A 57,671-nucleotide genomic window follows, 5' to 3' on the forward strand; every position below is an offset into this window, starting at 1 on the left:
CTCATTATTAGAAGTTGGTTTGGCGGCCATCTTCTATTATAACGAGAGGAGTTTTTTCTGTTACCACCCTTAAAGGTTAATTTTCACACAGGCAGAGCCTGTGGTTTAAAAAGACGTAATCAAAGAAAGCCCAAACCTTGGATTTACCAATGGTTTGGGCTTTTTTTAAATGAATTGTTTTCCTGTTCTCCTTCACAGGAGCCAGGCCTGGGACAGGTGCTAATTAGGTTTGTATTGTATATACGACAGTTTTAAACGTGAGACGTTATTTATCGTCGACTACTATATACGTGGCCTGAACCGGTCCGTGCACGCCTACTACGAGACGCAATTCAATGTCTGCGGAATTACTTGGCCCTGAAATGAAATTTATACAGGAAGGCATTCTCCCCTGCTCTTTAGCAGTTTCATGTATTTTTTCCGCCGCCTGTGTCATTCTCGGTACGAGAGTGCTTTTAGGTATAATAGCTACATAGCGCTGAGGAAGAAGACTGACTGAACGGCCTTTCCCTTTGTCACTAAACAGGACAACGGTGGCTGATTCCGTAAGTGTCATATCTGAAAAAGTAATCCCTATGTTCGCTTGCTCGGCCTTATTTATATTTGCCTCGCCTAATTGGTAATTCCAGCAGTGAACGTCAGTCCCCTGTTCTTGTTGCTTTTTAAGCGCACTGTCAAGTCCGAAAGATTCAAAACGCGGATCATCCCAGTGAACGATGGATCCTCCTCCCATATCCTGAATGACCCTGTCAAAATCGTCATTCAGCTTGTCAGCTTCAGTTACAATCACATTTGTGTGGATAGCATCGCACTGGAGAACAAACTGATCAAGCAATTCGTCTTGTGATAAACCGTTAAACACCTCATATTGCGGCTGTTTACTCCAGGTTGGAAGCTGGACTTCTTCAGTGATCCGCTTTCTGTTTAAACGGTCTGCCACCTTATTCAAAAAACGGTCTTTATTGTGGATTGTGCCTTGTTTCATTATTGATCGCCCCCTTTATTCCTGTTTTCAAACCACTTACGGAAGGAGCTACCGCCTGATTCCGGAAGATCGCGAATATTGGTCCACAGTTTTACAGGTCCTACACCTTTTCCTTTTCCATCCTCTTCACTTTTTGCAATTGATTTAATGTAGGAAGGCGCCATATTGGTTCCCATTTTATAAAGATTAGGATTACTGGCAGCTTTAGCGTACCCTTTCATAGCCATCTTTTCAGCAAAACCTATTTTCCCTGTTTTTTCAACGATGTCCTTCCGGTGTTCAACGAGCAGTTCATGGAGCGGGATCTTAACCGGACAGGCTTCCGTACATGCGGCGCACAGTGAAGAAGCATAGGGCAGTTCTTTATGATCCTCATATCCATCAAGAAGCGGCGTAAGGACAGCTCCAATCGGCCCTGGATAAATAGATCCGTAAGAGTGGCCGCCAACATGCCGGTAGACCGGGCATACGTTTATACAGGCTGCACAGCGGATACACTGAAGGGCTGACTGATATTTTGTACCAAGTATTTTTGAACGGCCGTTATCTACAATTACAACGTGAAATTCTTCAGGACCATCCACATCCCCTTCTTCTTTTACAGCTGTCAAGCCTGTAATATAACTCGTTAGTTTTTGTCCCACGGCACTTCTGCAAAGCATGCTGACAAGGATGTCCAGCTCTTTCCACGTTGGGACAATCCGTTCCATTCCCATTACTGTAATTTGTGTTTCAGGAAGAGTAGTTGCCAGCCTGGCATTCCCTTCATTGGTGACAAGAGACACAGAACCCGATTCAGCGACTGCAAAGTTACAGCCGGTTATGCCCACTTCTGCAGAAAGGAAATCCTTTCTTAACTGTTCTCTTGCAAACAGAGCAAGTTCATTAGGATCCGACGAGTTGCTGTACTGCCTTTTTTCATGAAATGTTTCGCGGATTTGTTCTTTGTTCTTATGAAGGGCTGGTACGACGATATGAGAAGGCGGATCGTGGTCATCAAGCTGCAGAATCCACTCGCCAAGGTCTGATTCCACTACGTTGCATCCTGTTCCTTCCAATGCTTCATTCATTCCGATCTCTTCTGTTACCATGGATTTAGATTTAATAATATTTTTTGCATTCTTCTTTTTTACCACGTTGGTTATATAGTCATTCGCTTCCTCAGCCGACTCGGCAAAATAGACATGGCCGCCCTGCTTTGCTACGTTTTCTGCAAACTGCTCTAAATAATAATCAAGGTTGTCCAGGGTATGCTGGCGGATTTCCTCAGAGAGGTCTCTCCAGTCCTCCCAGTTGCCCATTTCCTCCTGGGTTTTAGTCTTCCTTCCCTCCAGACGGGTTTGAGCTTCCACGACTGCTTTTCTCATAAACTCATTATTGATTCCTTTATCCACCCGGTCAAAAAACTTCTCGCTGCCTATTCTGACTCCCATGTTTTCACTCCTATCGTCTTGTCATTCTTATGATCCCTGGCTGTTCAGCACTTCCGCAATATGCATGACTTTTACCGGTTTCCCCTGCCTTTCAATCCGTCCGCCGATATTCATTAAGCATCCAAGATCAGCACCTATTAGGACGTCCGCATTCGTTTCTTCTATATGTTCTACCTTCTCATTAACCATCTGTTCTGAAATCGGAACCATTTTAACGCTGAAGGTTCCGCCAAAGCCACAGCATTGCTGTTTATTAGGCAATTCAGTAAATTTCAGCCCTTTAACATTTGCTAATAATTTCATTGGGGCTTCCCTCACTCCAAGCAGTCGGGTCATATGGCAGGAGGTATGATAAGTAACATTTGCTTCAAGCTCAGCTCCTACATCTTCCACTTTAAGGACTTCAACAATAAATTGAGTGAGTTCATACGATTTATCTGCCAGCTGACTCGCTCTGTCTGCCCATTCAGGATCATCAGCAAACAAGTGGGGATATTCTTTCAGCATTGATACGCAGGAACCTGAGGGGGAAACCACGTATTCCGCATGCTCAAATGTTCTGATCATATGCTGAGCCACTTCTTTTGATTCACGATGAAAGCCGCTGTTAAAAGCAGGCTGGCCACAGCATGTCTGCTTTTTAGGGAAATCCACCTCACATCCAAGTCTTTCAAGCACTTCCACTGTACTCTGTCCGACTGAAGCAGGGTAAACCACATCTGCGAGACACGTTAAAAATAATGACACCTTCATAATAAGTCCTCTCCTTTTACACAAGTCATATGGTCATCTGATGACTGTCTGTACACTTCTATATCCAAACCTTACTTTGGAAATAATAACCTTTTAAAATTGATAGATTAAAGAAGGGAGCGTCACACAGACGCCCTCCTTCCCTTTATTTTACATAAATAATACTAAAATGGAACCCGCAATTCCGAGGAACAAGGCATAAATCAGAGCAGGAAGAAGCGTTTTCCTTATAATATCTCCTTCTTTACCGACCAATCCTACCACGGCTGACGCAGCTACGACGTTATGGACACATATCATATTCCCTGCGGCTGACCCCGCTACTTGCTGAGCGAGTATGACATTTGTGCTTAAACCCGTCTCTATAGCCACATTATACTGGATTGGAGAGAAAGTCAGAGTAGAAACAGTCGCGCTTCCGGTAATAAAAGAGCCTAACAGACCGAGGTACGGCGCTACGAATAACCAGACTCCACCAAGCGCACCAGCCATAGTGACCGCTATATACTCCGGCATAGCTATAAAATCATTTGTATTAATACCGGAGTTGGTGAAAACCTGAACCAGCGCTAGCGTCGGGAAGAGAGCCAAAGCTGCTCCTTTAATCGCGTTAAGAGACTCCTTAGAAGCTTTTGTAAAACTTGAAATCTTCGTACGCTGTGTAAAAACTGAGATAAACGCAGCGAGTACAAGAACGGCTCCCGGAGAATAAAGGAATTCCCAGGCTGAGGTTACTCCATCGATACCAAGAATATCGTTCCAAGTGAAATCAACAGCTGTCTGAGTGAAATTTTGTACAGCCGGAATGATCCGGGTTAATAAAAGAAGGGCCACAACAATAAAATAGGGACTCCAAGCCGAAACAAGACTCATTTCAGATTTTTTCTCTTCTGCTTTAAAGCCTTTAATCAAGGCACCTTGCCATGGTTCCTTTGGAAGCAAAATGTTTTTCTTTGCTGTCAGTGTGGCCACTGCAAGCGCGGTTAACGATGCTAAAATTGCAACAAATTCCGGTCCGAATAATGCTGCGTAAACTGCCGCAGAAACAGTATAAGAGGCTCCTACAAGGAGCGTCCATGGCAGCATAGGTAAAGCATGTTTTAAAGATTTCTCTTTACCGAAAGAAAGAGTCAGTACGATTACGAGTATAAATGGCACTAATGTTCCAATCAGCAAATCCATTAATGTAATATGAATCCCAATACTCTGAAAGAAGCCGATCCCGGCTCCGTCGATATTACTTAATCCAACAATAACGGGCGTACCTACCGCTCCGAAAGAAACTGAGGTACTGTCTGCAATTAATGCCGTTGTTGCCGCTGCAAGAGGTGTAAAACCTAAAGCAACCATCAATGGGCCTGTTACTGCTGCAGGTGTTCCAAACCCTGCAGCCCCCTCTATTAGTCCGCCAAAAAGGAAAGCTACAATAATAACCTGTACTCTCATATCTGGAGAAATATTACGGAACCCTTCGTTAATTCTGTCAACCGCCCCTGTATGCCGTAAAGTGTTTAATAACACAATCGCGCCAAACAGAATAAACAGGATGGTCAAAGCTCTGTGAGCCCCTTGTAAAATTGAGGCTGATAAAACATGCCAGTCCATTCCCCAAACAGCAAATGCAAGTAAAATGACAATAAGTGCACTGTAAAGCATACCTTTTTTGGCAGGCATTCTTAGCAGAACTAAAAAAATGAATGGGGCAATAATTGCACTAAACGCAGTTAAAAGTAACATCTAATTCCTCCTACAGTGTAAATTTGGCCTGAGGGGTAAACTGCAGTCCTCCAAGACCCACAAGTAAGTTCATCCGGTCATCTGATGACCTTATGTAAGTGCTTTCATTATAAGTAACCTTTAATTATTATTCAATATGTTTGTTTAAAATAGTTTTTAAGTTTCCACTTGTATATACAAGTAAGATAGAAAGAAGGTGATAAATCCAATGTTTTTAATTTAACTTATGGAGCCAATGTTAATTGATTCACATATATGATTATCAGCAAAAATTTACAATTAATTACATATAAAAGGATCCCGGGCCTTCCACACCCGGGATCCTCTCTTCTTAATATTTAATTAGATAAAACTTCTTCTTCCCTCTGCGAATAATAGTGAATTGACCGCCGATCTTATCTTCTTCATCCATCGATTTAGTCATTTCCTGGCAGCGGTCTCCATTAATATAAATGGCTCCGTTCTTTATATCCTCTCTCGCCTGCCGCTTTGATGGAGATATTCCCGCTTCTACAAGCAGATCGATCAATCCTTTTTCTTCCTCCTGGACAGAGTAGGACGGAACATCTTTAAAACCTTGTAAAACTTCCTCTCCGCTCAGCTGCTTTAAATCACCGCCGCCGAACAGAGCTTCACTGATGCGTTTAGCCTGATTTAATGCTTCTTCACTGTGCACAAACCGGGTAAGCTCTTCAGCAAGACGCCGGTGAGGCAGCCTTTCATGCGGCCGCTCCCTAAGTTCAGCTTCAAGCTCATCTATCTCTTCTTTAGAGAGAAAAGTAAAGTATTTAAGAAACTTTATGACATCCTGGTCATCTGTATTTAAAAGAAACTGGTAAAATTCATAAGGGGACGTTTTTTCAGCATCGAGCCATATTGCTCCGCCTTCTGTTTTACCAAACTTTGATCCGTCAGCTTTCGTCACCAAAGGAATAGTGAAACCGAATGCTTCTGGCCTGTCGCCTTCTTCTGCACCTGTCATCCGGCGGATAAGCTCAAGGCCTGCTGTAATGTTTCCCCACTGGTCACTTCCCCCTATCTGCACTTTTACTCCTTCTTCTTTATTTAATCTGTAAAAATCATATGACTGGAGAATCTGGTAACTGAATTCAGTAAATGAAATACCCGATGAAATACGCGACTCAACTGATTCTTTTGCCAGCATATAATTTAACCCGAAATATTTTCCTACATCTCTCAGGAAATCAATCACTGTCATCGAACCGATCCAGTCATAATTATTAACAAGTGTAGCTCCGTTTTCTCCGTCAAAATCAAGAAACCTCATCAACTGACTCTTAATTTTGTTACTGTACCCCTCTACGACACTTTGTTCGTTTAACGTTCTTTCAGCTTTTTTTCCGCTCGGGTCACCAATAAGCCCTGTCGCTCCTCCAACCAGCGGAAATGGTTTATGGCCGGCCAGCTGAAACCTGCGTAACGTTAAAATAGTTAATAAGTGTCCGATATGAAGGCTGTCTCCTGTCGGGTCAAACCCGCAATATAACTTCACAGACTCCTTACTAAGGAGCTGTTCTAACCCTTCTTCATCTGTGACCTGATTGACAAGCCCCCGAAATTGTAAATCTTCCAATAATGTCATGTCTTTCACCTCATATCATTAATTTAACCCTCCGCTTTGTTTTTAAAAATCAACTAAACGGCATGGTTTGAATGCTTATCTCAGAACCGGGCTGCTTTTCTCTAATAGACTTCGTTCCACAATGACCTTAAGTCCTCAATTTTTTTAATCCACTAAAAAAACGCCCCTTAAATAATAAGGGACGAATAAATCGCGGTACCACCCTGATTGGAATAATAATTCCCGGCTCAAAAATGAGTTAACGCCTCATACTACGCTTCGTGTTTCCACGAGACAACTCCAAGGAGGTAATTCATTTGACGCCTTTATGCCGGTTCTCAGCTCCACCGGCTCTCTGGGACAGGGAGACGCAAACTACTTTATCCTTTTCACAGTCAATTATATTTTTAATTATGATTAATATTAATATCATACTTGCTGTTTGATTGTCAATGTGAATAAAGTGTTGCATGCTTGAGGCTATATTCCATATTCCGGTTATGCTATAATATGAGTGAATTTTTAGGAGGTATGATGAATGAGCGATCGACGATCCATAACAGAGTTCTTTAATCGTAAAGAACCTCAATATGTCTTTAAAGGAGTACGGGTGACCTCTCAGGTTCTCTGGAACTTATTTTTAATATTTTCTGCTCTTGCCCTTATTTCCTTATTTTTTGTAGGGGGGGCAGCAGCAGGTTACTTTGCCTCATTAGTACAGGATGAACCGGTACCAAGCTACGAAGAAATGCAAAATGAAATTTATGATTATGAGTCTGCTACAGAAATTTATTTCGCAGACGAAATTTATTTAGGTGATATGCCGAGCCCTCTTGAACGGAGAGAGATTCCTCTGGAAGATATCTCACAAAACTTAATTGAAGCTGTGATTGCTACAGAAGATGAATACTTCTTTGAACATGAAGGAATTGTTCCTAAAGCACTCTTCCGTGCCGTTTATCAGGATTTTTCTGGTGCCAGCACCCAGACAGGCGGTAGTACACTGACTCAGCAGCTCATTAAAAACCAGCTGTTGACCAGTGAAGTAACCCATGACCGGAAAGCTGCTGAAATCCTGCTGGCTATGCGTGCGGAGAACTTTTTTGATAAAGATGAGATTTTAGAAGCTTATATGAATGTGGTGCCATTTGGTAGAAACGCTAATGGCCGGCAAGTAGCAGGGGCTCAGGCAGCCGCACAGGGAATTTTCGGTGTTGATGCGTCCGAATTGAATATTGCCCAGTCTGCTTTTATTGCCGGACTCCCTCAAAGTCCTTTTGCTTACACTCCTTTTACTGGCAGCGGGGAGGTTAAAGACAATTTTGATGCAGGCCTGAACAGGATGGATACTGTGCTAAGCAGGATGCATTCAAGAGGCTATATTAATGATGAAGAGCTTGAAGAAGCCCGGAATTATGATATAAGAGAAAACTTAGCGGACAGGCAGCCGACAAGTCTTGATGAATACCCGTTTATTATAGATGAAGTAAGAAGAAGGGCTCAGGAGAAGCTGACTTTCGCACTCATGGAAAAAGATGACGTGGATTTAGATGAGATAGAAGACGACGACCGCCGGAACCTGATGATCAGCCGGTACAAAGAAGAAGCAGAACTCGCTCTTGAGCGTCACGGATATAAAATTCATACGACGATAAATAAAGATATTTACGATGCCCAGCAGGAAGTTATAGAGAACTTTGAATATTTTGCTTCAGACAGGCCGGAAACTTTGATAGATGAAGACGGTGAAGAAGTAGAAGTGATGAGAAAAGAAGAACCGGGGTCTATGCTTTTAGAAAATTCTACAGGTGCTATTCTCAGTTTTGTCGGCGGCCGCGACTTTGAACATCAGAATTTCAACCATGCAACTAGAGCTGAACGGTCTACAGGTTCAACGATGAAGCCGCTTCTCACATATGCGATCGGGTTTGAAACCGGAGAGCTCCAGCCAGGTTTTATTACACCTGATACAACATTTTATTATGATGAAGACGATGAAGACAGCGAATTGACAAATTTTGATAATGACCACAGAGGTTTAATTACCGCCCGAGAAGCTAATGCTGCATCAAGAAACGTGCCTGCCGTAAGAGAATTTAAAAAACTTGATCATGAAGTTGCGCGGGAAGCTTTAATAAATTACGGTTTCGGCAGCTATATGGATGAAAGCGAGCCTTATTTAAGTACCCCGCTTGGAACAATTGATCTCACAGTGGAAGCTAACACATCTGCATTTTCCACTTTTGGGAATGAAGGAAAGAGAAAAGACCCTTTTATGATTGCTAAAATAGAAACGCAAGACGGAGAAGTGCTGTTTGAACACGAGGAAAAAGAAACCGAAGTCATCTCCCCGCAGACAAATTACCTTATGATTGATATTATGAGAGACGTGCTTGTCTCAGGCGGTACGGCTTTCCGAATGCATGATTTGCTTAATTTCGAGGCGGACTGGGCCGGGAAAACAGGAACTTCCAATGAAATTATAGATGCCTGGTTTGTCGGCTTTAACCCGACTGTCACTCAGGGACTGTGGATTGGTTACGACGACCGGGACCCTATTTCAGAGGATGCCCATAATATGGGCTACAGCCATCGGACCCAGCTTCTATGGGCGGAGCTTGCCAACGCGGCTTATGAGGTGGATTCCGACCTGATAGGACCTTCAGAAGATTTTGAATCTCCGGGAGGCATTGTTGAAGAAACAATCTGCGGCATTTCAGGTAAACTGCCATCTGATTTATGCCGTGAAGCAGGTCTCGTCACTACTGACCTGTTCAATGCGGATTTTGTTCCTGACGAGGAAGATGACAGTTTGACAAGAGTGCAGTATGTGAGGGTAAAAGATGGCGCGTATAAAGCGCTGGATTCTACTCCAAGTGAATTTACCAGATCTGGCGTAGCTATTAAAGAAGAATACTTCGACTTTGCAGAAGACGAAGATTTATCACAATATATTCCAGATGGCTGGGATGATCTGGTCCCTGACCGGGAAGCTCCTGATAACGGCAAGACACCGGACACCTTAAGATCGGTCTCATCTTCAGGAGGAAGTGTAACCTGGGAAAGCCATCATGAAGATGATATTATCGGCTACCGCGTATACAGTTCGTCAGGTAATGAAGTTGCCTCGGTAAGATGGGATGAAGATTACAACTATTCAGGATCTGGCACCTATTATGTAACTGCCGTGGATACAGCAGGCAGAGAATCATCGTCAAGCAATGAAGTGACAGTCGGCGGGTCTTCCTCCGACGATGATGGCGAAAGTTCTTCTGATGATGGTAATGACGGCGAGAACGGCTCTGATACTGACGAGCTTTTTGATGACTCTTCTGAAAATGATTCTAATAATGATAACAACAATTCAGCCGGTAACGACGAGAATGCCAATGATTCAGAAGAAAATAATAATGATTCCGGCAGCGGCGATAATGGCAATAATAACGATAGTAACGATAACAACAATGGAAGTAATAATGGAAACAACAACGACAACAGCAACAATAATAACGATAACAACAGTGGAAGTAATAATGGCAATAACAACAGCAATAACAACAGCAATAACAACAGCAACAACAACTCCGGTAACAACAACAATAACGGAGGCAGCGAGAATAACACCGATGATGCTAATGAAAATAATAGCGGGAACAACTCGGATAATAACACTAACGCTGATAATGGAAACAACTATAATAGTGCATCAGAGAATAATGACAATAATGATACTGAAGACTATGAAGGCAACAACGGCAATGAAGAGACCTAAAATAATAACGGAGCAAACAGCAATAACAATGAATAGCTGACTCTTAAGAGAGAGGGAAACCACTGGTCTGGTGGGTTTCTCTCTTTTTTTATGCAGAATTTCCTTTGTTTTCCTCTCGAATAATTAACGATTATGGTATAGTAAAAGAAAGGTCTTGTCAGATTATTAAGACTACATTCTCTTCAAGGTGGGATGCCTGTGAAGCACCGTAAAACATATCATTCTATGGAAATTAAAGCACAAGATGACAGACTGTTTCTTATTGAAGGCCCTGTTAAAAAACATGTAATTGAAGAATGTATTTTTGATGAAGGACTTCTCGCTTTCCGTCCTCCTCCTCAACAAAAAAAAGCCCTTCTTAAAGTAGCAGATCTGGATGAAAGCCGAATTATCGTTGCAAGGGAAGATAACAAGATAGTCGGCTATGCTATTTATCTTTATCCCGACCCTCTCGAAAGATGGTCGGAAGTAGAACTGGATAATCTCCTCGAACTGGGCGCTATAGAAGTCTCTGCTAATTACAGAGGGTATCAAATAGCCAAAAACCTTCTGAAAGTCTCGATGATGGATGATGCAATGGAGGATTATATTATTATTACTACGGAGTATTATTGGCATTGGGATTTGCGGGGGACAGGCCTGTCAATTTGGGAGTACAGAGATGTGATGGAAAAAGTTATGAAAACAGGCGGGCTGGAATGGTATGCGACAGATGACCCGGAAATCTGTTCGCACCCGGCCAACTGCCTGATGGCGCGAATTGGTAAGCGTGTTTCTCCCGACGCTGTACACGAATTTAACCGTGTGAGATTTAAACATAAATATATGTTCTGAGAACAGGAAGGGGTATGTCAGTGAATGTAAGAGATATTATGAAGAAAGATGTTATAGTGGCGCAACGGGATATGCCTGTGTCGGAAGCTCTCGATTTAATGAAAACACATAAAATAAGGCATTTGCCAATCGTTAATAAACAAAATGAAATATTAGGAATTGTGTCAGACAGGGATTTAAGGGACGCTGCTCCCTCAATTTTTGATGAGAAGCATAAAGAGTTTATTAACCTTCCTGTTTCCAAGGTTATGATAGAAGATGTCATAACTGCTCTTCCGCTTGATTTTGTCGAAGAATCAGCCAATACGATGACTGAGAATCAGATCAGCTGCCTCCCAGTTGAAGAAGACGGCGTCCTTGCAGGAATAATTACAGAAACTGATTTGCTCCTTACTCTTGTAAGGTTGACCGGGGCCGCTATGCCAACTTCACGTCTTGAAATTGAGGTGCCAAATGAAAGCGGACAGCTATCTGAGGTGTCCAACATTATAAAGGATCACCAAATTAATATTCAAAGCGTTCTGGTTTACCAGTCTTTTAGTGATAACACTAAAAAAATTCTTGTATTCCGCGTCCAGTGTATGGATATGCGCTCCTTATTGAAATCATTGAAAGAAGCAAATTATAAGATTATCTGGCCTACAGAGTTGGAGATGAAACCATGAGTCAGGAAGCAGCATATATTTTTTCACCCGAGCAACTTCAATATAAATTTCATAATGAGCACCCTTTCAACCAGCATCGTTTATCAATAACAAACGACTTACTGATGAAACTTGGCGCGCTATCCCCTGAAACTATATTGCCTGCCAGAAAAGCGACCATTGACGAGCTATTGCTGATTCATGATGAAGACTATGTTCAAGCAGTTATAGGTGCAGCAGAGGGACAAAGCCGTTCGTCTTACCGGACGACCTTCGGCATAGGAACCGAAGATACCCCGGTCTTTCCTCATATGCATGACGCGGCCGCATGGCTTGTAGGAGGAACGCTGGCAGCAGTGGATTATGTTTTTGACAGCGGTTACAAACATGCTTTAAACCTGGGCGGCGGACTCCACCACGGGTTCAGAGGGAAAGCTTCAGGTTTCTGTATATATAATGACAGTTCCATTGCTATTGAATATATACGTAAAAAATATGATGCCCGCGTACTGTATGTAGATACAGACGCTCATCACGGGGATGGGGTCCAATGGGCTTTCTACAATGACCCGGATGTTTGTACGCTCTCTTTTCATGAAAGCGGACGTTTTCTCTTTCCAGGTACAGGCCATGTCAACGAGAGAGGACATGGAGACGGGTATGGATATTCTTTTAATATTCCGCTTGAAGCATTTACTGAAGACGAGTCATGGCTGGTGGCTTACAAAGCAGCTATGCGGGAGGTGACAGAATACTTTAAGCCGGATATTATCTTAACCCAGAATGGAGCTGATGCCCATTACTATGATCCACTTACCCACCTTTGCGGGACGATCAATATTTTTCATGAGATTCCTAAATTAGCACATGAACTGGCTCACGAATTCTGCGGCGGGAAATGGATAGCAGTCGGTGGAGGCGGCTACGACATCTGGAGAGTTGTCCCAAGAGCATGGTCTTTAATTTGGCTTGAAATGTCAGAACAGAAGGAAACTCTTAAACAATCTATTCCTAAAGTATGGCTGGATAACTGGCAAGAGGAAGCTCCTGTGCAGCTTCCGCCTGAATGGCATGATCCAAAAGGGCTGTATCCGATGATTCCACGCAAAAAAGAAATTGAAAAAAAGAATGAACGAACGTTATTAAAAGCATTAAAACCTATTTACGACCAGCAAAAAAAAGTTAAATCTTAGTCTCGCATTAACTTCTGCCTGCTTTTTTAACAAATCAACAGCAGTAAAAAACGAGGATTATTTTTCCTCGTTTTTTATGCTTTTCATCATTTCGGCAACAATTTTTGCCGAATTATCCGCGGCTATTTTCATGAAGTCCTGAAAATTTCTGCTGGCTTCCCCATTGGCTTTGTCTGAAATAGAGCGGATAACGACATAAGGAATGTTGTTAAAGCAGGCTGCCTGAGCAACTGCGGCACCTTCCATTTCCACACAGTCAGCATTGAACAACTCGCGAAGTTCTCTTATTTTCTCTTTATCGGCTATAAACTGGTCACCGCTTACTACTTTTCCTTTTAATACTTTCTGCTGTCCGGCTGTTTTCTGTGCTGAGTTGAAAGCTGTATCAACAAGAGCCGGATCTGCCTTAAAATCAGAAGGGCCATTAAACATAGGTATAGTCCCTTTCTTAAAGCCTAGAGGAGACGCGTCAATATCATGCTGCTGGCAAGAAACAGAAATGAGTATATCCCCCGCTTCAAGGCTGGGATTCGCAGCTCCCGCTACCCCGGTAAAAATAATTTTTGTAACATGAAATAAATCGATCATTTTTTGAGCAGCCATAGCTGCATTAACTTTACCTACACCGCTTTTTACAAGGACAGTCTCTTCCCCGTTCCAGTTTCCTTTATAGAACGTCTGATGACCCTTTTCAACTTTAACGGATTTTTCAATATACTCCTGAAAGTAATCTATTTCTTCGTCGATGGCTCCTATAATTCCTATCGCCATTACTAACCACTCCTTTTTAAAATGGCTTTATTAAAATTCATTGCGAGTTTTCATAAATTTACGAAATACCATGCTTAAAAACACAGCTTGCATCAAGCTGATGAAAACATACACACACCTCCGGTGAACGAAGGCGAGGACACCCGGAGGAGCGGCGCAGTTTGAAATCCACTTTCCCAAAGCAGTCCATGGGAAAATTAGTTGAAGACAAGCCCTCGGGTAAAGAAAACACAGCGAACTTCCACACGGATGTGGTGACTTCGGCGTTTTCACAGGACGTGAAGGAGTTAGCCGAAGATCCCTGCGACGATGTTGCACTTATGCCTGTGGTATAAGCCTTCGCCGCGAGTGAACCCACTGATTAAGTAAGCTCTTTTTGAATTGACTGCTCCCGCACTTGATCCAGAGTAAGAGAATTAAAAAGTCAGCACTTACCTTTAACTAAGCCAAAATATAAAAAATCCGGTGTTAATCCCCGGATTAATTAATATAAATCACTCTTGTCGTATGCCGGATCCGAAATAACTATAACTACCCGCCGGTTTTTCTGAAGATTATCAGCGGTCGTGTTAGGAACAACCGGCCGTGTGTCCCCATACCCTACTGCAAGAAACCTGCCAGGCTCCAGCTCTTTATCCGATATTAGAAACCTTATCACACTGCTCGCTCTTGCTCCTGATAATTCCCAATTTGAAGGGTATTGGGCAGTGTTAATAGGACGGCTGTCAGTATGGCCTTCAACTTTTACCATATTGGGGATTCCATTCAGCAAAGTTCCTACTTTCCCCAGAAAAGGCTCTGCATCCTTAATGATATCAGCTCTTGCCGTCTTAAACAGGGCTTGCTCCTGTAACACAAGCACGACTCCCCTGTCATCCCTGGAAACCGTTATCTCATCTTGCAAATCATTTGTCTCCAAGTAATCTTCAACCTCTTCAAGCAAAAGATCCAGCTGTTCATTCATTTCCTCTCCGTCTAATTCAGTTGAGAGATCAGAGGATTCACCTTCTTCTTCATAAGGATCAACTTTTACATCCCGGTCTTCAGCAGGATTTTCAAAAGGGATGAGTGAGGGATAAAAATCGAAAACAGCTCTGTCCTGAAAAGAATCAGCGATGGCACGGAATTTATTTGCGTCAACTACCGACATGGAAAATAAAAGGATGAAGAAAACGAGAATAAGTGTCATCATATCGGAGAATGTGACCATCCATTTAGGAGCCCCTTTGTCCTGTTGAGTGTTCCTCCGTCTATCCATTCACAACCTTCTCCTCCAGCACTTCCTCCTCCTCTGTCTTTATATGATTAGGAAGGAAAGCACTTAACTTTTCTTCTAATATCTTAGGGTTCTGCCCGGATTGTACCCCTATGACACCTTCTACTACAATTTGTTTAACAAAAACTTCTTCCTCCGTGCTTAAAGCCAATTTATTTGCCATAGGATTAAATACAAGGTTAGCTAAAAGCGTTCCGTATAAGGTCGTTAATAAAGCTATAGCCATATTAGGACCTAAGGTGGCAGGGTCATTTAAATTTTGCAGCATCAGCACGAGTCCCACCAGCGTTCCGATCATCCCCCAGGCCGGAGCATACTCTCCTGCTTTCTCTAGAATATACCGGCCTTTCCGGTGTCTTTCTTCCATAGCTACCACTTCTGCCATCATAATATCTTTTATAATATCCGGTTCTATGCCGTCTACTGCCAGCAGAACTCCTTTTTTAATAAAAGGATCCTCTACATCTTCCAACCCGGCTTCCAGCGCAAGAAGACCTTCCCGTCTCGCTCTGGAAGAAAGATTTACAAACGTATCAATTAATTCTTGCAAATTAAGTTCTTTAGTTTGAAACGTTTCCTTGATGACTTTAGGGAGGACTCGTAAATCTGATATAGAGAAGTTAATGAGCATCGCCGCAGTCAGGCCTCCTAAAACAATGAACATGGAAGCAACCTGAATAAAATCCGTCAGTTCACCTGACCCTGCTGCATTTGTATAAATAGCTGCCAAAAGAGCCGTTAACCCTATAAATATTCCTATTGGTGTTAATAAGTCGATTTTTTTCATAACCCTCTCCCTAACCCTGCACATTTCTCATACATTTTATTTCTATATAGAGAACGCTCCAATTAAGGAAAGGCCTCCGCCATTAAAAAGGGGCGGAAAGCCCTGAAAAGGATAAAACAGCTCAGTCTTCTTCACCAAAAGATGTGGATTGACGATATTCCACCCTGTGCGGAAGCAGGACTACTTTATCTGTCACCTCTTCTTCGTTCATATATTTTGTTAATAAACGCATAGAGACAGCACCGATATCATACATAGGCTGCACAACTGTCGTTAAAGTCGGCCGTACCATTGTTGCAAGTCTGGTGTTGTCAAATCCGATAATTTCAAAATCATCCGGAACCTTGAACCCTGCATCCTGAGCTCCGTGAATGACCCCAAGGGCCATTTCGTCGGTGGATGCGAAAATAGCTGTCGGTTTTTCATCCAGCTTAAGAAGTGATTCCATAGCTTCCAAGCCTGAGTCATAAGTATAATCTCCAATGATTACAAGATCTTCATTCAAATCGAGACCAGCATCCTGGAGGGCTTTTTTATATCCGGCAAATTTCATATACCCGTTAATAGGATCTTCCAAGGTTCCTGAGAGCATGGCTATTTTTTTATGGCCCTGCCCTGTTAATGCGGCTACCGCATCATAAGCTGCCTGCTTATAGTCAATATTAACTGAAGGGAACTCTTTCTGGTCATCAATAGTTGCCGACAGAACAATAGGCACCGGTGAATTCTTGAAAGTTTCTTCGTGTTCCTTAGTAATTTCTCCACCCATAAACACAATACCATCTACCTGTTTTTCCAGAAGCGTGTTAATTAAATGAATTTCTTTCTCTTTATTCTGGTCAGAATTACATAAGATAATATTGTATTTATACATTGTTGCAATATCTTCTATTCCTCTGGCGAGCTCCGAAAAGAACGTGCTCGAAATATCAGGAATAATTACACCTACTGTAGTTGTACGTTTACTTGCCAGACCTCTTGCCACAGCATTTGGCCTGTATCCGAGCCGTTCAATTGCCTCAAGGACTTTCTTTCTTGTCGTCGGTTTGACATTAGGATTGCCGTTCACCACACGGGAAACTGTTGCCATAGACACTCCTGCTTCTCTTGCTACATCATAAATAGTTATATTCATCTGTTGCTCCTCCTTATATATCATACATGATATGGTTTTCATACTTTCATAATGTACTGCTATAATACGACACTTTCAGGAGGCGCGCAAATTCTTATATTATATCGTCACGTCCCCGCCAAAAGTTAAGAATTCTTCATAAATTTCTTACTGCTTTGCATTTAAACATCCCGCTTTTTTTCCATTAAAAGTTAATATTCGACATATGTTTTCTGAACTATTTTCTTATGTTCCCCAAAACGATTTTTCATAATAGTATATTGCAGCCTATATGGTATTTTTCCTTCCATAACTTCCATTTCCACTACAGAATGGACAGTAGTGTGCTGGATAAGAGAGATTGTATTTTCTGTTGCATCCTCGATTGTTGGATACTTTGCGTCAATGACGGCAGCTAAATATTCTCCATCTTTACTTAAGCTTAAATCAGACAATTTGCGAGCCATCGTATCAGCGAGTTCAATTGATAGAACGGCCTGGAAGTATTCAAACAAATCATTTTTTGATTTGAACTCGTCCGGAAACACTGGAACCCCATCTTCATTCAGCACGGCCTCTTTGACCGGCTTTTGTATATGTGCTTCTGCTTCATAAATAAATGCTACGAGATCTTCCTTTTCTTCAGCGGTATAATGAGGCTTTGAAAACTTTGTAAATTCTATTGGCGTATTAACATTATAATTGCTTAACGTGCATCCATTTAACAAATATAACAAACACACACATAAAATAGCTGAACTTTTTTTAAAACGCATTTGTATCCCACCCTTATTTATAGAGTGTCACAAAAGCGTTTCATCTATTCTTGCTTAATCTCAAAACAGGAAAAAGCTCCTTGATATGAAAGGAGCTTTTCCGTTGCATCTTTATTTTACTTCAGCTGTCTTTTTCTTATAAAGACCTGATTCTTCAAGGCGTGCCATAAATTCGTGGAATTGAGGAATGTCCATTTGCTGAGCTGAATCAGACAATGCTACTGCCGGATCAGGGTGAACCTCTGTCATTACCCCGTCAGCCCCGACTGCCAATGCCGCTTTGGCGGTTGGAAGAAGAAGATCCCGCCGTCCTGTCGAGTGAGTAACGTCTACAAAGACAGGCAAGTGAGTTTCCTGTTTCAGGATTGGTACAGCCGAAATGTCAAGCGTATTTCTGGTTGCTTTTTCGTAAGTTCGAATTCCTCTTTCACAAAGCATAATATTTCCGTTGCCTTTTGAATGTATATATTCAGCAGCATTAATAAACTCAGATATTGTGGCAGAAAGCCCGCGCTTTAATAAGATTGGTTTATCTACACTTCCTGCAGCTTTCAGCAGTTCAAAGTTTTGCATGTTTCTGGCACCAATCTGGATGACATCGAGGTAATCCACCGCTTTTTCAATATCGTGAGGGGTGACAATTTCACTAATAACAGCCAGGTCATGTTTATCTGCTACTTCTTTAAGAATTTTCAGTCCTTCTTCTCCAAGGCCCTGGAAGTCATAAGGAGATGTTCTTGGTTTGAATGCACCGCCTCTTAAAAACTTAATCCCTTCTTTTTTCAAAGCTTTCGCTACTTCGTCTACCTGCTCAAAGCTTTCAACAGAACAAGGGCCTGCTATTAATTTTTGCTCACCATTTCCGACTTTTTCGCCACGAATGGTTACGATGGTATCTTCAGGATGTTTTTTACGGGAAACCAGCAATGCTTTCCTGTGATCGTCTTCCTGTAGCTCCAGACTCGCCTTAAAGATTTCTTTAAAAATATGCTGAAGGGTGGATGTTTCAAAAGGTCCCTCATTATTTGCCTCAATTGAATCAAGCATTTTTCGTTCTCGTACCGGGTCAAACCTGTTAAGACCCTGCGCACTCTTCACTCGACCAATTTCCTGAGCAATTTTTGCCCGTTCATTAATTAACTCTACCAGCTGATCATTTACTTTATCCAACTGGCCTCTCAGCTCTTCTAATTGTTCATTACCCATTAAGAAAACTCCTCTCTTTGCAGCAAAGTCTTATATGACTTTTTTTGATTTAGCCACTATTATATACGATACGTTTAAGAATGTCACCACCTTTTCTTTAATTCTTAAACGCTTTTAAGTGGTAAAGTGGAAGTGGGCACCTTAATATGCCTTCATATCAGTATGCACGACTCTTCAAAAAAACATATAAATTTTTTCAATCCAAAAAATTTTGGCTAAATTTAGTAAACCCATTATGTAATTTATTTGACTTGGCGGTAAGGTGTGAATAAACCAAATTAGAATACAATCAGTATAGTAACCAAAAGCAGGACTTTGACGGGGGTGATCGTGGAAAATATCGAGGGTATTTAAAAACTGTACCGGTGATTAGTAGTACCGGCACAGTCTGTTTCTTAATGAGCTTCTGCAGCCCTTTCAGCGTTTTTCTTTGTTACTTTCCAATGGGAAGCATCCCATACAGCGTCATTTTTCTGTATTAATAAAACTTGAGGGGATTCGTGCTTTATCCCATACTCATCTGCTATTCCGTTTGACACTTCTCTTAATTCCTGAACATTTAAATAATAAACAGGAAGAGCTGAGTCAGAATTTGAGTACTTTTCCATCTCTTCCAACGCTTCCCTGCTAACCGGGCAAGTAATACTGTTTTTTAAAAGAAAAAACCGTTCCGTTTCTCCTTGTACTTGCTGCAGTTCTTCTTTGCTTTCAATTTTCTTGATGCTCACTAAATATCCTCCTTCTCCTCCTCTGGAATGCCCTCGTTTTTTTGTTTTTGTCTTTCTTTTTCTTCCACTTCTTTAACGAGCTGCTCCACTGAACGCTGTAAGTCTTCTACTTCCTGTTTTACTGAAGCTGCTATATCTTCACTGATTCCTTCAAGATCATCTGCTAAATAATCTGCAGACTCAGTTAATTGTTCCACATCTTTTCTGACTGATGAAGAAAGCTGCCTCATTTTGTCTATAAGGTGAGTGGACTGATCAGATACACTTCTGGCAGCAGTTGAGGCCATAGAACTGCCTTTCTCTACAGCCTGATTCGTCCAGTCTGACGTTTTATCCTTAGCTGCTCTGGCCTGATCATTAATGTCCTGCCTTAACTCTTTTCCTGATTTTGGCGCCAGTAAAAATGCCGTGGAAGCACCAACAATTACTCCGATAACTCCACCAATGAATAAATCTTTTGTATCAATCCCTTTTCCGCTCATTTCAATACCTCCCTCGCAAAATCCCTTCGTTAATTATTACTATTTACAGATGCTTTTGATGTTTCGGCTTTTTTAGTCTTCCACTTTGACCAGAAGTCTAGTACGACATTTCCCCATTTTACAGCCTTTGCAACTTGTTCAGACTCCTCGTCAGCTTTTCTGGAAACAGCATCCGAGACTCTCCTTACTGAATGGTTCATGTTCTGGAAGGACTCTCCAAGATCTTTAGCTGCAGCAAAAACAGAGTTTAAAGAATCTGATTTCTGCTGAAGATCGTCAGCCAGACTGTTTGTTTTATGTATTAATTCTGTTGATTCTTTAGTAATGCCATCCACCTGACTCTGCAGCTCTTCTACCGTGGTAGCGACGTTATCCATTGTTTTTTTCAGTGACTGCAACGTCTGGATAATATAAAAGACGAGAAGAGCAAAAGAAACTGCAATTATTGCAACGCTTACATAGATTAACCATTCCATGACAAATACCTCCTGAATTTTTCTTGTAGTTTCATTTTAATCTTATAAGAACAAGATTCAACATCTTTTGTCAAATTCCTGCCGGCAAGTAATGATTTTTTGTCCTTACCTGCTGTTTTCATGACGTCATCTGGCTTCCAAATTAAGATGCGTGTAAAATAGTAGATGGTCATTCCATTATTCCAGAAGGAGGCAGTTATATTATGAGAGATCCGCGTATTTCCATACTTGCTCAAAATTTAATCCGTTATTCAACAAACCTGCAAAAGGGAGAAAAGATTTTGATAGAGAACTTCGGTGTTCAGACAGAATTAGTTAAAGCTCTGGTTGAAGAAGCTTATAAAGCTGAAGCTATTCCTTTCGTTTCCCTTAAAGAACACGAAGTAAACCGATATCTGCTTAAAGACGCAACTGAAGAACAGCAGGAGATGACTGCTGATTTTGAGGCCTATGTAATGAAACAAATGGACGCTTACATCGGCTTAAGGGCAGGGGACAATATTAACGAATTATCAGACGTCCCGGCAGCTAAAATGAGCTTGCACCAGCAGACAGTAGGAACTAAAGTACACCGCGAAATCAGAGTTCCTAAAACTAAGTGGGTAGTCCTCCGATACCCAAGCCATTCTATGGCCCAGCTCGCTCAAATGAGCACCGAAGGGTTTGAGGATTTTTATTTTAACGTGTGTAACCTGGATTACGCAAAAATGGATAAGGCTATGGATGCCTTAGTCAGTAAAATGAATAATACTGATAAAGTGCGCATTACGGGTGAAGGCACTGATTTGCAGTTCTCCATTAAAGATATACCGGCAATTAAGTGTGCCGGAAAGCTGAACATACCTGACGGTGAGGTTTATACAGCTCCTGTAAAAAATTCTGTTAACGGGACAATTACTTATAATACTGCTTCTCCCTACCAGGGCACTACTTTTGAGAACATTTCCTTAACTTTTAAAGATGGAAAAATTATTCACGCCGAGGCCAACCATACGGAGAAAATAAATGAGATCTTTAATACCGATGAAGGCGCAAGATACATCGGTGAATTTGCCATCGGCGTTAACCCTTACATTTTACACCCTATGCAGGATATCTTATTTGACGAGAAAATAGACGGAAGTTTCCACTTCACGCCCGGGCAGGCTTACGAAAATGCTTATAACGGCAACGATTCAGCAATCCACTGGGATATTGTGAATATTCAGCGTCCTGAATATGGCGGTGGAAACATTTATTTCGATGAAGAACTAATCAGGGAAAACGGACGCTTTGTAACTGATGACCTTCAAGGCTTAAACCCTGAAAATCTTAAATAACGCCTGGCACCATCCAGTTCATTATTACTTCCAGCCGCAGCCTCTTCTGCCGGCTGGCTTTTTTAATAACCAGCTCCAGTCCTGGTAAAGCCTCAATGTTTAAACGGATAGAAGAAGCTCGGACAAAACTAAATTAAATCCAGAATAACCGAAGAATGAATTCACAATAGACCATAAGATGAGATGAGGTTCATAAATGCACTCGCTTGCCGCAGGCATCTCTTCAGCTCCTCGGCAAAGATCGCCTGGCGGACTGAAATCACTCCTTTTCTCAAAAAGAAAGCCGAACAAAAATTCGAAAATTTTGTTCGGCTTTCTTTTTGATTACTATTTTTTTGTCCAGCCTCGCGCCATACTCTTAACCTGTTAAAATGTTTTTTCATAAGCAGCCTGAAACTTCTGCACATCTCCTGCTCCCATAAAAATAAGTACAGCTTCTTCATGTTTATGCAGAATATCCATCTTTTCTTCCTGGATGAGAGAGGCTCCCGGAATTCTTTCAAGTAAATCTTCAATAGAAAGCTCTCCGTCTTTTTCTCTGGCTGAAGAAAAAATATCACATAAATAAACATGGTCAGCAGCTCTTAAGCTCTCTGCGAATTCATCCAGAAAAGCTTTTGTCCGGGTAAAGGTATGAGGCTGGAATACGGCCACAACTTCTTTTTCCGGATATTTTTTTTGAGCCGCTTCAATAGTGGCAGATATCTCTGTTGGATGATGGGCATAATCGTCGATCAAAATCTGGCTTCCCTGCGTTTTTTCAGTAAAACGCCGTTTCACCCCTTCAAATGTCTTTAACTGGGCCTGCACTTTATGCAGATCAATTTCTTCATAATCGCATAAAGTGATAACAGCTAAAGCATTCAGGACGTTATGAGACCCATACCCATTAATAGTAAAAGAACCATAAAATGAGCTTCTGATATAAACATCAAAATGTGTACCTTCTTTATCGGCTCGGATATCTTTAGCGTAAAAGTCATTTTCCTCACTCAGGCCGTAATAAAGAACAGGCACCTGGACATTCAGCTGCTGCAGATATTCATCGTCTCCACAGGCAATAATCGCCTTTTTCACCTGTCTGCCCATTTCCTGAAAAGCGCTGAATACATCCTCTACGTCCTTGAAATAATCTGGATGATCAAAGTCCACATTAGTCATAATCGCATAATCCGGGTGGTAATTAAGGAAATGTCTGCGGTATTCACATGCCTCAAACACAAAATACTCACTGTTCTCCTCGCCTTTACCTGTCCCATCCCCAATTAGATAAGACGTCGGTTTAGCCTCTCCAATAACATGAGAAAGCAATCCGGTAGTCGAAGTTTTACCGTGAGACCCTGTAACGGCCACACTCGTAAAATTTTGAATGAAATCGCCTAAAAAATGAGGATAGGAATGAACTTTGACGTTCAGCTCAGACGCAGCCTGTATTTCTGCATTGTCACTATTATAAGCAGGTGATGCAATGACTGTCTGACCTTCCTGGATATTTTCTTTCTCAAAAGGAAAAATTGGAATACCCTTTTTCTCCAAAGGTTTTTGCGTAAAAAATACTTTTTCTACATCGGATCCCTGAACTTTGTATTTCATATCACTCAGAATTTGCGCGAGGGCGCTCATCCCGGAGCCTTTAATACCAATAAAATGATAAACTGTCATCATTAAACCTCCACGATTATATTGAGATCTTACAACCAGCGAATATAACTTGCTTTTTAAAGTTATGATACATTATTTTTTGTATTTTATTCCAAATTGACCACTTTAAAGTTTTACGTTAGACCATTATATCAAAAATGAATAGGCAGAACCATTAAACTCCGTGTCTTCTTTGTCTCTTTTATATTTTACTTCGTTTGACACCGGACGTTCATCTTACTTTTTGATACTTGAGCATATCAATCCCATACTCTTTTAAATACCTGCGGTACTCTTCATGCCCTTCCTTATACTTTTCTTCAAGCCGGGCAGCTGCCTCTTTTTCAAAACGCTGGTCTATAACTATACACGGGCCTATAATTCTCTTCTCAAACCCTATCGTGGCAGTTCTTGCTAAAATCAGGTCTCCCTCTTTTATATCAGGTCTGAATAAATAAGGTTCAGCTTTTATCTGGCTGTTTTTCTCTTTGAAAAATGGGGACAGTAAAATGTGGTTTTCTTCTATCTTATTCACCCGAACGGGTTCGAGGTGCATCACCATTAATATTCCACAAATTTCCAGCATTGTTTTAGACATTTTATCCTGTTTTGTTCGCACAAACAAATCAAGCAGTCTCGAACCCACAACTGTTACGTAATCGAACAGGAGCCAGTGTTCAAAATGCAGATGAAGCCCGGCATCCAATTCGTCTGTGTCATTCAGGTCCAGTTTATGGCGGAAGAGATGTTTCGCGCGGACTTTCTCCCTTAGATTTGCTTCCTTTTGCACATAAGTAAACATCCAGTCATATAAATCTGCAAAGTTCTCATCCATCCGCTTTTGTTTTTGTTTTTTTAATTTTTTAAAATCTATCAGAAACTCTGCTCTTTTTCCTTTCATTATCACTTACTCCTTTTATTAAGTACCATCCAAAAGACATAGGAATCCAATTCAGTGGATTCGCCTCTATTCTCTTTTACACTAACATGTCACCCATCTTTTTATAAAAAAAGCTGCCATAAATATGACGAAATTTTGGAAACCTGATGCCTTTAACTTTCCAAAATTACAAGAGAAAAAAGCTGTTCATTGGTAAACAATTGAACAGCTTTTTGATTATTGCCCGAATGTTATTTTTTGTAAACGCGGATTTTCCCGGAGTTTTCGTCCTGCTTTCGCTTCGTGATTCCCGTTCAGCTTAACATTATCACCTGTAAAACCAATATTCACCTTAAGAAGGCTGCTGCCGACCCCGTACATATCCACCGGTGCGCCAATCCGCTCGTATCTTTCTATACGTTTAGCATCAAAGCCCCCGGAAGCCACTATCTTAACATGAGTAAACCCTTCCTCATCAAGTGCTTCCCTAAGAGCAAAAAGGAGTTGTGGATTGACTCCTCTTGGATCAAAGGTGCCGAGTACTTCCGGATGCCGGGTGAAATATTTATCAATTAAATGATTCGACGTATCGACCCGGACGCCTTCCAGGTTGTCTCCAAAGGCACGGGCCACCTTTAAAGAGTCAGTGATAACATCATTATTATAATCAACGAGAGCTAATAAATCATCATCCGGATAAGTTTCTTTATAGGCTTTTGTGGCCTCAACCACGTCTCCTTCAAACAGTTGAATCAAAGCATGAGGCATTGTTCCAATCCCTCTTTTTCCCCACCACTCATTCATTGCATGGGTTGCCTGGGCTTTTGATCCTCCAATGTATGCAGCGTAGCCATCACCGGCCTGCATCATAAAATGATCGTCCCGGTCACCCATAAATATAACCGGTTTTTCATTGCCGGAAGATTTAGCAGCTTTTACCACTTCATATACGTTAGTCGCCACAGAAGTACGCCTTGCAAAAATACCGTCAATTACTCCTTCAAGAAAACCGTAATTCTGATAAGGCCCCCTGATGGTCAGAACGGTTTCAAACGGTTCCACTTTATCGCCGTCCTCAAGCGAATGAACTTCAAGCTCATCAGGGTTTACGGCAAAGGTTTCCAATAGGGCGATCACTTCATCGGTGCCGCATAATACAGCTTGTTTTTTCTGAAAGAATTGCATAGTTACGATATTATCCGACTTGTACTTTTCTGCAATTTCTTTTGTTTTTAAAAAGTAAACAGCGGAGAACCAGCCGTCTCCCACTCTTTCATCAAATTTAAATGTTTTATTCGTCAGACGTTTAATTTTCCCTTGAAGTTTCAGATGAATTTCTTTCATTTCTAATCTCCTTGAAAATCCCTGCTTCGAATTAATGATAGAGGGTTTCTTTAGCGTATTCCTGAATCACAGCTTCCATAATTTCTGCGACATCTTCTTCATTTAATTTCTGTAGCCCGTTACGCAATACAATAGACCGGGACCTTTCTTCCATTTTCAAAAGGTGAAGCCACTGCGGAGATACGTATTGAACCAAATTTTCCAAAGATATCTGTTGCATGAGAACATCCCTCCCTGGTTTAGTTCGATCTCGCGTGAATCGTGCTAGCCGACGAAATCGAGGAATTGAATCGTGCTGTAGTGCATTCTTCGTGGTTCTTCGTTCCCTTAAAAGCTCTCACGGATCTCTTACCTTATGAAATTGTGTGGAATATTATAAACAATACATACACATTGTATAAAAAAAGAAGCTGCATGTGTAGTATTAATTATCTTTTTATATATTCTCCTCTTTATAGTCATGGTTTGTCAAATAAACTTCACGGGGTTTACTGCCTCTTTGAGGAGAGACCAATCCTCTCGCCTCCATATCGTCAATTAACCTTGCTGCACGGTTATACCCCATCCTGAAGCGACGTTGTATAAGTGAAGCTGAAGCAGCCTGCTGTTCCGCAACAAACTCACATACTTCATCAAATAGCGGATCTTCTGTTTCCATAGGCGTCTGTTCCTTTAATTCGTCTTTTTCAAACAGCATACCAGGAGCCGGAGACTTGCTGACATAATCAACTATCCGCTCTATTTCATCATCAGAAACAAAGGTGCCCTGAACTCTCAACGGCTTTGAAGAACCATTCTCCAGCATCAGCATATCTCCTCTGCCCAGAAGCTTTTCAGCACCACTTCCATCAAGGATCGTACGGGAATCTACCTGGGAAGAAACAGAGAACGCTACCCTTGTTGGTATATTTGCTTTTATCAAACCTGTTATAACGTCAACGGAAGGCCGCTGTGTAGCAACCAGTAAATGAATGCCGCACGCCCTGGCCTTCTGTGCAATCCTGCAAATTGAGTCTTCTACTTCCTGCGGTGACACCATCATTAAATCTGCAAGCTCATCCACAACAATCAGGAGGTAAGGTAAAACAGATTTCTCATTACCGGATTTTTTCATTTTTTCATTATACCGGGAGATATCACGGGCTCCTGCTTTCGCAAATTTTTCATATCTGTTTTCCATTTCACTCACAGCCCATTTGAGGCTTTTAGTTGCCTCTTTAGGGTCTGTAATTACCGGAGCCGCCAAGTGCGGCACCTCATTATAAGGAGCCAGTTCAACCATTTTCGGGTCAATTAACAATAAGCGCACCTCATCAGGGGTTGCTTTATATAATATACTTGTAAGAATGGAATTGACACACACACTTTTACCGGAACCTGTGGCCCCTGCAATCAGCCCATGCGGCATCTTTTGTAAATCAGTCACGATGGCTTCTCCTGATATTCCCATCCCCATGGCTGCACTCAATGGAGAAGTTTGCTTCTGAAAAGCGGCATCACGGAGAATTTCACTTAGATGCACAGGTTCAGCTACTTCGTTCGGCACCTCAATTCCAATAGCATTCTTTCCAGGAATAGGCGCTTCAATCCTGATTTCTCTCGCAGCAAGGCTCAGCTTTATATCATCTGAGAGATTTACTATTTTACTTACTTTAACACCTGGGTCAGGCTGAACTTCAAACCTTGTCACACTTGGTCCTTTAGTGACTTCCACTACTTTTGCTCGGATACGGAAATACTCAAACGTCTCATTCAGCTGCTGCGTTTTTTCCTCTAGCCACCGGTCATCCTCTAAAGATTTTTCTGCCGGGAGGTCAAGTAAGCTGAGAGGCGGGAATGCGTAGCTGTTCCCTTGATTAAAATGATGTGAACCTTCGCTGATTGCAGCATTTTCTGCTGTGGCGGATGTTTCAGATAAACCGGCCTCTTGACTGGTCTCGTTCAGCCCGTCTCCACGTGAACTTCTCTTTTTGTGCATCAGCCCGGCCAGCTCTTGTTCAGGATCAGAAGAATTGGCTGATGTTTCTTCCTCTTCGTGAGCCCCGCCTTCTGATCTTTCACTTCCTTGATGTTCCTGGATCTTTGGTAATCCTTTCTCATTAGGTGTGTAGTCTTTTTCTGAAGTAAAAGTCATATCACTTAACCCGTAAGAGAGGTTTTCGCTATTTGTGGATTTCGTTTCTCTCTGAACCGCCACCTCTTTTTCCTGGACGAAAGGTTTAGCCGGTTCGCTTGTCTTTTCAGTCTCCTGTATAAGTGTTTCCTCAGTATCAGCAAATCCTGCAATATCTTCATTTTTGTCTTCTTCCCGTTTTTCTTTTTTAGAATTACGCTTCTCTTCGCGTGGGTGAAACCCGTAAACAGGCGAAGGAATGGTTTGGGGTTTAAAATGTTCTCCCTGAAACTTCTTTTTAGGTTGTCTTTCGTCCTTTGCCCCTTTTTGTTCTTTTTGTTCTTTTTTCCTTGTAAATTCAGAAACATCAGGTTCTGGACCAGAGTCTTTATTTTGTTTCAATGCAGGGGGTTCGGGAGATTCGTCCTCTATGAGAGGGAAACGAAACGTTCCCTTTTTAGGATACTGGTGTATCATTTTTACATCATATTCTTCTTTATTAATAACCTGTTTATGAGGAATGTGAATCATCCTCTTTTTATTTTCAGTTACCGATTCATACTTCTCTTCATCCGGAAACATCCATTGTTTTAATTTAGAAAAATACTCGTTCCAGCTTTTTTTCATATTGATCACCTATTTTCCAATTAGAAATGCAAAATTATTATTTCAGGATAAAGAAAAAGAACCACCTGAAGGGCGATTCTTTATTATCTTACTTAATAATAACTTTTGTGAACAGATAATTCATCAATCTTTTTTCGTCTCTTTCGGCTTTTTCTGTGCAAGTATAAAGATAGGCTCTAGTTCTCCGTCCTCATACATAAACGGCAGCGCCGTAATAGGTACTCTTCCTTCCGAGAAAAACTGAAAAACCATCTGGGCAAGTACATCGTACCCGGTTTCATTTTGAATATCCCCGAAAATAAGGACATCGTGGTGAGGTACAGCTACGGTTAACTGTCCGTGAACTTTTTCGTCCATTTCTTTAAGCAGAGATTCATTCAGGATTCTGCTCGCATCGTAGCCATCATCCATACTCAGAAAATAAAAAGTATTCCCTGCCACTTTGTCCTCTTTCATCGTGTGCTTCAATGACCGTAGATTAAACTGGGCAGCTTCCTGAATTTCATTTAAGGTTTTATTATCCTTTTCAAGCATGTTTTCGTCAATCAAGGAATATGACGTTCCCTGATCCACGGCGTAAAATACTCTTGTTTCAGCGGTGTGGTCTGCAAACACTAATTTTCTTCCATCTTTTGTTTCAGTAGGAAAAGAAGTGGCCCTGATCACAGGAAAAATATGGCGCTCATTCCCTGCGAGGTTGACTTCGGCAGTTAAAAGTCTTAACCCTTCTTTAATCGTTTTCAATGTCTCCTGTAATACCTGGTCTTTATTTTCTTTCATTCTAGGGGCAAGGTTTCCTAAGTTAATTGTAACACCTTTATCTACCCGCTTATCTATAATTCTTAAAGTTTCCTGCTCTCTGTCGAAAGAAGTAACCCAGTTTTCATTATCCAGTTGTTTTTCAATTTCACGCTTTAATTGAATCGGTTTCATTAGTTCTTCCCTCCAGTACATCTGTATTTTATCATGGGAAACGATCAACTCCAATTTCTCTGCTTGTTTCAAGGCAAAGGCAGTGACCGGGCTCTCAGTAATAAAGCAGCTCGTTACGGAGCTGCTCTGCAGGATTACTTCTGTTTAGCTTCCTGTATAAAAGAATCGATTTCCTCTTTCGTTTTACGATCCTTGCTCACAAAACGGCCGGCCTCTTCACCATTTTTAAAAACAATAAAACTTGGAATACCAAAGATGTCTAACTCCTGGCACAGTTCTATAAAATCATCGCGGTTAACTTTGTAAAAACCCAATTCGGAATGCTTTTCTTCCAGTTCAGGCATCACCGGGTCTATAACTACACAGTCCGGGCACCAGCCTGCCGAAAACATCAGCACACTCCCCTTCTCCCTTATAACTTTACTGTAATGATCAAGAGATGTAATTTGTTCCATCTTAATTCCTCCTAAGATTTTTCGATTGTCATATCTCCATACTTAATTAGATTTTTTCTTCTCAGCCACTCTGAGAATAACAGACTAAGTAAAGCCGGGCCAATAAAATGAAGCAAGAGAATACTCAAAAGAACCGGAGTTCCGCTCCCCATCGTATGAACCGTCATTATTTGCCCTACAAAGCCGCTCGTCCCCATGCCTGCTCCGGCTGCGTTATTTTCCATTACAAAAACCATTGTCGCAGCGGGGCCGAGTATGGCCGCGGATAAGGTGGGCGGAATAAGAATTAATGGGTTTTTAATTACATTTGCAATTTGCAGCATGGATGTACCTATTCCTAATACCAACAGACCGGCCCATCGATTTTCCCTGAAACTGCTTACTGCAAATCCGACCATCTGGGCGGCGCATCCTACAGTCGCTGCGCCTGCTGCTACCCCTTCCAGCTCAAGCATAAAAGCGATGGCAGCGCTTGAAATAGGCGCGGTCAACGCGAGTCCCATCAGGGCTGCAACCAGTATTCCCATTACAAATGGCTGCTGCTCTGTCGCCCACATTATAAAGGAACCAAATTGCCGGATACCTCCTGCAATCGGCGGACCAATTGTTAAAGCCGTGCCGACACCAGCAGCTATTGTAACGAAAGGAGTAACGATAATATCCACTTTAGTTTCCTGGGAAACCATTTTTCCAATTTCAGTTGAAATGAGGGCTGCCAGAAAACTCCCGGCAGGTCCAGCCATTTCCCCTCCTGAAGCCCCGCTTACGAGAGCTGCAAACAGCACAAGGCGAGGCGCCCCAAGCCCGTAGGCAACAGCCGCTCCAATAGCCGGTCCGGAAAGACTCATGGCAGTCTCCCCCATCTGGACTAAAAGCTGGCCGCCCGGACGGCCCCCAAGCTGGGTGCCTGCCGTTTCCATTATCAGCCCGATAATTAACGAGGAGAACAACCCTAAAGCCATATAACTTAATGCATTAATGACGTAGTTTTGGAAAGATGGTTCAATTCCTTTTCGTTTCAGAAATTCTTTCATCAGGAACTCCTTTCACCGCTGCACACCTGCTGTCCTGCGTCTGTTCTATATCGTTTCTAATAATAACACACTCAATCAAGGGTATGCTTGCCGTGAAAAATGTTTGTTTTTATTTTTTTATTAACGGGAAAATTGTAGAATGTAAGTAATGCTGCTAAGGAGGGATAAGATGGAATTAACTGTTTATTTAGCTGGCCAAATCCATGATAACTGGCGGGAGGAAGTGAAAGAAAAAGCGAAATCTAAAAACCTCCCTGTCTCTTTTACCGGTCCTATGGAGAACCATGACCGCTCTGATAACATAGGAGAAGAGATTCTTGGGGAGCAGCCCGACAACATATACAAAGATGAAGCTGCTTCTAAAATTAACAATTTACGAACGCGAGTTTTATTGGAAAAATCTGATGTTGTTATTGCTCTTTTCGGAGAAAAGTATAAGCAGTGGAACAGTGCCGCAGATGCTGCCGCCGCTGTCGCATTAAATAAACCGCTCATACTTGTCAGACCTAAAGAGCTTCACCACCCGCTAAAAGAACTCTCGGAAAGAGCTCAGGTTACAGTAGAAAATACTGATCAGGCCCTGCAGGCTCTCTCATATATTTTTGAGTAGTGAAAGAACAACCAGCTTTCCGTTTGAAAGCTGGTTTTTTTGAATGCTTATCAGTATGTAAGAGATTTTTCATACTGCCCTTTAAGCATAAAATTTATATGAACAAACATTTGCGAACGGGTAATGTGTCCATTAGTCAGTACCCCGATTGCACCTTCTTTATTACGGGTGTCTTGCTGCTTCGTATAAATATCCATTACCTCTCCAAGTTCAAGTCCGTCCTGAAGGAGCTTTACGACAGATTCAGGCAAAGGTACTCTTGCTCCTCCGGCCAAATACAACCCGCCTTGTTCAGTGGCCAGAGCCCCCCAGTTACATAAATACAAGCCTTTATTAAGAGTCATTATTCCTCCTTCAAGACCGAGAGCTAATTTCCCATTGGTTTTGGCGATTAAATATGTTGCTCTGTTCACAGCTCCCTGCATTGTTTCTTCGTCTGAAGCAGGTTGACTCGATACGCCCGAAGGAGCCGAAACACCTCGTATTTCAAAGTCTTTACCGAATACTTCTTTGACCGATGCTATTTTAGCCGGATTTTCAGAACCGACATACAACCCTTTTTTCATCACTCCATGCCCCCTTTCTTTTTTCCAGCATCTGGGGGGTCTGACCCCTAATGTCTGAACCAAAAAATTCGCCCATAACATGCCACACCTGCTGATTACAGTCAAAAGAAAATCCCGATCAGCAGTCGGGATTTTCAGGATAAGAGAATCGTTATTTATACGTTGTCCCGGATCGTTTTTAAAGTCGTTTCGTCTGTCTGTCTTACAAGGGTGGTAATCAGTTCTTTGGCAGCGGCATAATCATCCACATGAATCATTGAAGCAGCGGTATGAATATACCTTGAGCAGATGCCTATTACTGCTGAAGGGACACCGCTGTTGGAAATATGCACCCTGCCGGCATCTGTGCCGCCCTGGGAAATAAAGAACTGGTATGGAATCTTATTCGTTTCGGCTGTATCAAGAATGAACTCTCTCATCCCCCGGTGAGTGATCATTGTGCGATCAAATATTCTTAATAATGCCCCTTTGCCAAGGTGGCCAAAAGCATCTTTCTCACCTGATGCGTCATTTGCAGGACTGGCATCGAGAGCATAAAAGATATCGGGCTTAATCATATTAGCTGCAGCCTGAGCCCCGCGCAGTCCAACCTCTTCCTGAACCGTCGCTCCTGAATATAATATATTTGGGGTCTTCTCATCTTTCAGTTCTTTTAACAGTTCAATCGACAGACCGACACCATATCTGTTATCCCAGGCTTTGGCCAGAATTTTTTTATCATTAGCAAGCGTCTCCATAGGACAAACAGGCACAATTTGCTGGCCCGGCTTAATACCGATCCTCTCCGCATCTTCTTTATTATCCGCACCGATATCAATATACATGTTCTTTATTTCCATTGGCTTATTTCTCTTTGCCTCATCTAACAGATGTGGAGGAATAGAGCCTACGACCCCCGTGACAGGGCCATTATCAGTTATAATTTGAAGCCGCTGTGCAAGAAGGACCTGGCTCCACCAGCCGCCTAAAGTCTGGAACCGGATCAGCCCTTTTTCATTTACAGACGTCACCATAAACCCTACTTCATCCATATGGCCGGCAACCATTACTTTAGGGCCTGATTCATTTCCTTTTTTAACTCCGAAAACCCCTCCAAGGCGGTCTTGGATCACTTCATCACTGTATTGTTCCAATTCTTTTTTTACATACGCCCGGACTTGATGTTCAAAACCGGGTGCCCCCGGAAGCTGTGTTAATGTTTCAAACATTTTGTATGTTTCATTGTTCATATCTTTTCAATCTCCTTCCCTGAAAATTGTTATGTAAGCTATTTTTATTTTAACGAATTGTCTGAATGGTTTCCACTTTTTTCGGCAAACGAAATAATTATCTTTCTCATGAAAATTATCTTTTATGGAAAAATTAACTGGAAGATTGGCTTTTATTATTAGTTTCGATATACTAATATTGGGAACTAGAACTACAGAAGTATATTTTAAGAAAGAGGTGTGCTTTATGGGTTGGAAACGTTTCGCAGCTGGTGTTGGCGCAGGGGTCGCAGTAACTATACTGGCTAAAAATCAATTGGAAAAGACAGATGGAAAATTATCACCGGAAAAAGCACTGAAATCAGTAAAACGAAAAACGACACATCTTGGAACCATTGAAGGGTCATGGGTACATATGATTACCGAGGAGTTTGAACAGGACCAGCTCGTCTATGATGTTTACCGGGGCGGGATTACATGTTCAGAGGAGAACGGTAAAATGGCAGCCTATGAATTCTTTGTAGATGCTTCAACTGGTGCAGTCCTCGCTTTAAATAAACAGGAAGATTAACTCTCTTTTCTCCTGCCGGAGTTTTCCGGCAGGCTTTTTTATTCAAAAGACCCGCATTTAATTAAACCCTTCGGCCTATTTCTTTTTTTCACTATTTAATATCCTCCCTTAATATTTAATTTTCTTCGTTCTCTTCAAAACTTTTTTTCATTTCTCCCTTAAATATTTCATTTTTTTATTTATTTTTCAGAACTTTCATACTATACTAACCTTTCATTCCAGTCATAAAAAAATAGCCCTAAAGACCCTTAAAGTTGTCATATCAGTATTTCTATAAATTTGTTATAGTTTGTAAAATTCAGAATAATAATCCAATTGTTTCAAGAAAAAAATCTCGTTTTACGAAATAATTTATAGAGAGGGTTTTCCAGCTCTCGTATACATAACCAATTTCTGGAGGTGACTTTTTTATTCAGTTTCCGTCAAAAAATATTTAGGAGGGGTCTTTTTGAAAAGTTTTTTACAGAAAAAAGCAGCTTTAATGATCATGGTTCTGGTGTTGCTGGCATCCGGCTTTACTCAGACTGGACAAGCGTCGGGACAAAAATCAGAGAGTCTTGGAGAACTAAAAGGAAGCTATGATTTTAATTCTTCTGAAGAGATTACAGTAATGGTTCAGCTAGATGAACCTTCTATAACTGAAGCGAAACATAAAGGGGTCGCACAATCTGAAGCTAACCTGAAAAAAAGCCGCGAGCAGTTAAAGAGCGACATTGCAGCTCTTATTCCAGACAGTGAAGTCGAAAGAGAATACGACCATTTATTTTCAGGTATCGCGTTAACTTTATCTGAAAAAGAAGTGCTGCAGCTAACTGAATTGGACGGAGTTCAGGCGGTTTATCCGTCTGTGACTTACCAGGCTACCGAATTTTCTCCTGAAGAAATTTCTAATGAGGAGTTTTCTCCTGAAATGATGGACAGTGCTCCTTTTATTGGAGCTGATGAAGCTTGGGAAAGCTTAGGAATTACAGGTGAAGGTGTCACAGTAGCCATCATTGATACAGGGGTTGATTATACACACCCTGACTTGGCTCATGCTTTTGGAGACTACAAAGGTTATGACTTTGTCGATAACAATGACGATCCGCAGGAAGGGGAAGGTCAGTACCACGGTACGCATGTAGCAGGGACCGTTGCTGCTAATGGAAACATTAAAGGGGTTGCACCTGACGCCAGCCTGCTTGGCTACCGTGTTCTTGGACCGCAGGGCGGTACGACAGCTGATGTCGTAGCAGGAATTGAATTAGCTGTTAAAGACGGAGCTGATGTCATGAACCTGTCTTTAGGAAATACAGTAAACGACCCTGACTGGGCTACTTCTATCGCTCTTGACTGGGCAATGGCTGAAGGCGTAGTAGCTGTAACTTCAAACGGAAACAGCGGGCCAGACAACTGGACTGTCGGTTCTCCTGGTACGAGCCGTGAAGCCATCTCAGTTGGCGCCACACAGCTTCCTTATAATCTTTACGAAGCTGACCTTTTTACAAGTGACGGTGTTGAGTATCCGACAGCAAAAGTCATGGGCTTCGATGAAGATGAGGAGCTTCTGGCATTGGATGGAGAAACGTATGAATTTGTCGATGCCGGCCTTGGCAGAGTTGGAGACTTTGACGGCGTAAATGTAGAAGGCAAGATCGCTTTAATTAAGCGTGGGGAGATTGCTTTCGTTGATAAGGCTGAGAACGCCGCTGCTGCAGGAGCTGTGGGGGCAGTTATCTACAATAACACTGAAGGCGAAATGCCGTTCGTTATTCCTGGTATGGCTGTGCCAACACTAAAGCTGGACGATGTGGATGGCCAGAAAATGGTTGAAGAATTAGAAACCGGAAACAATGAAGTCACTTTTGATATTCAATTTGACCGGGAAGTTGGAGAAACGGTCGCTGATTTCTCTTCCCGCGGTCCAGCTTATGCCACGTGGATGATTAAGCCTGATGTGTCTGCACCAGGTGTCGATATTGTAAGCACATTCCCTGGAGAAAGTTATGCCTCTTTACAAGGTACAAGCATGTCAGCGCCTCACGTAGCAGGAGCTGCAGCACTTTTATTAGAGAAAAACCCTAACTGGGGAACTGATAAAGTCAAAGCTGCGTTAATGAACACAGCTGAATCCATTTATGACGAGAATGGGAATGTTTACCCATTTAATACTCAGGGAGCCGGCAGTATCCGAGTGGTTGAAGCTCTGACTGCTGAAACGCTTGTAAGCCCTGGATCATATTCTTTCGGCGTCTTCGATAAAGAAAAAGGCCGCCAGACAGAAAGACAGCATTTTGAAGTCATGAATTTGTCTGATGAAAGAAAAAGATACTCAATTGACGTAGACATCTATGATGGAGATAACCATATTAGAGTCAATACGAGTAATAACCTGAATGTTAAAGCAGGGGGAAGCCAGAAAGTTAACATGAACGTTCAAGTGAACGCAGGCGCCCTTGAACCTGGCTATTATGAAGGAATGATCACTCTTTCCCGAGGTAATGAAGTGATTGAAGTGCCTACCATTCTGTTTGTGATGGATCCTGATTACCCTCATTTAAGCTACGGCGGAATCACTTCTGTCACTGAAGATGGAAACATAGAGTTTTATATGAACCTTAACCGTGATGTGGATTATGCAGAAATGTATATCTTCACTGCCGGATTTGCTCCTGTAGCATATGTTGATACATTCGGCCCTCTCTCTCAGGGAGACCACGATTTAACATTGGATGCTTCGGGCGTTTATAATAACCTTGATGCTGGCGACTATGCACTTGTGGCCTTCATAGGCAAGGGAGATGCTGAAGAAGGATTCGTGATTGGTAACTTCACAAAAGAGTAAGCTAATCAAAAAACTGCTCCTGGGCTTTAAGGCCCTGGAGCAGTTTTTCTATTCGTTGCTTCGGTTTCTTTCAACACTTCCCAGTAATTCTTTCCCTGACTTGTCCCATCTGACCGCTCTGTATTTATAGTCATGATAGAAAATAAACCAGGATTCTTTTTCAATTGCAGGCAGAACGTATTCCTGTTTTTTTGCTATCGAATCCATAGGGTAATCATCATAGGCGAGTACCCACAGGACATTCTGATGAGCATGAGTGGGCATAATATCCGCCATATGCCAAAGCTCTTTGCCGCCTCGTGAAATATGAAGAATACAATGGCCGGCACTGTGGCCCCCGGTATGAATAAGTTTTATGCCCGGAACGGCTTCATAATCAGTTTTAAACGTTTCGACCTGACCGGCAATGCCTTCCCGGTTTTCTTTAAAATACGTATTTTTAGATCTAATACTAGGATGCCTCATTTCTTCCCACTCTGTCTCCTGCACACGTATGACAGCGTTTTGGAAAGCAGAGACCAGCTCGTCATCTTTCCATACAGTCAACCCGCCGGCATGGTCAAAGTGCATATGTGTCATGAGGACTTCATCTATGTCATTTCTTGTTAATTCTAATTGGCCCAGGCATTCATCCAGCTTAGCTTCCTGTGTAATGCCAAAGTTTTTCTTTGCTTTCTCCGACAGTTTGCCGTTGCCTATTCCTGACTCTAATAAAATATTCTTTCCATCAGCTTGAATGAGGAGAGGATCGCTCCTTAATTCAATTTGATTGTTCTCATTTGCAGGATATTTTCTGGACCAGAGAGGCTTTGGCACCACACCGAACATAGCTCCTCCATCCATATGTGTTACACCTCCGTTTAACCATGTCAGTGTCACACCATCTCCCACTTTGAACTGTTCCATTGCCATATCCATCCCGCCTTCCGAAGATTATTATCTTAAGCTTGCTTCCAGCCGGTAAATCCTCATTCCTTTTTTTGAAAATTTTTCTTCGTATTCTGTCATGATATTGCCCTCTATGTCACTGTTATGTAAGTCTAGACTTACATTGTTAAGCTGGAACCCGAATTGAGTCATACTCTCAAGAGAGTATTCAAACAGCCCTTGGTTATCTGTTTTGAAGTGAATTTCTCCATCCTCTTTTAAAACATCTCTATATTTAACTAAAAAATTATCATGCGTTAACCTTCTTTTGGCGTGCTTATTTTTAGGCCATGGGTCAGTAAAGTTAATATAAAGCCGGTCCACTTCTCCCTCTTCAAAAAAATCAGTCAATTCTTGGACATCTTCCTGAAGTAAAAGGACATTCGAAACCGGATTTTCTAAAACCCGCTCCACCCCTGTCACAATCACACTCTCATATTTTTCTATACCTATAAAATTAACTTCTGGATGAGCCCTTGCCATTTCTGTCACAAAACGCCCTTTCCCGCTGCCTGCCTCTACATGCAAAGGGCTGTCATTACCAAACTTTTCTTTCCATCTTCCATGCCACCCGGCCGGTGAACTTTCTACTATTTCCGGATGTGATTCTAAAAAATCCTCGGCCCAGGGCTTATTTCGTAAACGCATATCAATTTTCACACTCCATTATTATCCATCATCTAAAACTACAAAATAAGAATATCATAAAAAATCAATTACGTCAGACGGCTTTTAATAAATAAAAATTTAAAATGTATAGAATTATGTGTAAATTTTCCAGCAAAGGGAACATAATAACAAGATATTTGCTGAAACTCACTTTTTAAAGGAGGAATTAAATATGGTCAGTTATCAGATTCTGGAGCAATTACAATCACTTGTAAAACAACTGAAAGAAAAGGAAGAGGGTACTAAAGATGAAATTAATAAAATAGAAGGAATAATAAAAAGTTTAAAAGAAGAACCACTAAACGACAATTTTTCAGGGACGATCCAGGAGATTGACGCTTTTATAGAAACTGCAAAAGAAAGCAAGGAAACGAATGAACTAATTAAATATCACAAACTGAACCTCTCCCGTTGGACAGAAGAGTTATCATTATTAATTGACGGAGGCGGAAAGGTTACTTTTGATTATGAACAGCGTAAAGGAAGAGAAATTTAATTTGTTTGTATAAAATTTCTGTTTTTCCACATCCTTTGTCCATAGGAGACTCTTTCTAATGGAAAGGATGATTAATGAATGTCTATCAGTTATCACCATCAACTTGAGCTTTTAAAAGACATACTTGAAAACCAGCAAAGCGAGCATTACGGATCCCATGATGAATTTCACCAGCTGCAGAGTCTGGTCAATTCCCTAATGCAAAACGGGGCTATATCGGCAGAACTCAAAGAATTACTGCTGTCCGTTGAGCAATATGCTTATCAGCACGATAAAGAAGGCCAGCATTCAACTGTCTCTTCTGCTGAGTTAAATTCATGGATTCAACAGGTCGACAGTATAAACCGTACTGAGTAGTCATTACAGATAAATATGCCTCTAAAAAAATATACGACAAAAAAGAACCTGGGCATAAATCACACCGTGATTGCCAGGTTCTTTTTAACTCGTATGATGGCCTGCTTCATGAAGAATAGTGTTTAATAGTTCCGACCACTTAGCAATATCATTAAATTCATTTCGCTGCCAGTACCAAAGAATATTTTCAATACACTGGCCTACCATATACCATTGCATACGTTTAACGAGAGCTTCTGTGATATCGACACCATAAGTGCCAAGCCAGGATCCCCAGTCTTTCTTCGGAATATAAACGTATAATAATGGGGCTAAATCCAAAGCAGGATCAGCAACCTGGGCACAATCCCAGTCAATTAAATAAAGATGGTTTTCACTGTTGCTGATCCAGTTATTATGGTTAACATCTGCATGACAAACCACATAATTATCCTCACTATATTCAGGCAGATTATCCTCCAGCCATTTTAAGGCATCCTTTACGAAAGGGTCTTGTATATTAATTTCAGCGCTTTTTCTGCTGACTTTATAATGAATGTGCTCAGGTGTCAGCGGATGGTTTCCCATTCTCTTGAACATATCAAGTAAATCCCTGGACTGATGGATCTTGGATAATAAAGAGGCTACACGATCATTGTTCATCTCGTAAGATTTTAATTCTCGCCCGTCCACCCACCGCTGAGCAGTGATCACATCTCCGTTTTCAAGGCGTTTTGTCCATAATAGTTTAGGAACAATCCCTTCCGCGGAAAGAACGGCCAAAAACGGTGAAGAATTACGTTTTATAAATATTTTCTGATTCCCTTGTTCAGCAATATAAGCCTCACCGGTAGCACCACCGGCAGGCCGAAGCTGCCACCCTTCACCCATGAAATGTTCCAATCGTTTCACCCTCATTTTCATTCATAGCTTTAATCCTATGTCTAATCTCTGCTTCTCTACAGGATTAAAAGTCTTTTACTATTGTAAATAAGATTTGCTGTTTCTTCAACTAAAGTCGTGATTTTTTTGTGACGATCAGCTCATAAGGTTCCACTTCTGTAAATTCCCCTTTAATAATAGTGTGTGACCGGAAATCCTTTCCTTTACTGGACAAAAGTATTTCCCAGCTTCCTGGAGATGGGAGTTTCAGCTGATAACGTTTTTTTGTTGGATTTACAAACACACAAAAGTCGTATTCCTTCCCAAGCAGCGTATATCCAAATACAGGTGCTGGTGTCGCAAGCACATGAAGCCGCCTGGTTATTTCAGGGGCCGATCTTATTCTAAAAACAGGATATTTGTTCCGGATAGTTAATAAGTCCCTGACATATTGAATATGTTCATTATTTAATTCTCTCTCCATCCAATCCAGATGATTTACCAAATCGCCGGAAATATAGCTGTTTCCATCTCCATTTTTCGAACGGAACCATTCCTGCCCCGCATGGAGAAACGGGATGCCCTGGCTCAGTACCGTCAACCCTGTCGCCAGTTTGTGCATTTCCATCCTGTCTAACTCATTCTCATGGGAATTAGTGATTAGCAGCCGGTCCCATAGTGTATGGTTATCATGGCATTCCACATAATTAACCGTTTGCGTTACGTCTTGAACGAAAGGAGGGTGGCCTTCTCCGCTCATGCATGACCCTTTAACAAGGTGGGACAGCCTTTCAATAAACCTCCCCTTTCCATTAATGTAACCATAGTCATCAAAATCAAACAGGCTGCCCTTTAACGAATCGCGAAATAAGTCGTTAAAGAAACGAACATCCGGGATAAGCCCAGACTGGAAATTTGTTGCCTTTCTTGTTCTTTCAAGCGCAGTTGGCAATTCCCATCCTTCTCCTAAAAGCATGATAGGCCTGTTTTCTTCCTTGCACCGTCTTGAAATCTCTTTCATCGTGTCAATATCCATAGCTCCCATTAAATCAAATCTGAACCCGTCTATCCGGTACTCTGACAACCAGAAATCGACTGTATCCAATATTAACTTTTTTACCATGTTTCTTTCAGTTGCTAAATCGTTGCCGACACCCGTCCCATTGCTTAACGAGCCATCAAGGTGATAGCGGAAATAATAGCCGGGTACAAGCTTCTCCAACGGTGATTCTTCCATAATAAACACGTGGTTGTAGACCACATCGATGATGACTGAAAGTCCTTTAAGGTTAAAGGACTTAATTAATTCCTTCAGCTCGGTTATCCTATTATACGGATTTGCCGGGGCCGTACAGTAACTCCCTTCAGGAACCTGATAAAATAAAGGATCATATCCCCAGTTATACCCGCTTTCAGGTTTGTAATCATCCACTCTTGCGAAATCATTGACGGGAAGCAGCTGAACGTGAGTGACTCCCAACTCTGAAATGTAATCAAGACCCGTCGTATACCCATTACCTGTTTTTGTCCCTGGTTCAGCCAGCCCTGTATACTTTCCTTTAGCAGCCGCCCCGCTCTCCTTATGGATCGTAGCGTCCCTTATATGGATTTCATAAATTGAACTGTCCTGTAAATGTTCTAATTCAGGTTTAGGGTACGTGCGAAAGTGCTCCGGGTCTGTTTTCCCAAGGTCAGCCACAACTGCTGAGGTGCTGTTAGCTGTTAAAGCCTTAGCATAAGGATCAGATGCTTCTATCACTTTCCCATTGACTTTTGCAGAAAATGAGTACAACACACCTTCACAATTCCCAGCCACTGTATGTTCCCAAACGCCATTACCTTTCTTGTTCATAGAATAGGAGATTCCGTTAAGATTAAGGCTCATTTCGACAGCCACCGGACTCCATACTCTGAAAGTCGAATATTCCGGCTGGTAAGTTGCTCCAAGAATTTCCTCCGAAGCATTAAATAAATCGTCAAACCATTTTGTCCGGACTACTTTACCCGCATATACGGGAGCAATAACCTCTTTACATTCCAATTCCATTTCTGTTCCGAGAGGCAGATCCTCTGTAGAATGCAAGATTACCCGATTCACATCCACGTGATGGGCATATAAAGGAATGAGTATATTCTTTCCCTTAATAACCGCCGCATCGCCTGAATGGATTGACCGTCCGGCCCCCTCTCCTTTCAGCTCGACACATTTCCGATCTTCTATCCATGCTGTCATACGATCCATGGTGCATCCCTCATTTCTAATCCTAACCTTTATTCAAACGAACTTTGAAAAGCAGTATTTTCTATTATACCTTATCCGTAATTAAGTACAATCTTCATGAAAGCCCTTACTTTATAATTGTTCGAAAATAAGTTGAAAAACTCACACAATTTTTACAATTTTTAAGTTATATTAAAGGAACCTGGCATAATAAAAGAGAACTAGTATAACACGGTGCTACTCATATTTATTCTCTTGCACATTGATGTGCGTCAATTTTTCAGGTCATTTTTTTAAGAAAGGAACATGTTGATGGATTATAACCTGTCACCCCAAGATATTTACTTATTTCATCAGGGAACCCATTACCACAGCTACAAGCTCCTGGGCTGCCATGAAATCAAATGGAAAAATAGAAAAGGCTATCGCTTCGTTGTATGGGCTCCAAACGCATCCGCTGTTTCTGTAGTCGGAGATTTTAATGACTGGGACGGTTCGGACTCTCCATTAAAACGTGTAAATAAAGAAGGCCTCTGGGCAGTTTTTTTAACTGACATTCCACCAGACAGCCCATATAAATACGAAATCATCCATGCCAGCGGGAAACGAAGGTTAAAATCTGATCCCTACGCAGCCCAATCGGAACTGCGCCCTGCCACTGCCTCATTAACTCCGGGCAATGCCCCCCCTTATAAATGGAAGGATAAAAAATGGCAGGAAACCAAAAAACTCTATAACCCATACAAATCTCCTGTAAATATTTACGAAGTCCACTTAGGCACATGGAAGAAAAAGCCTGACGGCAACCTGTACACATACAGGGAACTCGCAGATGAACTCATCCCGTATGTGAAAGATTTAGGATATACGCATATCGAAATCATGCCCATCAGCGAACACCCCTATGATCTTTCCTGGGGTTACCAGATCACAGGGTATTATTCGGTAACGAGCCGTTACGGCAAACCTGATGACTTTAAATATTTTGTAGACCAATGTCATCAGGAGGGACTCGGCGTTATTTTAGACTGGGTGCCCGGACATTTCTGTAAAGACGATCACGGCTTGAGACAGTTTGATGGAGAGCCGCTTTTTGAATATGCCGATCCCAGAAAGTCTGAAAAGACATCATGGGGAACTCTCACATTTGATTTCGGCCGTCAGGAAGTCCAAAGTTTTCTGATCTCTAATGCAGTCTACTGGCTAAAAGAATTTCACATAGACGGAATCCGCGTCGACGCAGTAGCAAGCATGCTGTCTTTAAATTTTGATAAAAACGAAGATGAAGAAAAAGTCTACAATTCGTATGGAGGAGACGATCACCTTGAAGCGTTTGCTTTTATAAAGAAACTGAACCAGATCGTGTTCGAATACTTTCCTTCTGTCTTAATGATGGCTGAAGACAGTTCTGATCTCCCCTTAGTAACTGCCCCCACACACAGCGGTGGACTTGGTTTCAATTTCAAATGGAATATGGGCTGGATGAATGACATGCTTGAGTATATGGAGCATGATCCTCTTTACCGGAAATGGCACCATAATTTATTAACTTTTTCATTTATGTATATTCACACTGAAAACTTTGTGCTGCCTCTGTCACACGATGAAGTGGTGCATGGTAAACGCTCGCTGTTAAATAAGATGCCCGGAGACCAGTGGCAGCAATTTGCAAACCTGCGCCTGTTATACGGCTATATGATGGCTCATCCCGGGAAAAAACTCTTATTTATGGGAGGTGAGCTGGGCCAGTATGCAGAGTGGAAAGATAAAGAACAATTAGACTGGCATTTAACTGATTATCCATTTCATCACAGTATGTTTACCTATGTAAGAGAACTGAATAAATTTTATCAATCTCAACCTGCTCTTTTTGAACTGGACCACGACCCTGAAGGCTTCAAGTGGATTGACCCTCATAACATTGATCAAAGTACAGTCGCTTTTATAAGACAGGGCAAGCAGGACAGCGATCAGTTAATTATTATTTGTAATTTCACTCCTAATGTTTATTACGATTATAAAGTAGGCGTCCCCTCTCCGGGAACATATGAAGAAATATTCAACTCCGATTCTGAAAAATTTGGCGGTTCCAATCAGATTAGTGCAGACAAGCATTTTAGTTTTTCTGATAAGTGGCACAGTTTTGACAACCATATTAAAATCAGCATCCCCCCATTAGCTGTAGCCATTTATAAAAAAATAGATAAAGAAAAAATTGAGGAGGAATCTTAAATGTCAAAAGAATGCGTTGGAATGCTCCTTGCAGGCGGGGAAGGCAAACGGCTCGGTTTGCTTACTAAAAATCTGGCTAAGCCTGCAGTCCCGTTTGGCGGCAAATACAGGATTATAGACTTTACATTAAGCAATTGTACAAATTCAAAAATTCATACCGTCGGTGTTTTAACCCAATATTCACCCATGGTATTAAATAAGCATATAGGAATCGGGAAACCTTGGGATTTGGACCGTCAACACGATGGTGTATCCATTTTGTCGCCCTTTACTGCCCAAAAAGGAGGCAGCTGGTATAAAGGGACGGCCGATGCTATCTCCCAAAATATGCAATTTATTGATCAGTTTGACCCTGAATATGTCCTTGTCATATCAGGCGACCATATTTACCAGATGAATTATCAGAGGCTTATTGACCATCATAAAGAAAAACAGTCAGAAGCAACCATCTCAGTCATAGAGGTGCCGTGGGATGAAGCTTCACGTTTCGGTATATTAAATACTAAAGAAAACCTTGAAATATATGAATTTGATGAAAAGCCCCAAAACCCTAAAAGTAACTTGGCGTCAATGGGAATTTATATATTTAACTGGAAAACGCTGCGCAAGTACTTAATAGACGATGAAGCATCAGACAGTTCAAGTCATGATTTCGGGAAAGATATTATCCCCGCTATGCTTAATGACGGCTTACGCTTGTTCGCTTACCGTTTCCAGGGGTACTGGAAAGATGTCGGAACAATTAAAAGTTATTGGGAAGCGAACATGGACTTATTGGAAGAAGATTTATCCCTGTCTTTAAACTCCAAGGAATGGCGGACTTACTCTCACGATTCCAACTATCCGCCGCAATTTATTGAGCCTAATGCAGAGATAGATAATTCTCTCGTTAATTCAGGGTGCTGGATCAGCGGAATCGTCAAAAATTCCATTTTATTCGAAGGCATAGATGTGGGTGAAAATACCTTAGTTAAAGAATCTATCTTGCATCCCAGCGTGAAAGTCGGCAACAACTGCACCATAAACAGGGCAATAGTTATGGAAAAAGTAACTATACCTGACGGGACCGTTATTAATGGCGAAGAGTATGATGAACCTGTCGTCGTAAATTCAGAGAACATTGAAAAATTTGTAACGGAATAATAAAGGAGGCTGCCATATGGATTCGTTAATGGGATTAATTAATATTGAACATGAATATGACTTTTTGGAAGAACTGACTTATTTCAGGTGTGGTTCTGCTGTTCCTTTTGCCGGACGCTACCGTTTAATCGACTTTACTCTTTCAAATATGGTGAATTCAGGCGTAGGAGAAGTAGCTATTTTCAGTAATAGAAAGTACCGTTCACTTATGGACCACTTAGGAACAGGCTCAGACTGGGAACTGGCCAAACGGCACGGAGGCTTGTTCATCCTTCCTCCGGACTGGAATGATCCAACCGATATTTCACGGGGAGATTTACGTCATTTCCATAATAACCGGGATTACTTCCACCGTTCAAAAGCTAATCACGTGATAATCAGCGGAAGCCAGTTCATTTCAAACGCCCGGTATGAGAAAGCTTTCAATCATCACCTTGAAAACGATGCGGATGTTACGTGCATCACTACCAGGGTAAATCAATTTAAGCCTGAACATGTTTCCCAACTCCGGGTAGAGCATGATGAGGACGGAAAAATCCATAATTTAACTAACGACCAGCAAAACCCCCACGTGTTTACAGGGGTGTATATTATCAAAAAAGATGTGTTAATGAAACTGGTTGACGAATGTATCGCCTATCATAAAGACCATTTCTTCTTTAACGGAATAAAGGAAAACCTTCACAGGCTGAATGTCCAGTTTTACCGTTACGAAGGCTACAGCGCTTTTGTAAATTCCATAGAAAGCTTTTTCAGACAGAATATGAATTTACTTCGTCCTGAAAATTATAAAGCTCTCTTTTTTAAAAACCAGTTTGTGCGAACAAAAATCAGCAACGAACCGCCGGTTAAGTATAGAAAAGGAGCGAAGGTATCCGACTCCATGCTTGCAAATGGTTCAGTTATAGACGGTGAAGTCACGGGAAGTATATTATTCAGAGGCGTTAAAGTAAGAAAAGGAGCGCAAGTAAAGAATTCAATAATTATGCAGCGCTGCACAATAGAAGAAGGCGTTCGTCTGGAAAATGTCATTCTTGATAAAGACGTCCATATATCCGCCGGCCAAACCTTTATAGGATCAAGAGAAAAACCATTTGTTGTAGCTAAACGTAAAAACATTTAAATAAAAGGAGAAGAGATTCAGGATGAAAAAAATATTATTTGCTGCTTCAGAATGTACCCCTTTTGTAAAGACAGGAGGGCTGGCCGATGTTATTGGATCTCTTCCCCAGGCCCTCCAGAGTGAAGACCTTTGCGAAGTCAGGGTCGTTCTGCCCTTATATGATGAAATATCATCGGAATGGACAGAACAAATGGAAAAAACAGCTGATTTCCAAGTACAGGTCGGCTGGCGCTCTCAGGAAGCCTCCCTTTATGAACTAAATCATGAGGGAGTCACCTATTACTTTATCGGAAATGATTATTACTATACAAGAAAAGGGATATATGGCTATTACGATGATGGTGAAAGGTTTGTTTTCTTCAGCAGAGCTGTGATTGAAGCCCTTCAGCATATTGATTATGAACCAGACGTTTTACACGGACATGACTGGCAGACCGGTTTAGCCGTAGCCTTTGCAAAAATATTTCATCCCGGCAATTTAAAAACAGTTTTTACCATCCATAATATCAAATACCAGGGGCTCATGCCTCACCATGCTTTTAATGATCTTATTCAGCTTCCTTTAGAACACTTCGGAGGGTTTGAATGGAATGGGATGATTAATTGCATGAAAAGCGGAATCTTTCACGCTGACAAGATAACGACAGTAAGTCCCAGCTATGCCGAAGAAATTAAGGATCCTTTCTATGGAGAAAGCCTCCATCCCCTTCTCAGAGAAAGAGATGCTGATTTATCAGGTGTAATTAACGGGATTAATGCTGAAGATTATAATCCGATGAAAGACCCTAACATTCCAGTTAATTACAGTCATTCGCGGGTAAAAAAGAAAGAAAACAAAGAAGCGCTTCAGGAGGAACTGGGACTGCATGTCAATCGTGACATTCCTGTATATATCGCCATATCAAGGCTGGTCGAACAAAAAGGGTTCCACCTGCTTGAAAGAATATTGGACGAGTTTTTACAACAGGAGGTCCAGGTCATAATCCTTGGTACGGGAGAGTATGAATTTGAAGAGTCTTTTAAACACCTGGCATGGAAGCATCAGGGTAAAATGGCGACTCTGCTTAAATTCGACGAAGGGACTGCCCGTAAGCTTTATGCAAGTGCCGATTTCTTTCTTATGCCATCTAAATTTGAGCCGTGCGGCCTGTCCCAGCTTATTGCTCTCCGGTATAAGACGGTTCCGATCGTGCGTGAAACAGGCGGCTTAAAAGATACGGTCCAGCCTTTTAATGAAATAACAGGCGAGGGCAACGGATTCAGTTTTACTAATTACAATGCTCATGATTTATTATCAGTTATGAATTATTCTTTAAGTATTTATCACCAGCCCGACCTTTGGAATAAACTTATTAAAAATGTAAATAAAAGCCAGTTCAGCTGGAAAGAATCTGCAAAGGCTTATGCCGGCATCTACAGCGGTCTGACTGAAACAGAAACTGCACCCGAGGAGTGAACGTAATGAACCAATACAGCAAAGAGGCTTTTATTAATCTTCTGGAAAATAAGCTGACTCGTCAACGCCGAAAATATCTGGAAGATGCTACCGACAAAGACCTATATTATGTTATCTCCTCTATTGTTAAAGATGAATTGATCCCTAAATGGCTGGATACTCAGGAAAGATATCAGCAAAACGAAACAAAGCAGGTTTTTTATCTTTCTATGGAATTTTTGATCGGCCGGCTCCTTGAAACCAACCTGTTAAACTGCGGTCTTCTTGATACGTGCAAGGAAGCTTTGCTTGAACTTGGAAGGAATCCTGAAGAGGTCTTTAAACATGAACATGATGCTGGCTTAGGGAACGGCGGCCTGGGCAGGCTGGCCGCCTGTTTCCTCGATTCCATCGCTTCCTTGAGTTACGCCGGCCACGGCAGCGGTATCCGTTACAGATACGGCCTTTTCGAACAGAGGATCATACACGGGAACCAGATTGAGCTGCCTGATTACTGGCTCAAAGAAGAGTATCCATGGGAAACAAGAAAAGCTGATGAAGCAGTAGAAGTTCAGTTTGGAGGCAAAGTACACCTCCATCAAAAACAAGATGGGAAATTTGAAGCAAGCTATGAGCAGACTGACAAAGTAATGGCTGTTCCTTATGATGTGCCGGTTTCCGGCTATCAGAATAACGTGGTCAACACTTTAAGGCTCTGGAGTGCTGAAATTTCTCCTGAAACATCCGATTTCCTGTCCGGTCCTAATTCCCAGTATTACCACCATCTCGATCATACCCATTCGGTAGAACAAATTTCGGGATTTTTGTACCCGGATGATTCAAGCTTTGAAGGAAAAGAATTGAGGTTAAAACAGCAATATTTCCTTGTATCGTCTACTATTCAGGGAATTATAAAGAAATTTAAGACAGAATATGATCTTCCGCTGTTCTCGATGGCTGAAAAAATTGTTATTCAAATTAATGATACACATCCCAGTCTCGCGGTTCCTGAACTGATGCGCCTCTTAATGGACGAAGAAGAGTTTGAGTGGGATGAGGCATGGAAAGTAACGACAAACGTCATAGCGTATACGAATCATACAACTTTAAGTGAAGCTTTGGAGAAATGGCCTGTCTCAATGATTCAAAACCTCCTTCCGAGAATTTATATGATCATTGATGAAATAAATGAGCGCTTTTGCCAGGGTATCTGGTTTGACCACGAGGAACTGCGTGAGAAAATTCCGGAACTTGCGATTATCGCCGATGACCAGGTACATATGGCCAGGCTGGCTATCGTCGGAAGCTTCAGCGTCAATGGGGTAGCGAGAATCCACACTGAAATTCTTAAAAAGAAAGAAATGAAGGATTTCTACACCCTTTTTCCTTCCCGTTTTAATAATAAAACTAACGGAATCACTCACCGGCGCTGGCTCCTGCAGGTCAATCCGTGTCTGTCCCGGGCCATAACTGATGTCATAGGCCCTCAATGGATAAAACAACCGAATAAATTGATCAGTTTGCTGCGTTATTCGAATGATAAACCATTCCTGGAGAAAATTGACCGCGTGAAACAAAAAAATAAGCAAACCCTTGCTAATTTAATTCATGAAAAAACAGGGTTCACTGTCGACGAAGAATCTATTTTCGATGTCCAGATAAAACGGCTGCATGAGTATAAACGGCAGTTACTGAATATCTTTCATGTTATTTACCTTTATAATGAGTTAAAGGATAACCCTTCACTTGATCTGACACCAAGAACATTTATCTTCGCAGCGAAGGCAGCTCCGAGCTACCATCTGGCAAAAGAAGTGATTAAGCTGATCCATCACGTCGCCTCCATTGTGAATCATGATAAGTCTATCAATGATAAACTGAAGGTCATTTTCCTTGAAAATTATAACGTGAGCCTCGCCGAAAAAATAATACCAGCAGCAGATATAAGTGAACAGATCTCTACAGCGAGTAAAGAGGCCTCGGGCACAGGAAACATGAAAATGATGATGAATGGTGCAATCACTCTGGGGACACTTGATGGAGCAAACATTGAAATTAAAGACCTTGTGGGAGAAGACAACATATTTATCTTTGGGCTGAATGCCGAAGAAGTTTTAGATTATTACCAGAATGGAAATTACGTAGCTAAGGATATCTATCATACTGACGACCGTGTAAAAAGGATCCTGGATCAGTTAAATCATGGAGAGTTCGGTGCTGAAGAAATTGAATTCAAAGATATTTTTTATAATATACTTTATCATAATGACCCATACTTCGTCTTAAAAGACTTTGATCCTTATATTGAGTCACATGAATTAGTCGAACGGGCCTACAGGGATAAACAGACGTGGCAGAAAATGAGCGTCACTAATATTGCTTACTCGGGAAAATTTTCCAGCGACAGGACGATCAGAGAATACGCCTCCGAGATATGGAAATTAAACTGAAATCAGAGGCTGAACTAATAAAGTGGCAAGCTCTTCCCTTCTGAAGGACGGGCCGCAGGAGCCCGGGGCTTGCACTCTGGAAAATGTCCGAATGTTACCGGCAGATATATTACAATTTTGAACACAGCCATAAAAAAAACACTGGGGCAGAGTATAAATTGCTCCAGTGTTTTTTATAATTTGGAAGCCCAATTAACAAGAGAGTCATCCACTTCCTGTTTTTCTTCACAAGTCATGGCAGGCTGGATAATAAATAATTTATCATTCCAGGAACCGCTTTGATTTTCCCCTTTTATATACGAAGCTTCAAGATCTTTTAAAGCTGTATGAACTGAATAAGCAAATAAAGGATCTCCTTCTTCTGTCAGAGCCACTTCAATCCCTTTATTTCCTTTCCAGTCAAACGCATGGCGTATATAAACTTGACAGCCTGACTGGCAGGATAACGCTGCTTGATTATTTTTATCTGTCACACGTTTCACCTTCATTATCTTTTTCTGTATTAGCACACTTTTCCTATAATACAGAATAACCAGGGGATATTCAACAGATAAATATTTATATTCTGACCTTTATTGCTCCCCATCGGAGAGCCTGTGTTCAGACGTTGTCAGGCTTTGGGACAAAAGGATATCGGCAGCTTTTAACTGTACATGTTTAATAGGTGACTTGTTCTTTAAAATAGTCTGTTTAAATGTGTCAAAATTGCGTTTATCGATTATTTTTATATTTTTGCCTGCTGCTGGCATATCAATGAAGCTGTCTTTCGCTACTACTGCTGTCCGAATAGGCAATGATAACCCTTTCTCTGACAATATCCCCTCAACTACTGTTTTCATCCTCCTTAAAGAAATAAACGGATGCAATATACGTTCATTCCTTCCATCTTGCTTCCTTACCCAGAAACGTTCTGAGTCAGGCTGGAAAATTGTATGGTTATTTCCCCGGAGTGGATGAATCAGCCAGACTTCAGAGGGAGTCAATACAAGCACTTCCAGATCGACCGGTGCATTTTTTAATATAAAGGACGGCTCGTAAAAAACAAAATACGTATCAGGCAGCTCATTAAGCAAAAAGCTCAATAAAGTATCAAAATAGTAACTTTTCTTTACGTAAGATACTTTTGAGACGGTGGAACTTGCCCAGTTTACCTGAAACTCAAACAGCTCTTTTCTGAAGGCTTCTTTCAGCTCTTCCATTGTATGGTGTCTGAGCTGCTGTTCTGAAGGTAAGTCCACTTCCTCTTTAATATCCTTCTTTTTACTGCGAAAAAGTCTCAGGGACTTTTTTATAATTGAACTATCCTTTTTTTCATAATCATTCCAAAAAGGAAGATCATTGTAACCCTTTTTTCTGTTCTCCCAATCCTGTTTCAGCCTCTGCCACCTTTCCTTTTTCAGGCGGACATAGCGGGCTGGGTAACGGTAAATATCTATTTCATAACGTGAAACGTAATCAGACAATTTTAGGAGCTGTCCCAAAGTTCTTCCTCCTCTCCTTATACCCCGTCTGCTAACTCGATGATCTCAATCACTTCATACATATGATCTCTTGAGGGGTGAATCTGAAATAAACATACTTTGTTTATCTGTTGTTTACTCTTATCAATTTCTGACGGTAAATCCCAGCTGCCTGGACGTTCGGCCTTTGGATTCTTCCATTTTTTAGCCAGAGTAGCATGCGGGCGGTAAGCGCGGTTCTCTGCGGGAAAGCCGAAAGAGGCGGCTTCCTCTTCAATCACCTTCTGCAGATAAAACAGGTCCCGCTTAAACTCAGGTTCCATGTAAAAGACCCCTGGCTGACGTTTGTTTCCAAAAAAATTTAATTGAGAAAAGGTGATAGTAAAGCTGGTAATCCCGCTAAGTTTTTCTTCCAGTCTTCTCCATAACTTTACCCTGTTTACCTCTTCCCATCCACCTAAAAACAATAAGGTAATATGAAAATCCTGTTTATTAACCAGCTTTTTGTAATATTTATCCAATTTATAATTTTCCTGCCATTGCTCACACTTTTGTCTGACTTCCCCGCTTAAGGGTATTCCTATAAACGTATGCACGCCGCTCATATTCCTCACTCCTCTTTATACTTATTGAAAAGCTGTGATACAATATAGATTAAACATATCTATTTAATACGACTTTAAACTTAGCTAACAGTGCTCTTTAAGATAGCCTCTCCAACTAAAAAAATATACCTTCCGGGGAAAGAAGGGACGAACACCCACAGGAGTGAAGCCTGTGCCGGGGTTAACTTCCAGATTAAGTAAAACTATTTATAATACATTTTAAATTATTATAACCAGGAAAGGATGAACAGCCGCATGAAAGTAGTAAATAATATGTCCGAACTGATAGGTGATACACCACTTGTTAAACTGCAGAAACTGCCTGAAGAAGGAGGAGCCCAGGTTTATTTTAAGCTTGAATTTATGAATCCAAGCGGAAGTGTAAAAGACCGCGCAGCTTTTAATATGATTGACCAGGCAGAAAAAGAAGGGCTTATTAACGAAAAATCAGTAATTATTGAGCCTACGTCCGGTAATACAGGCATCGGTTTGGCTATGACTGCAGCAGCCAAAGGGCTTGAAGCAATATTAGTCATGCCTGACACGATGTCAAAGGAACGAATTAATCTGTTAAAAGCTTACGGAGCAAAAGTGGAATTAACTCCCGGAGATAAAAAAATGCCTGGAGCTATCGATAGAGCTCATGAGCTTGTTAAAGAAATTCCCAACAGTTTTATGCCTATGCAATTTGAGAACGCTGCTAATCCTGATGCCCACCGGCACACGACAGCTTCTGAAATTATTGACGGTATGAATCAAATTGGAAAAAAGCTGTCTGCATTTGTTGCAGCTTCCGGGACGGGCGGAACCATTACCGGAACAGGAGAAGAATTAAAAAAGGAATATCCGGACCTTTCCGTGCATGTCGTCGAACCTAAAGGTTCGCCTGTCCTATCAGGAGGAAAACCAGGCCCCCATAAACTTGTCGGGACCAGTCCTGGTTTCGTACCTCCTATTTTAAATGAAAAAGTGTATGGAGAAATCTTCAGAATAGCAGATGAAGATGCATATGAAACGACCCGTCGTTTATCAATGGAAGAAGGAATATTAGTCGGTCCTTCCTCCGGAGCTGCCTGTTATGCTGCTTTACAAGTTGCTAAAAGACTCTCTCCTGATGATGTGGTGGTCGCTATTGCATGTGATACAGGTGAACGTTACCTTTCAACCGATTTATTTGATTTTGAATAAATATTCTACAGGCAGCTTCTTCAGGAAGCTGCCTGTATGTTGTCAGATCTGTTTTGTTTAATCATCCAAAGGGTTAATAAAGCCCCTGCAAGCGACAAAATGCCGTAAAATAAATACACTGACAAAATGTTGTACCAATCCATGATCAAGCCTGCACTTATGCTGAAAAACCACGCGCCTAAGCCATTACCGACAGCTGAGTATATGGCTACAGCCGTTGCTTTAACTTCTTTAGGGGCGAGCTCCGTTACATACTGAAGAGCAGCCGGGACAAATAAACCTATACTGAACCCCTGAATGATTGTAGTCACATATATAAAACCCGGTTCAGGGCCTGTGGCATAGAACAGCCATCTGATTCCGGAAGCAAAGGCCGCAGCAAATAAAATAACAAGTATGCCCCGTTTCCTGATCCAGTTCCCTGCCCACCTCATGAAAGGAACTTCACTGCCGGCGGCTAACAGGAATGCAAAACCTACCCCTGCAAGTGAACCGCCGGTAAATTGAATCAATAAACCAAAATAAAAATTATTCGCCATAATCGGGCCGAAAACGAGAAAGGTAACCAGGAGGAACAGCATAAAGCCGGGAACTTTTACAAGCCGTTTCATTCCGCCTTTTAAGTCCACTTTTGTAGTCACCTGCTCCTTAGGCATACCCCATGAAAAGAAGGCGCTTATAAATAAAACGACCGCAAAACCGTAGAAGATGACAGACTGTCCAAACCAGTCTGATAAATTACCCATTAACCAGACGGAGACAGCAAAACCTACTGCTCCCCACATACGAATATTCCCGTAGTCTCCGCCATGTCTGTACACATAATTCATAGCCATACTGTCTGACAATGGGATTACAGCACTTTGGAAGACAGCCAGACCGGCAGCAATTGTTACAAATACGATATACTCTTCAGCGAACAAATACGTAAATCCGACCGCTCCTGCACCTATACAAGCTGCTGTAAGAAGCATTCTCGGCCTCTTTGTATAATCGCTTAACATCCCCCAGACCGGCTGTGTAAGCAGCATAACAATAGGGCCAATGGACGTTATCACCCCTATTTGAGAACCGCTCAGCCCTGCCTCACTCTGTAAATAAACGCTTAATAGAGGAAATAAACCTCCAAAAGCGAAATATGCAAAAAAATAAAAAGCTTTCATATTAAAAAAAGTCTGTTGTTGGCTGTCCATTTAAACATCCCTGGCTTTCCATAATTATTGTTGGTTACATAGCTCGTAAATTGCTTCTGCGTACATAGCCGTGATCTTAACAAGATTATCAATATCAATATACTCATCAGCCTGGTGTACGACGTCTTTCTGGCCAGGAAACAGCGGCCCGAAAGCCACACCTGCTTTTAAAGATCTCGCATAGGTCCCTCCGCCAATCGCAATCAAATCAGCTTTACTGCCTGTCTGGTTCTCATAAACCTTGGAAAGAGTCCTGATCAGCTGGTGGTCTTTACTTACCGCATGAGGCGGAGCATGTGAAATAATACTTCCAGTAAACCCTGCACTTGCGAAAATGCGGTCCAGCCTTTGCTTTACACTGTTAAAAATCACCCCATCAGGATAACGCAAATTAATGCCAATGCTGCTGTTATTTCCTCCTTCATACTTGACTGTTCCAATATTTAGAGTGAGATCCCCAAGCTCTTTATGCCTATGGTCAATTCCTGCCTTTTTACCGCGTGATTCATTAAAAAAGTAGTGAGTTAATGTGTGGAAGAAGTTTTTTTCTTTTTCATTAAGAGGCAGAGTGCACAAAAAGTCAGCCAAATACAGCGCCGCATTCAGGCCGTCTTCCGGTTCCATACCGTGGGCCGAGCGCCCCCGGAAAGTCAGCAGCACGGTGTCTGAATTATCCTCCACGCCTCCTTCAGCCTGAATGTGCGCTAAATAGTTTTTAAATTTTTCTTTTAACTGGTAGGCCGCACCCAGCTCTTTTTTATTCATAACCACTGAAGCAAAATCAGGGACCATGTTTAGCCTGCTGCCTGAGTTGAAAGAACGGATAAGACCTTGTTTTTCCCCCACATCCAATTTATAAGTCAAGTCGGCTATTCCTTTCTCGGCATAAATTATAGGAAAATCTGCATCAGGCGCAAATCCGATCGTGGGCATTTCCTCACGGTCAAAATAATGACTGACGCACCGCCATTGACTCTCTTCATCTGTTCCTATTATCAACCTGACTCTTTTTCCTAATTTCACTCCCTTGTCCTTCAGTAATTTTAAGGCATGGTAAGCAGCCATTGTCGGTCCCTTATCGTCCAAAGCACCCCGGGCATAAATTTTTCCGTTTCTAACATCTGCATCAAAGGCAGGCGTAGTCCACCCTTCACCTTCAGGTACGACATCAATATGACATAAGACCCCGACCAGATCTTCTCCTTCTCCCCACTCAATGTGAGCTGCCTTTCCATCCAGACCTTTCACAGTAAATCCATCTTTTTCAGCTTTATGCAACAGCCAGTTATACGCTTTGCGGATCCCTTCACCGAAAGGGGCATATGAAGAGGCAGTTGCTTCGTCTAAGACACTTTTTATTTGTAAAAATTCCTGTGTATTATTTACAATAATTTCTTTTCTTTCTTCAACTAATTTGTTCCAATTCATATTTTCTTCCTCCATTTTAAATTCAAATATGAGTATACGCTTTTACAGTGTAATGGAAAAGGGAGCCTGTGAATAGATATCTTTACAAAGGCTTAATAAATGTTAACAATCCGATAACTTTACTAAAAGCACTTTCGTACGTTAAAATATAGAAAAGGAGGGAGACACATTTAACTTTACCTCTTAGACAGGAGGTCTGAGTTCTGACTTGGCACATATTATTTTAAGCTAATCACATTGATATTGGCCTCAGACTTAGATAAACACTTTAAATGACGTGGAGTATTTTTACAGACACTGAGACGCTTTTCTTTATCCGGTAAGGATAATGACCGGACACTTCAGTAGGCTGTCTTTTAAACATTCACCCTGTCTCCATTAAATTCAGTCTTACAATCTCTGAACACGGGTGACAAAAATAAGGAGTGGTTTTTTGAAACCTTCAACTGAACGGATGTTAACTCGGATTAAATCCATTTACCTTTTTATCAGTAAAAGAGGAAGCGTCTCTACAAAAGAATTGGTTGAGGAGTTCGGGATCACTGAACGAACTGTCCAGCGGGATTTGAATGTACTGGAATATAATAACCTTGTAGTCAGTCCTGAAAGAGGGTTATGGACTACAACCAATAAAAAAGTTAAAGTCTCCTAAAAAAGACAGAAAACCTGTTGTGATTTTTTCACGACAGGTTTTCTCTGTATTACGTACTGTTTATTAAGTTTTGAAGTTCGTCCTCTGTCAATTCTCTATAAGTTCCTAAATCAAGCGTCTCATCAAGATAAAGCGGCCCAATACGTTCTCTTTTAAGCCTAATGACTTTTTTTCCTCTTGTTTGAAACATACGCTTGACCTGATGAAACTTTCCTTCATGAATAGTTATTCGAACGGTATCAGCTTCTTTGCCTTCTATACGTTCCACTTTAGCAGGCCTTGTCACATACCCGTCATCCAGTGTGACCCCTTTTTCCAAAGAATCAATATCTTCCTCACTGACAGGGCTGTCAAGATGAACGAGATACGTCTTGTCAACTTTCTTTTTTGGGGAAGTGAGCTTATGGGCCAGCTTTCCATCATTAGAAAGGAGCAGAAGTCCAGTTGTATCTTTATCAAGCCTTCCGACCGGGAAAGGGTTATATAAAGCATCTTCCGCTTCCAGAATTTCTGTGACAGCCGATTCCTTCAAGTCCTCCGTTGCCGACACATAACCT

The 57,671-nt window shown here is 41.6% G+C and carries 52 protein-coding genes and 1 other annotated feature (1 of these 53 running past the window's edge); of the genes, 18 read left to right on the forward strand and 34 right to left on the reverse strand.

Going from position 1 to position 57,671, the window contains the following annotated elements:
* Window positions 1–265: 265 nt before the first annotated feature.
* The 5 genes from K8O68_RS03050 to tyrS form a co-directional block, all read right to left on the reverse strand.
* A complete protein-coding gene (locus K8O68_RS03050; protein ID WP_230895469.1) occupies window positions 266–985 on the reverse strand; it encodes a LutC/YkgG family protein in 720 nt (239 codons plus the stop codon).
* A complete protein-coding gene (locus K8O68_RS03055; RefSeq protein ID WP_230895470.1) occupies window positions 985–2,418 on the reverse strand; it encodes a LutB/LldF family L-lactate oxidation iron-sulfur protein in 1,434 nt (477 codons plus the stop codon). Before K8O68_RS03055 ends, K8O68_RS03050 begins: the two co-directional genes overlap by 1 nt.
* A gap of 27 nt (window positions 2,419–2,445) precedes the next feature.
* A complete protein-coding gene (locus K8O68_RS03060) occupies window positions 2,446–3,171 on the reverse strand; it encodes a (Fe-S)-binding protein (protein WP_230895471.1) in 726 nt (241 codons plus the stop codon).
* 150 nt (window positions 3,172–3,321) lie between these two features.
* A complete protein-coding gene (locus tag K8O68_RS03065) occupies window positions 3,322–4,908 on the reverse strand; it encodes an L-lactate permease (RefSeq protein WP_230895472.1) in 1,587 nt (528 codons plus the stop codon).
* Between the two features lie 331 nt (window positions 4,909–5,239).
* The gene (gene tyrS, locus K8O68_RS03070) at window positions 5,240–6,511 is read right to left on the reverse strand and encodes a tyrosine--tRNA ligase (protein ID WP_230895473.1); all 1,272 of its coding nucleotides are present in this window, start codon (window positions 6,509–6,511) and stop codon (window positions 5,240–5,242) included.
* Between the two features lie 174 nt (window positions 6,512–6,685).
* Window positions 6,686–6,892 (reverse strand) — a binding site (T-box leader).
* 136 nt (window positions 6,893–7,028) lie between these two features.
* Between tyrS and K8O68_RS03075 the strand changes: the two genes are divergently transcribed.
* From K8O68_RS03075 to K8O68_RS03090, 4 genes are all read left to right on the forward strand, one after another.
* A complete protein-coding gene (locus K8O68_RS03075; RefSeq protein ID WP_230895474.1) occupies window positions 7,029–10,262 on the forward strand; it encodes a transglycosylase domain-containing protein in 3,234 nt (1,077 codons plus the stop codon).
* A gap of 198 nt (window positions 10,263–10,460) precedes the next feature.
* Window positions 10,461–11,096 carry a GNAT family N-acetyltransferase gene (locus K8O68_RS03080; RefSeq protein ID WP_230895475.1) on the forward strand — a complete coding sequence of 212 codons (636 nt, stop codon included), beginning with the start codon at window positions 10,461–10,463 and terminating at the stop codon, window positions 11,094–11,096.
* A 20-nt stretch (window positions 11,097–11,116) separates the two neighbouring features.
* Window positions 11,117–11,761, forward strand: a complete 645-nt coding sequence (locus tag K8O68_RS03085; protein WP_230895476.1) for a CBS and ACT domain-containing protein — start codon at window positions 11,117–11,119, stop codon at window positions 11,759–11,761.
* On the forward strand, window positions 11,758–12,933 hold the full coding sequence (locus K8O68_RS03090) for an acetoin utilization protein AcuC (RefSeq protein ID WP_230895477.1): 1,176 nt from the start codon (window positions 11,758–11,760) through the stop codon (window positions 12,931–12,933). The genes K8O68_RS03085 and K8O68_RS03090 overlap by 4 nt, the downstream gene beginning before the upstream one ends.
* Before the next feature lie 57 nt (window positions 12,934–12,990).
* On the opposite strand, the gene K8O68_RS03095 is transcribed toward K8O68_RS03090, so the two are convergent.
* Window positions 12,991–13,704 (reverse strand): 5'-methylthioadenosine/adenosylhomocysteine nucleosidase, encoded by a 714-nt coding sequence (locus K8O68_RS03095; protein ID WP_230895478.1) that lies wholly within the window; start codon window positions 13,702–13,704, stop codon window positions 12,991–12,993.
* Between the two features lie 161 nt (window positions 13,705–13,865).
* On the opposite strand from K8O68_RS03095, the gene K8O68_RS03100 reads away from it, so the two are divergent.
* Complete coding sequence (locus K8O68_RS03100; RefSeq protein ID WP_230895479.1) at window positions 13,866–14,039, forward strand: hypothetical protein; 174 nt, start codon at window positions 13,866–13,868, stop codon at window positions 14,037–14,039.
* 149 nt (window positions 14,040–14,188) lie between these two features.
* Here K8O68_RS03100 and motS read toward each other — a convergent pair whose 3' ends face one another.
* From motS to K8O68_RS03140, 8 genes are all read right to left on the reverse strand, one after another.
* Window positions 14,189–14,962, reverse strand: a complete 774-nt coding sequence (gene motS / locus K8O68_RS03105) for a flagellar motor protein MotS (RefSeq protein ID WP_230895480.1) — start codon at window positions 14,960–14,962, stop codon at window positions 14,189–14,191.
* Entirely contained in the window at window positions 14,955–15,767 is an 813-nt protein-coding gene (motP, locus tag K8O68_RS03110; RefSeq protein ID WP_230895481.1) for a flagellar motor protein MotP, read from the reverse strand. Before motP ends, motS begins: the two co-directional genes overlap by 8 nt.
* 121 nt (window positions 15,768–15,888) lie before the next feature.
* The gene (ccpA, locus tag K8O68_RS03115; RefSeq protein ID WP_230895482.1) at window positions 15,889–16,902 is read right to left on the reverse strand and encodes a catabolite control protein A; all 1,014 of its coding nucleotides are present in this window, start codon (window positions 16,900–16,902) and stop codon (window positions 15,889–15,891) included.
* Window positions 16,903–17,093: 191 nt separating this feature from the next.
* Window positions 17,094–17,657: a hypothetical protein gene (locus tag K8O68_RS03120; protein ID WP_230895483.1), complete on the reverse strand. Its 564-nt coding sequence runs from the start codon at window positions 17,655–17,657 to the stop codon at window positions 17,094–17,096.
* Window positions 17,658–17,768: 111 nt separating this feature from the next.
* Window positions 17,769–18,863 (reverse strand): bifunctional 3-deoxy-7-phosphoheptulonate synthase/chorismate mutase, encoded by a 1,095-nt coding sequence (locus tag K8O68_RS03125; protein WP_093054956.1) that lies wholly within the window; start codon window positions 18,861–18,863, stop codon window positions 17,769–17,771.
* Window positions 18,864–19,258: 395 nt separating this feature from the next.
* Entirely contained in the window at window positions 19,259–19,591 is a 333-nt protein-coding gene (ytxJ, locus tag K8O68_RS03130) for a bacillithiol system redox-active protein YtxJ (RefSeq protein WP_230895484.1), read from the reverse strand.
* Window positions 19,591–20,073, reverse strand: a complete 483-nt coding sequence (locus K8O68_RS03135) for a YtxH domain-containing protein (protein ID WP_230895485.1) — start codon at window positions 20,071–20,073, stop codon at window positions 19,591–19,593. Before K8O68_RS03135 ends, ytxJ begins: the two co-directional genes overlap by 1 nt.
* Before the next feature lie 29 nt (window positions 20,074–20,102).
* Window positions 20,103–20,549 (reverse strand): DUF948 domain-containing protein, encoded by a 447-nt coding sequence (locus tag K8O68_RS03140; protein WP_230895486.1) that lies wholly within the window; start codon window positions 20,547–20,549, stop codon window positions 20,103–20,105.
* A gap of 203 nt (window positions 20,550–20,752) precedes the next feature.
* Between K8O68_RS03140 and K8O68_RS03145 the strand changes: the two genes are divergently transcribed.
* Window positions 20,753–21,868: an aminopeptidase gene (locus K8O68_RS03145; RefSeq protein WP_230895487.1), complete on the forward strand. Its 1,116-nt coding sequence runs from the start codon at window positions 20,753–20,755 to the stop codon at window positions 21,866–21,868.
* A gap of 366 nt (window positions 21,869–22,234) precedes the next feature.
* Here the strand turns inward: K8O68_RS03145 and murC are convergent, their stop codons facing one another.
* The 8 genes from murC to K8O68_RS03185 all read right to left on the reverse strand — a co-directional run bounded on the left by murC (window position 22,235) and on the right by K8O68_RS03185 (window position 30,895).
* A complete protein-coding gene (murC, locus tag K8O68_RS03150) occupies window positions 22,235–23,530 on the reverse strand; it encodes a UDP-N-acetylmuramate--L-alanine ligase (RefSeq protein WP_230895569.1) in 1,296 nt (431 codons plus the stop codon).
* A 211-nt stretch (window positions 23,531–23,741) separates the two neighbouring features.
* A complete protein-coding gene (locus K8O68_RS03155) occupies window positions 23,742–24,410 on the reverse strand; it encodes a hypothetical protein (protein ID WP_230895488.1) in 669 nt (222 codons plus the stop codon).
* A 216-nt stretch (window positions 24,411–24,626) separates the two neighbouring features.
* The gene (locus K8O68_RS03160) at window positions 24,627–25,733 is read right to left on the reverse strand and encodes a nicotinate phosphoribosyltransferase (protein ID WP_230895489.1); all 1,107 of its coding nucleotides are present in this window, start codon (window positions 25,731–25,733) and stop codon (window positions 24,627–24,629) included.
* Between the two features lie 31 nt (window positions 25,734–25,764).
* Window positions 25,765–25,953, reverse strand: coding sequence for a hypothetical protein (locus tag K8O68_RS03165; RefSeq protein ID WP_230895490.1), 189 nt, complete (start codon window positions 25,951–25,953; stop codon window positions 25,765–25,767).
* A gap of 216 nt (window positions 25,954–26,169) precedes the next feature.
* Window positions 26,170–28,473 carry a DNA translocase FtsK gene (locus K8O68_RS03170; protein WP_230895491.1) on the reverse strand — a complete coding sequence of 768 codons (2,304 nt, stop codon included), beginning with the start codon at window positions 28,471–28,473 and terminating at the stop codon, window positions 26,170–26,172.
* Window positions 28,474–28,596: 123 nt separating this feature from the next.
* On the reverse strand, window positions 28,597–29,406 hold the full coding sequence (locus K8O68_RS03175; RefSeq protein WP_230895492.1) for a DUF1444 domain-containing protein: 810 nt from the start codon (window positions 29,404–29,406) through the stop codon (window positions 28,597–28,599).
* 134 nt (window positions 29,407–29,540) lie between these two features.
* Window positions 29,541–29,861, reverse strand: coding sequence for a thioredoxin family protein (locus K8O68_RS03180; protein WP_230895493.1), 321 nt, complete (start codon window positions 29,859–29,861; stop codon window positions 29,541–29,543).
* A gap of 11 nt (window positions 29,862–29,872) precedes the next feature.
* Window positions 29,873–30,895, reverse strand: a complete 1,023-nt coding sequence (locus K8O68_RS03185) for a PTS sugar transporter subunit IIC (protein WP_230895494.1) — start codon at window positions 30,893–30,895, stop codon at window positions 29,873–29,875.
* A 169-nt stretch (window positions 30,896–31,064) separates the two neighbouring features.
* Between K8O68_RS03185 and K8O68_RS03190 the strand changes: the two genes are divergently transcribed.
* Entirely contained in the window at window positions 31,065–31,505 is a 441-nt protein-coding gene (locus tag K8O68_RS03190; RefSeq protein WP_093054933.1) for a YtoQ family protein, read from the forward strand.
* 50 nt (window positions 31,506–31,555) lie between these two features.
* Here the strand turns inward: K8O68_RS03190 and K8O68_RS03195 are convergent, their stop codons facing one another.
* The gene (locus tag K8O68_RS03195; protein WP_230895495.1) at window positions 31,556–32,071 is read right to left on the reverse strand and encodes a DUF84 family protein; all 516 of its coding nucleotides are present in this window, start codon (window positions 32,069–32,071) and stop codon (window positions 31,556–31,558) included.
* Between the two features lie 155 nt (window positions 32,072–32,226).
* Window positions 32,227–33,300, reverse strand: a complete 1,074-nt coding sequence (locus tag K8O68_RS03200; RefSeq protein ID WP_230895496.1) for a M42 family metallopeptidase — start codon at window positions 33,298–33,300, stop codon at window positions 32,227–32,229.
* A 226-nt stretch (window positions 33,301–33,526) separates the two neighbouring features.
* Here K8O68_RS03200 and K8O68_RS03205 point away from each other — a divergent pair, with 226 nt between their 5' ends.
* Complete coding sequence (locus tag K8O68_RS03205) at window positions 33,527–33,850, forward strand: PepSY domain-containing protein (protein WP_230895497.1); 324 nt, start codon at window positions 33,527–33,529, stop codon at window positions 33,848–33,850.
* A 481-nt stretch (window positions 33,851–34,331) separates the two neighbouring features.
* On the forward strand, window positions 34,332–36,674 hold the full coding sequence (locus tag K8O68_RS03210) for a S8 family serine peptidase (RefSeq protein WP_230895570.1): 2,343 nt from the start codon (window positions 34,332–34,334) through the stop codon (window positions 36,672–36,674).
* A gap of 48 nt (window positions 36,675–36,722) precedes the next feature.
* On the opposite strand, the gene K8O68_RS03215 is transcribed toward K8O68_RS03210, so the two are convergent.
* Both K8O68_RS03215 and trmB read right to left on the reverse strand, forming a co-directional pair.
* On the reverse strand, window positions 36,723–37,580 hold the full coding sequence (locus K8O68_RS03215) for a YtnP family quorum-quenching lactonase (protein WP_230895571.1): 858 nt from the start codon (window positions 37,578–37,580) through the stop codon (window positions 36,723–36,725).
* Window positions 37,581–37,610: 30 nt separating this feature from the next.
* Window positions 37,611–38,249: a tRNA (guanosine(46)-N7)-methyltransferase TrmB gene (gene trmB, locus K8O68_RS03220; RefSeq protein ID WP_230895498.1), complete on the reverse strand. Its 639-nt coding sequence runs from the start codon at window positions 38,247–38,249 to the stop codon at window positions 37,611–37,613.
* 193 nt (window positions 38,250–38,442) lie between these two features.
* On the opposite strand from trmB, the gene K8O68_RS03225 reads away from it, so the two are divergent.
* Window positions 38,443–38,766 carry a YtzH-like family protein gene (locus K8O68_RS03225; RefSeq protein ID WP_230895499.1) on the forward strand — a complete coding sequence of 108 codons (324 nt, stop codon included), beginning with the start codon at window positions 38,443–38,445 and terminating at the stop codon, window positions 38,764–38,766.
* A gap of 78 nt (window positions 38,767–38,844) precedes the next feature.
* A complete protein-coding gene (locus tag K8O68_RS03230; RefSeq protein WP_230895500.1) occupies window positions 38,845–39,123 on the forward strand; it encodes a YtzH-like family protein in 279 nt (92 codons plus the stop codon).
* Window positions 39,124–39,207: 84 nt separating this feature from the next.
* On the opposite strand, the gene K8O68_RS03235 is transcribed toward K8O68_RS03230, so the two are convergent.
* Both K8O68_RS03235 and pulA read right to left on the reverse strand, forming a co-directional pair.
* Window positions 39,208–40,014 (reverse strand): phosphotransferase, encoded by an 807-nt coding sequence (locus tag K8O68_RS03235; protein WP_370640479.1) that lies wholly within the window; start codon window positions 40,012–40,014, stop codon window positions 39,208–39,210.
* A 100-nt stretch (window positions 40,015–40,114) separates the two neighbouring features.
* Window positions 40,115–42,226 carry a type I pullulanase gene (pulA, locus tag K8O68_RS03240; protein WP_230895502.1) on the reverse strand — a complete coding sequence of 704 codons (2,112 nt, stop codon included), beginning with the start codon at window positions 42,224–42,226 and terminating at the stop codon, window positions 40,115–40,117.
* Window positions 42,227–42,517: 291 nt separating this feature from the next.
* On the opposite strand from pulA, the gene glgB reads away from it, so the two are divergent.
* The 5 genes from glgB to K8O68_RS03265 are packed head-to-tail and all read left to right on the forward strand — an operon-like array spanning window position 42,518 to window position 50,588.
* Window positions 42,518–44,437 (forward strand): 1,4-alpha-glucan branching protein GlgB, encoded by a 1,920-nt coding sequence (gene glgB / locus K8O68_RS03245; RefSeq protein WP_370640475.1) that lies wholly within the window; start codon window positions 42,518–42,520, stop codon window positions 44,435–44,437.
* On the forward strand, window positions 44,438–45,580 hold the full coding sequence (locus K8O68_RS03250; protein WP_230895503.1) for a glucose-1-phosphate adenylyltransferase: 1,143 nt from the start codon (window positions 44,438–44,440) through the stop codon (window positions 45,578–45,580).
* A gap of 16 nt (window positions 45,581–45,596) precedes the next feature.
* Window positions 45,597–46,703 (forward strand): glucose-1-phosphate adenylyltransferase subunit GlgD, encoded by a 1,107-nt coding sequence (gene glgD / locus K8O68_RS03255; RefSeq protein WP_230895504.1) that lies wholly within the window; start codon window positions 45,597–45,599, stop codon window positions 46,701–46,703.
* A 22-nt stretch (window positions 46,704–46,725) separates the two neighbouring features.
* Window positions 46,726–48,159: a glycogen synthase GlgA gene (gene glgA / locus K8O68_RS03260; protein WP_230895505.1), complete on the forward strand. Its 1,434-nt coding sequence runs from the start codon at window positions 46,726–46,728 to the stop codon at window positions 48,157–48,159.
* A 5-nt stretch (window positions 48,160–48,164) separates the two neighbouring features.
* A complete protein-coding gene (locus tag K8O68_RS03265; RefSeq protein ID WP_230895506.1) occupies window positions 48,165–50,588 on the forward strand; it encodes a glycogen/starch/alpha-glucan phosphorylase in 2,424 nt (807 codons plus the stop codon).
* A 173-nt stretch (window positions 50,589–50,761) separates the two neighbouring features.
* Here K8O68_RS03265 and K8O68_RS03270 read toward each other — a convergent pair whose 3' ends face one another.
* From K8O68_RS03270 to thpR, 3 genes are all read right to left on the reverse strand, one after another.
* Window positions 50,762–51,061 carry a hypothetical protein gene (locus K8O68_RS03270; RefSeq protein ID WP_230895507.1) on the reverse strand — a complete coding sequence of 100 codons (300 nt, stop codon included), beginning with the start codon at window positions 51,059–51,061 and terminating at the stop codon, window positions 50,762–50,764.
* A 99-nt stretch (window positions 51,062–51,160) separates the two neighbouring features.
* Entirely contained in the window at window positions 51,161–52,069 is a 909-nt protein-coding gene (locus K8O68_RS03275; RefSeq protein WP_230895508.1) for a hypothetical protein, read from the reverse strand.
* 17 nt (window positions 52,070–52,086) lie between these two features.
* Complete coding sequence (gene thpR / locus K8O68_RS03280; RefSeq protein ID WP_230895509.1) at window positions 52,087–52,653, reverse strand: RNA 2',3'-cyclic phosphodiesterase; 567 nt, start codon at window positions 52,651–52,653, stop codon at window positions 52,087–52,089.
* A gap of 255 nt (window positions 52,654–52,908) precedes the next feature.
* On the opposite strand from thpR, the gene cysK reads away from it, so the two are divergent.
* Window positions 52,909–53,841: a cysteine synthase A gene (gene cysK / locus K8O68_RS03285; protein ID WP_230895510.1), complete on the forward strand. Its 933-nt coding sequence runs from the start codon at window positions 52,909–52,911 to the stop codon at window positions 53,839–53,841.
* A 20-nt stretch (window positions 53,842–53,861) separates the two neighbouring features.
* Here cysK and K8O68_RS03290 read toward each other — a convergent pair whose 3' ends face one another.
* Window positions 53,862–55,034, reverse strand: a complete 1,173-nt coding sequence (locus K8O68_RS03290) for an MFS transporter (RefSeq protein ID WP_230895511.1) — start codon at window positions 55,032–55,034, stop codon at window positions 53,862–53,864.
* A gap of 24 nt (window positions 55,035–55,058) precedes the next feature.
* A complete protein-coding gene (gene pepV, locus K8O68_RS03295) occupies window positions 55,059–56,462 on the reverse strand; it encodes a dipeptidase PepV (protein ID WP_230895512.1) in 1,404 nt (467 codons plus the stop codon).
* 433 nt (window positions 56,463–56,895) lie between these two features.
* Between pepV and K8O68_RS03300 the strand changes: the two genes are divergently transcribed.
* Window positions 56,896–57,114 (forward strand): DeoR family transcriptional regulator, encoded by a 219-nt coding sequence (locus K8O68_RS03300; protein WP_230895513.1) that lies wholly within the window; start codon window positions 56,896–56,898, stop codon window positions 57,112–57,114.
* Window positions 57,115–57,163: 49 nt separating this feature from the next.
* On the opposite strand, the gene K8O68_RS03305 is transcribed toward K8O68_RS03300, so the two are convergent.
* A protein-coding gene (locus K8O68_RS03305) for a pseudouridine synthase (RefSeq protein WP_230895514.1) crosses the window boundary here: on the reverse strand, window positions 57,164–57,671 show its 3' portion. 206 nt of this gene lie beyond the right edge of the window; 508 of the gene's 714 nt are visible here — the last part of the coding sequence; the start codon falls outside the window, past its right edge — the gene reads right to left on this strand; the stop codon is at window positions 57,164–57,166.

It is taken from the genome of Salipaludibacillus sp. CUR1, from assembly GCF_021028955.1.
Taxonomy (GTDB): Bacteria; Bacillota; Bacilli; order Bacillales; family Salisediminibacteriaceae; genus Salipaludibacillus.

Excerpts from the sequence above, each read along its gene's own strand:
- K8O68_RS03050 (WP_230895469.1), bottom strand. The coding sequence starts at position 985 with ATGAAACAAGGCACAATCCACAATAAAGACCGTTTTTTGAATAAGGTG.
- K8O68_RS03055 (WP_230895470.1), bottom strand. The coding sequence starts at position 2,418 with ATGGGAGTCAGAATAGGCAGCGAGAAGTTTTTTGACCGGGTGGATAAA.
- K8O68_RS03060 (WP_230895471.1), bottom strand. The coding sequence starts at position 3,171 with ATGAAGGTGTCATTATTTTTAACGTGTCTCGCAGATGTGGTTTACCCT.
- K8O68_RS03065 (WP_230895472.1), bottom strand. The coding sequence starts at position 4,908 with ATGTTACTTTTAACTGCGTTTAGTGCAATTATTGCCCCATTCATTTTT.
- tyrS (WP_230895473.1), bottom strand. The coding sequence starts at position 6,511 with ATGACATTATTGGAAGATTTACAATTTCGGGGGCTTGTCAATCAGGTC.
- K8O68_RS03075 (WP_230895474.1), top strand. The coding sequence starts at position 7,029 with ATGAGCGATCGACGATCCATAACAGAGTTCTTTAATCGTAAAGAACCT.
- K8O68_RS03090 (WP_230895477.1), top strand. The coding sequence starts at position 11,758 with ATGAGTCAGGAAGCAGCATATATTTTTTCACCCGAGCAACTTCAATAT.
- K8O68_RS03095 (WP_230895478.1), bottom strand. The coding sequence starts at position 13,704 with ATGGCGATAGGAATTATAGGAGCCATCGACGAAGAAATAGATTACTTT.
- motS (WP_230895480.1), bottom strand. The coding sequence starts at position 14,962 with ATGGATAGACGGAGGAACACTCAACAGGACAAAGGGGCTCCTAAATGG.
- motP (WP_230895481.1), bottom strand. The coding sequence starts at position 15,767 with ATGAAAAAAATCGACTTATTAACACCAATAGGAATATTTATAGGGTTA.
- ccpA (WP_230895482.1), bottom strand. The coding sequence starts at position 16,902 with ATGAATATAACTATTTATGATGTAGCAAGAGAAGCAGGAGTGTCTATG.
- K8O68_RS03120 (WP_230895483.1), bottom strand. The coding sequence starts at position 17,657 with ATGCGTTTTAAAAAAAGTTCAGCTATTTTATGTGTGTGTTTGTTATAT.
- K8O68_RS03125 (WP_093054956.1), bottom strand. The coding sequence starts at position 18,863 with ATGGGTAATGAACAATTAGAAGAGCTGAGAGGCCAGTTGGATAAAGTA.
- K8O68_RS03135 (WP_230895485.1), bottom strand. The coding sequence starts at position 20,073 with ATGAGCGGAAAAGGGATTGATACAAAAGATTTATTCATTGGTGGAGTT.
- K8O68_RS03140 (WP_230895486.1), bottom strand. The coding sequence starts at position 20,549 with ATGGAATGGTTAATCTATGTAAGCGTTGCAATAATTGCAGTTTCTTTT.
- K8O68_RS03145 (WP_230895487.1), top strand. The coding sequence starts at position 20,753 with ATGAGAGATCCGCGTATTTCCATACTTGCTCAAAATTTAATCCGTTAT.
- murC (WP_230895569.1), bottom strand. The coding sequence starts at position 23,530 with ATGACAGTTTATCATTTTATTGGTATTAAAGGCTCCGGGATGAGCGCC.
- K8O68_RS03155 (WP_230895488.1), bottom strand. The coding sequence starts at position 24,410 with ATGAAAGGAAAAAGAGCAGAGTTTCTGATAGATTTTAAAAAATTAAAA.
- K8O68_RS03160 (WP_230895489.1), bottom strand. The coding sequence starts at position 25,733 with ATGAAAGAAATTCATCTGAAACTTCAAGGGAAAATTAAACGTCTGACG.
- K8O68_RS03165 (WP_230895490.1), bottom strand. The coding sequence starts at position 25,953 with ATGCAACAGATATCTTTGGAAAATTTGGTTCAATACGTATCTCCGCAG.
- K8O68_RS03170 (WP_230895491.1), bottom strand. The coding sequence starts at position 28,473 with ATGAAAAAAAGCTGGAACGAGTATTTTTCTAAATTAAAACAATGGATG.
- K8O68_RS03175 (WP_230895492.1), bottom strand. The coding sequence starts at position 29,406 with ATGAAACCGATTCAATTAAAGCGTGAAATTGAAAAACAACTGGATAAT.
- K8O68_RS03180 (WP_230895493.1), bottom strand. The coding sequence starts at position 29,861 with ATGGAACAAATTACATCTCTTGATCATTACAGTAAAGTTATAAGGGAG.
- K8O68_RS03185 (WP_230895494.1), bottom strand. The coding sequence starts at position 30,895 with ATGAAAGAATTTCTGAAACGAAAAGGAATTGAACCATCTTTCCAAAAC.
- K8O68_RS03190 (WP_093054933.1), top strand. The coding sequence starts at position 31,065 with ATGGAATTAACTGTTTATTTAGCTGGCCAAATCCATGATAACTGGCGG.
- K8O68_RS03195 (WP_230895495.1), bottom strand. The coding sequence starts at position 32,071 with ATGAAAAAAGGGTTGTATGTCGGTTCTGAAAATCCGGCTAAAATAGCA.
- K8O68_RS03200 (WP_230895496.1), bottom strand. The coding sequence starts at position 33,300 with ATGAACAATGAAACATACAAAATGTTTGAAACATTAACACAGCTTCCG.
- K8O68_RS03205 (WP_230895497.1), top strand. The coding sequence starts at position 33,527 with ATGGGTTGGAAACGTTTCGCAGCTGGTGTTGGCGCAGGGGTCGCAGTA.
- K8O68_RS03210 (WP_230895570.1), top strand. The coding sequence starts at position 34,332 with ATGATCATGGTTCTGGTGTTGCTGGCATCCGGCTTTACTCAGACTGGA.
- K8O68_RS03215 (WP_230895571.1), bottom strand. The coding sequence starts at position 37,580 with ATGGAACAGTTCAAAGTGGGAGATGGTGTGACACTGACATGGTTAAAC.
- trmB (WP_230895498.1), bottom strand. The coding sequence starts at position 38,249 with ATGCGTTTACGAAATAAGCCCTGGGCCGAGGATTTTTTAGAATCACAT.
- K8O68_RS03225 (WP_230895499.1), top strand. The coding sequence starts at position 38,443 with ATGGTCAGTTATCAGATTCTGGAGCAATTACAATCACTTGTAAAACAA.
- K8O68_RS03230 (WP_230895500.1), top strand. The coding sequence starts at position 38,845 with ATGTCTATCAGTTATCACCATCAACTTGAGCTTTTAAAAGACATACTT.
- pulA (WP_230895502.1), bottom strand. The coding sequence starts at position 42,226 with ATGGATCGTATGACAGCATGGATAGAAGATCGGAAATGTGTCGAGCTG.
- glgB (WP_370640475.1), top strand. The coding sequence starts at position 42,518 with ATGGATTATAACCTGTCACCCCAAGATATTTACTTATTTCATCAGGGA.
- K8O68_RS03250 (WP_230895503.1), top strand. The coding sequence starts at position 44,438 with ATGTCAAAAGAATGCGTTGGAATGCTCCTTGCAGGCGGGGAAGGCAAA.
- glgD (WP_230895504.1), top strand. The coding sequence starts at position 45,597 with ATGGATTCGTTAATGGGATTAATTAATATTGAACATGAATATGACTTT.
- glgA (WP_230895505.1), top strand. The coding sequence starts at position 46,726 with ATGAAAAAAATATTATTTGCTGCTTCAGAATGTACCCCTTTTGTAAAG.
- K8O68_RS03265 (WP_230895506.1), top strand. The coding sequence starts at position 48,165 with ATGAACCAATACAGCAAAGAGGCTTTTATTAATCTTCTGGAAAATAAG.
- thpR (WP_230895509.1), bottom strand. The coding sequence starts at position 52,653 with ATGAGCGGCGTGCATACGTTTATAGGAATACCCTTAAGCGGGGAAGTC.
- cysK (WP_230895510.1), top strand. The coding sequence starts at position 52,909 with ATGAAAGTAGTAAATAATATGTCCGAACTGATAGGTGATACACCACTT.
- K8O68_RS03290 (WP_230895511.1), bottom strand. The coding sequence starts at position 55,034 with ATGGACAGCCAACAACAGACTTTTTTTAATATGAAAGCTTTTTATTTT.
- pepV (WP_230895512.1), bottom strand. The coding sequence starts at position 56,462 with ATGAATTGGAACAAATTAGTTGAAGAAAGAAAAGAAATTATTGTAAAT.